Annotated in this window: 49 protein-coding genes and 1 pseudogene (1 of these 50 only partly in view); 24 read left to right on the top strand and 26 right to left on the bottom strand. The window is 70.8% G+C overall.

Annotated features, from left to right (window positions below; all coding sequences use genetic code 11):
• The 3 genes from ACWD3C_RS28655 to ACWD3C_RS28645 all read left to right on the top strand — a co-directional run.
• Positions 1-166, top strand: the final stretch of a protein-coding gene (locus ACWD3C_RS28655; protein WP_451148864.1) for a helix-turn-helix domain-containing protein. Its footprint begins 683 nt before the window's first position; the window shows 166 of its 849 coding nt (coding positions 684-849); the start codon falls outside the window, past its left edge; its stop codon occupies positions 164-166.
• A 3-nt stretch (positions 167-169) separates the two neighbouring features.
• Entirely contained in the window at positions 170-349 is a 180-nt protein-coding gene (locus tag ACWD3C_RS28650; RefSeq protein WP_451148862.1) for a DUF397 domain-containing protein, read from the top strand.
• Between the two features lie 117 nt (positions 350-466).
• Positions 467-1,333 carry an AraC family transcriptional regulator gene (locus ACWD3C_RS28645; protein ID WP_451148860.1) on the top strand — a complete coding sequence of 289 codons (867 nt, stop codon included), beginning with the start codon at positions 467-469 and terminating at the stop codon, positions 1,331-1,333.
• Between the two features lie 103 nt (positions 1,334-1,436).
• Here the strand turns inward: ACWD3C_RS28645 and ACWD3C_RS28640 are convergent, their stop codons facing one another.
• On the bottom strand, positions 1,437-2,105 hold the full coding sequence (locus ACWD3C_RS28640) for a nucleotidyl transferase AbiEii/AbiGii toxin family protein (RefSeq protein WP_451148906.1): 669 nt from the start codon (positions 2,103-2,105) through the stop codon (positions 1,437-1,439).
• A 136-nt stretch (positions 2,106-2,241) separates the two neighbouring features.
• On the bottom strand, positions 2,242-3,045 hold the full coding sequence (locus ACWD3C_RS28635) for a class I SAM-dependent methyltransferase (RefSeq protein ID WP_451148858.1): 804 nt from the start codon (positions 3,043-3,045) through the stop codon (positions 2,242-2,244).
• Between the two features lie 111 nt (positions 3,046-3,156).
• Between ACWD3C_RS28635 and ACWD3C_RS28630 the strand changes: the two genes are divergently transcribed.
• The 5 genes from ACWD3C_RS28630 to ACWD3C_RS28610 all read left to right on the top strand — a co-directional run bounded on the left by ACWD3C_RS28630 (position 3,157) and on the right by ACWD3C_RS28610 (position 8,643).
• Positions 3,157-3,621 (top strand): Lrp/AsnC family transcriptional regulator, encoded by a 465-nt coding sequence (locus ACWD3C_RS28630; protein ID WP_451148856.1) that lies wholly within the window; start codon positions 3,157-3,159, stop codon positions 3,619-3,621.
• Positions 3,622-3,778: 157 nt separating this feature from the next.
• A complete protein-coding gene (locus ACWD3C_RS28625) occupies positions 3,779-4,411 on the top strand; it encodes a DUF4956 domain-containing protein (RefSeq protein ID WP_451148854.1) in 633 nt (210 codons plus the stop codon).
• Positions 4,408-5,202: a polyphosphate polymerase domain-containing protein gene (locus ACWD3C_RS28620; protein WP_451148852.1), complete on the top strand. Its 795-nt coding sequence runs from the start codon at positions 4,408-4,410 to the stop codon at positions 5,200-5,202. The genes ACWD3C_RS28625 and ACWD3C_RS28620 overlap by 4 nt, the downstream gene beginning before the upstream one ends.
• The gene (locus ACWD3C_RS28615) at positions 5,199-7,034 is read left to right on the top strand and encodes a carbohydrate-binding domain-containing protein (protein ID WP_451148850.1); all 1,836 of its coding nucleotides are present in this window, start codon (positions 5,199-5,201) and stop codon (positions 7,032-7,034) included. Before ACWD3C_RS28620 ends, ACWD3C_RS28615 begins: the two co-directional genes overlap by 4 nt.
• Before the next feature lie 265 nt (positions 7,035-7,299).
• Positions 7,300-8,643 (top strand): pectate lyase family protein, encoded by a 1,344-nt coding sequence (locus tag ACWD3C_RS28610; RefSeq protein ID WP_451148848.1) that lies wholly within the window; start codon positions 7,300-7,302, stop codon positions 8,641-8,643.
• A gap of 99 nt (positions 8,644-8,742) precedes the next feature.
• On the opposite strand, the gene metG is transcribed toward ACWD3C_RS28610, so the two are convergent.
• On the bottom strand, positions 8,743-10,458 hold the full coding sequence (gene metG, locus ACWD3C_RS28605) for a methionine--tRNA ligase (protein WP_451148846.1): 1,716 nt from the start codon (positions 10,456-10,458) through the stop codon (positions 8,743-8,745).
• Between the two features lie 213 nt (positions 10,459-10,671).
• Positions 10,672-12,387, bottom strand: coding sequence for a VWA domain-containing protein (locus ACWD3C_RS28600; RefSeq protein WP_451148844.1), 1,716 nt, complete (start codon positions 12,385-12,387; stop codon positions 10,672-10,674).
• Between the two features lie 244 nt (positions 12,388-12,631).
• Here ACWD3C_RS28600 and ACWD3C_RS28595 point away from each other — a divergent pair, with 244 nt between their 5' ends.
• Positions 12,632-14,710, top strand: coding sequence for a PhoX family protein (locus ACWD3C_RS28595; protein ID WP_451148842.1), 2,079 nt, complete (start codon positions 12,632-12,634; stop codon positions 14,708-14,710).
• 3 nt (positions 14,711-14,713) lie between these two features.
• On the opposite strand, the gene ACWD3C_RS28590 is transcribed toward ACWD3C_RS28595, so the two are convergent.
• The 5 genes from ACWD3C_RS28590 to ACWD3C_RS28570 all read right to left on the bottom strand — a co-directional run bounded on the left by ACWD3C_RS28590 (position 14,714) and on the right by ACWD3C_RS28570 (position 19,292).
• Positions 14,714-15,691: a LysR substrate-binding domain-containing protein gene (locus tag ACWD3C_RS28590; protein WP_451148840.1), complete on the bottom strand. Its 978-nt coding sequence runs from the start codon at positions 15,689-15,691 to the stop codon at positions 14,714-14,716.
• 411 nt (positions 15,692-16,102) lie between these two features.
• Positions 16,103-17,119 carry an endonuclease/exonuclease/phosphatase family protein gene (locus tag ACWD3C_RS28585; RefSeq protein ID WP_451148838.1) on the bottom strand — a complete coding sequence of 339 codons (1,017 nt, stop codon included), beginning with the start codon at positions 17,117-17,119 and terminating at the stop codon, positions 16,103-16,105.
• Positions 17,120-17,227: 108 nt separating this feature from the next.
• Positions 17,228-17,677 (bottom strand): DUF7144 family membrane protein, encoded by a 450-nt coding sequence (locus ACWD3C_RS28580; RefSeq protein ID WP_451148836.1) that lies wholly within the window; start codon positions 17,675-17,677, stop codon positions 17,228-17,230.
• 20 nt (positions 17,678-17,697) lie between these two features.
• Positions 17,698-18,663, bottom strand: a complete 966-nt coding sequence (locus ACWD3C_RS28575; RefSeq protein WP_451148834.1) for a hypothetical protein — start codon at positions 18,661-18,663, stop codon at positions 17,698-17,700.
• 161 nt (positions 18,664-18,824) lie between these two features.
• On the bottom strand, positions 18,825-19,292 hold the full coding sequence (locus tag ACWD3C_RS28570) for a hypothetical protein (protein WP_451148832.1): 468 nt from the start codon (positions 19,290-19,292) through the stop codon (positions 18,825-18,827).
• Between the two features lie 154 nt (positions 19,293-19,446).
• Here ACWD3C_RS28570 and ACWD3C_RS28565 point away from each other — a divergent pair, with 154 nt between their 5' ends.
• Entirely contained in the window at positions 19,447-20,769 is a 1,323-nt protein-coding gene (locus tag ACWD3C_RS28565; protein WP_451148830.1) for a PP2C family protein-serine/threonine phosphatase, read from the top strand.
• On the opposite strand, the gene ACWD3C_RS28560 is transcribed toward ACWD3C_RS28565, so the two are convergent.
• Positions 20,756-22,114, bottom strand: coding sequence for a hypothetical protein (locus ACWD3C_RS28560; RefSeq protein WP_451148828.1), 1,359 nt, complete (start codon positions 22,112-22,114; stop codon positions 20,756-20,758). The genes ACWD3C_RS28565 and ACWD3C_RS28560 overlap by 14 nt on opposite strands.
• Positions 22,115-22,228: 114 nt before the next feature.
• Here ACWD3C_RS28560 and ACWD3C_RS28555 point away from each other — a divergent pair, with 114 nt between their 5' ends.
• Entirely contained in the window at positions 22,229-23,500 is a 1,272-nt protein-coding gene (locus ACWD3C_RS28555; protein WP_451148826.1) for a molybdopterin-dependent oxidoreductase, read from the top strand.
• Positions 23,501-23,846: 346 nt separating this feature from the next.
• On the opposite strand, the gene ACWD3C_RS28550 is transcribed toward ACWD3C_RS28555, so the two are convergent.
• From ACWD3C_RS28550 to ACWD3C_RS28540, 3 genes are read right to left on the bottom strand one after another with little or no spacing between them, the layout of a single operon-like run.
• Positions 23,847-24,716: a class I SAM-dependent methyltransferase gene (locus ACWD3C_RS28550; protein WP_451148824.1), complete on the bottom strand. Its 870-nt coding sequence runs from the start codon at positions 24,714-24,716 to the stop codon at positions 23,847-23,849.
• Entirely contained in the window at positions 24,713-25,339 is a 627-nt protein-coding gene (locus ACWD3C_RS28545) for a TIGR04282 family arsenosugar biosynthesis glycosyltransferase (protein ID WP_451148822.1), read from the bottom strand. Before ACWD3C_RS28545 ends, ACWD3C_RS28550 begins: the two co-directional genes overlap by 4 nt.
• A complete protein-coding gene (locus ACWD3C_RS28540; RefSeq protein ID WP_451148820.1) occupies positions 25,336-26,091 on the bottom strand; it encodes a glycosyltransferase family 2 protein in 756 nt (251 codons plus the stop codon). Before ACWD3C_RS28540 ends, ACWD3C_RS28545 begins: the two co-directional genes overlap by 4 nt.
• A 333-nt stretch (positions 26,092-26,424) precedes the next feature.
• On the opposite strand from ACWD3C_RS28540, the gene ACWD3C_RS28535 reads away from it, so the two are divergent.
• From ACWD3C_RS28535 to ACWD3C_RS28525, 3 genes are all read left to right on the top strand, one after another.
• Positions 26,425-27,198 (top strand): response regulator transcription factor, encoded by a 774-nt coding sequence (locus ACWD3C_RS28535; RefSeq protein WP_451148818.1) that lies wholly within the window; start codon positions 26,425-26,427, stop codon positions 27,196-27,198.
• Positions 27,199-27,200: 2 nt separating this feature from the next.
• Positions 27,201-28,313 (top strand): sensor histidine kinase, encoded by a 1,113-nt coding sequence (locus tag ACWD3C_RS28530; protein WP_451148816.1) that lies wholly within the window; start codon positions 27,201-27,203, stop codon positions 28,311-28,313.
• A gap of 93 nt (positions 28,314-28,406) precedes the next feature.
• On the top strand, positions 28,407-29,543 hold the full coding sequence (locus ACWD3C_RS28525; RefSeq protein ID WP_451148814.1) for a hypothetical protein: 1,137 nt from the start codon (positions 28,407-28,409) through the stop codon (positions 29,541-29,543).
• Positions 29,544-29,587: 44 nt separating this feature from the next.
• On the opposite strand, the gene ACWD3C_RS28520 is transcribed toward ACWD3C_RS28525, so the two are convergent.
• From ACWD3C_RS28520 to ACWD3C_RS28510, 3 genes are all read right to left on the bottom strand, one after another.
• Positions 29,588-30,586: an NAD-dependent epimerase/dehydratase family protein gene (locus tag ACWD3C_RS28520; protein ID WP_451148812.1), complete on the bottom strand. Its 999-nt coding sequence runs from the start codon at positions 30,584-30,586 to the stop codon at positions 29,588-29,590.
• A 93-nt stretch (positions 30,587-30,679) separates the two neighbouring features.
• Positions 30,680-32,410 carry a sodium/proline symporter PutP gene (putP, locus tag ACWD3C_RS28515; RefSeq protein WP_451148810.1) on the bottom strand — a complete coding sequence of 577 codons (1,731 nt, stop codon included), beginning with the start codon at positions 32,408-32,410 and terminating at the stop codon, positions 30,680-30,682.
• Positions 32,411-32,541: 131 nt separating this feature from the next.
• Positions 32,542-33,042 carry an ATP-binding protein gene (locus tag ACWD3C_RS28510; protein ID WP_451148808.1) on the bottom strand — a complete coding sequence of 167 codons (501 nt, stop codon included), beginning with the start codon at positions 33,040-33,042 and terminating at the stop codon, positions 32,542-32,544.
• An 86-nt stretch (positions 33,043-33,128) separates the two neighbouring features.
• Here ACWD3C_RS28510 and ACWD3C_RS28505 point away from each other — a divergent pair, with 86 nt between their 5' ends.
• On the top strand, positions 33,129-33,977 hold the full coding sequence (locus ACWD3C_RS28505; protein ID WP_451148806.1) for a helix-turn-helix domain-containing protein: 849 nt from the start codon (positions 33,129-33,131) through the stop codon (positions 33,975-33,977).
• Positions 33,937-34,212 (top strand): DUF397 domain-containing protein, encoded by a 276-nt coding sequence (locus ACWD3C_RS28500; protein ID WP_451148804.1) that lies wholly within the window; start codon positions 33,937-33,939, stop codon positions 34,210-34,212. The genes ACWD3C_RS28505 and ACWD3C_RS28500 overlap by 41 nt, the downstream gene beginning before the upstream one ends.
• A 273-nt stretch (positions 34,213-34,485) precedes the next feature.
• Here ACWD3C_RS28500 and prcB read toward each other — a convergent pair whose 3' ends face one another.
• Positions 34,486-35,325 (bottom strand): proteasome subunit beta, encoded by an 840-nt coding sequence (prcB, locus tag ACWD3C_RS28495; protein ID WP_451148802.1) that lies wholly within the window; start codon positions 35,323-35,325, stop codon positions 34,486-34,488.
• Between the two features lie 384 nt (positions 35,326-35,709).
• Here prcB and ACWD3C_RS28490 point away from each other — a divergent pair, with 384 nt between their 5' ends.
• A complete protein-coding gene (locus tag ACWD3C_RS28490; protein ID WP_451148800.1) occupies positions 35,710-37,053 on the top strand; it encodes a tetratricopeptide repeat protein in 1,344 nt (447 codons plus the stop codon).
• A gap of 17 nt (positions 37,054-37,070) precedes the next feature.
• Here ACWD3C_RS28490 and ACWD3C_RS28485 read toward each other — a convergent pair whose 3' ends face one another.
• The 3 genes from ACWD3C_RS28485 to ACWD3C_RS28475 form a co-directional block, all read right to left on the bottom strand.
• Positions 37,071-37,856 carry a hypothetical protein gene (locus ACWD3C_RS28485; protein ID WP_451148798.1) on the bottom strand — a complete coding sequence of 262 codons (786 nt, stop codon included), beginning with the start codon at positions 37,854-37,856 and terminating at the stop codon, positions 37,071-37,073.
• Positions 37,853-38,431 (bottom strand): SigE family RNA polymerase sigma factor, encoded by a 579-nt coding sequence (locus ACWD3C_RS28480; protein WP_451148796.1) that lies wholly within the window; start codon positions 38,429-38,431, stop codon positions 37,853-37,855. Before ACWD3C_RS28480 ends, ACWD3C_RS28485 begins: the two co-directional genes overlap by 4 nt.
• 85 nt (positions 38,432-38,516) lie before the next feature.
• The gene (locus tag ACWD3C_RS28475; RefSeq protein WP_451148794.1) at positions 38,517-39,095 is read right to left on the bottom strand and encodes a hypothetical protein; all 579 of its coding nucleotides are present in this window, start codon (positions 39,093-39,095) and stop codon (positions 38,517-38,519) included.
• A gap of 248 nt (positions 39,096-39,343) precedes the next feature.
• On the opposite strand from ACWD3C_RS28475, the gene ACWD3C_RS28470 reads away from it, so the two are divergent.
• Both ACWD3C_RS28470 and ACWD3C_RS28465 read left to right on the top strand, forming a co-directional pair.
• Positions 39,344-39,847, top strand: a complete 504-nt coding sequence (locus ACWD3C_RS28470) for a SigE family RNA polymerase sigma factor (RefSeq protein WP_451148792.1) — start codon at positions 39,344-39,346, stop codon at positions 39,845-39,847.
• Positions 39,837-40,580 carry a L,D-transpeptidase gene (locus tag ACWD3C_RS28465; protein ID WP_451148790.1) on the top strand — a complete coding sequence of 248 codons (744 nt, stop codon included), beginning with the start codon at positions 39,837-39,839 and terminating at the stop codon, positions 40,578-40,580. Before ACWD3C_RS28470 ends, ACWD3C_RS28465 begins: the two co-directional genes overlap by 11 nt.
• A gap of 44 nt (positions 40,581-40,624) precedes the next feature.
• Here ACWD3C_RS28465 and ACWD3C_RS28460 read toward each other — a convergent pair whose 3' ends face one another.
• Positions 40,625-41,197: a GOLPH3/VPS74 family protein gene (locus ACWD3C_RS28460; RefSeq protein ID WP_451148788.1), complete on the bottom strand. Its 573-nt coding sequence runs from the start codon at positions 41,195-41,197 to the stop codon at positions 40,625-40,627.
• A gap of 207 nt (positions 41,198-41,404) precedes the next feature.
• Between ACWD3C_RS28460 and ACWD3C_RS28455 the strand changes: the two genes are divergently transcribed.
• Together ACWD3C_RS28455 and ACWD3C_RS28450 are read left to right on the top strand one after the other, a co-directional pair.
• Positions 41,405-42,853, top strand: a complete 1,449-nt coding sequence (locus tag ACWD3C_RS28455; RefSeq protein ID WP_451148786.1) for a VCBS repeat-containing protein — start codon at positions 41,405-41,407, stop codon at positions 42,851-42,853.
• Between the two features lie 101 nt (positions 42,854-42,954).
• Complete coding sequence (locus ACWD3C_RS28450; RefSeq protein ID WP_451148784.1) at positions 42,955-46,167, top strand: FG-GAP repeat domain-containing protein; 3,213 nt, start codon at positions 42,955-42,957, stop codon at positions 46,165-46,167.
• A 98-nt stretch (positions 46,168-46,265) separates the two neighbouring features.
• On the opposite strand, the gene ACWD3C_RS28445 is transcribed toward ACWD3C_RS28450, so the two are convergent.
• Both ACWD3C_RS28445 and aspS read right to left on the bottom strand, forming a co-directional pair.
• On the bottom strand, positions 46,266-47,192 hold the full coding sequence (locus tag ACWD3C_RS28445) for an intradiol ring-cleavage dioxygenase (protein WP_451148782.1): 927 nt from the start codon (positions 47,190-47,192) through the stop codon (positions 46,266-46,268).
• Positions 47,193-47,354: 162 nt separating this feature from the next.
• Positions 47,355-49,118: an aspartate--tRNA ligase gene (gene aspS, locus ACWD3C_RS28440; protein ID WP_451148780.1), complete on the bottom strand. Its 1,764-nt coding sequence runs from the start codon at positions 49,116-49,118 to the stop codon at positions 47,355-47,357.
• Between the two features lie 222 nt (positions 49,119-49,340).
• On the opposite strand from aspS, the gene ACWD3C_RS28435 reads away from it, so the two are divergent.
• Together ACWD3C_RS28435 and ACWD3C_RS28430 are read left to right on the top strand one after the other, a co-directional pair.
• Entirely contained in the window at positions 49,341-51,572 is a 2,232-nt protein-coding gene (locus tag ACWD3C_RS28435) for an ATP-binding SpoIIE family protein phosphatase (protein WP_451148778.1), read from the top strand.
• A 176-nt stretch (positions 51,573-51,748) separates the two neighbouring features.
• Positions 51,749-52,687, top strand: a complete 939-nt coding sequence (locus ACWD3C_RS28430) for a BRO-N domain-containing protein (protein ID WP_451148776.1) — start codon at positions 51,749-51,751, stop codon at positions 52,685-52,687.
• A gap of 96 nt (positions 52,688-52,783) precedes the next feature.
• Here ACWD3C_RS28430 and ACWD3C_RS28425 read toward each other — a convergent pair whose 3' ends face one another.
• Positions 52,784-53,755 (bottom strand): pirin family protein, encoded by a 972-nt coding sequence (locus tag ACWD3C_RS28425; RefSeq protein ID WP_451148774.1) that lies wholly within the window; start codon positions 53,753-53,755, stop codon positions 52,784-52,786.
• Positions 53,756-53,905: 150 nt separating this feature from the next.
• Positions 53,906-54,373 (bottom strand): SseB family protein, encoded by a 468-nt coding sequence (locus ACWD3C_RS28420; RefSeq protein WP_451148772.1) that lies wholly within the window; start codon positions 54,371-54,373, stop codon positions 53,906-53,908.
• A 186-nt stretch (positions 54,374-54,559) separates the two neighbouring features.
• On the opposite strand from ACWD3C_RS28420, the gene ACWD3C_RS28415 reads away from it, so the two are divergent.
• Complete coding sequence (locus ACWD3C_RS28415) at positions 54,560-56,386, top strand: acyl-CoA dehydrogenase (protein WP_451148904.1); 1,827 nt, start codon at positions 54,560-54,562, stop codon at positions 56,384-56,386.
• A gap of 36 nt (positions 56,387-56,422) precedes the next feature.
• Here the strand turns inward: ACWD3C_RS28415 and ACWD3C_RS28410 are convergent.
• A pseudogene (locus tag ACWD3C_RS28410) lies at positions 56,423-56,526 on the bottom strand (IS5/IS1182 family transposase); the annotation flags it as partial.

The following is a 56,526-nucleotide window of genomic DNA, read 5'->3' as shown; positions in this document are numbered from 1 at the left end:
AACCGCACTGGACACAGCCCAGATGGACACCCCCAGCGGAGCTGAATACGTGGACAACGCTGCCCGGCTACGCGCCTTGCGGACCGTCTACGGCAAGGTGGAGGCGGCATCCCTGGACCCCATCAAGTCACGGGACTACATCCATCGGCTCGCGAAAGAACTGTAAGAAATGATCCAGTGGCAGAAGTCCTCGTTCTCCAACGGCACGGACGGAGCCGAGTGCGTCGAACTCGCCGCATTCAACCCCTCATTCCTCCTCCGCGAAAGCGACCACCCCACCCGAATACTCCCCCTCACCCCCACCGCCCTCACCGCCCTCCTCCAAGGCATCCGGGACAGCCAGAAGTAACCCGGACACCCACCCCCTCACGCCTCCCGTACCCGACTTGATCGGGCACAGGATGTCGGGTCGGGCAGGGGGCGTGCTGCCTAGCGTGGTGATCGGAAGCGAGGAAGGGGACCGGGCGTGCTGGAGCGGCTGAACGAGGTCATGGAGCACATCGAGTGTGATCTCGATCGGTCCGTCGACGTGGCCGGGCTGGCGCGTGTCGCGGCCACCTCGGAGTACCACCTGCGCAGGATGTTCTCCGCGCTGGCGGGCATGCCGCTGTCGGAGTACATCCGGCGCCGGCGGCTCACCGTCGCGGGTGCCGAGGTGCTCGCGGGGCGTGAGTCGCTGTTGGAGATCGCGGTGCGCTATGGCTACGGCTCGGGCGAGGCGTTCGCGCGTGCCTTTCGCGCCATGCACGGTGTCGGTCCGGGCGAGGCCCGGCGCACCGGCGCCGCGCTCGTCTCCCAGCCCCGGTTGGCCTTCCGCCTCACCGTCGAAGGGAGCAGCAGTATGCGCTATCGCGTAGTGGACAGGCCGGCCTTCGCTGTCGTCGGCCTCAAGGCCCGGGTGCCTCTTGTGCACGTGGGTCCGAATCAGGCGATCATCGATTTCGTCCGCGGGATCGAACCGCAGACGCTTGAGCGTCTGGAGAAGCTGTCGGACCAGGAGCCGCAGGGCATCGTCTCGGTCTGCGACGACCTGGACCCCAGCCGTGCCGAGGGCACCGAGCTCGACTACTACCACGGGGTGATCACGTCCTCGGCCGCCCCCGAGGGCACGACCGCACTCCCCGTCCCGGCCGGCACCTGGGCGGTCTTCACCACCTCCGGGCCGGCGCCACAGGCCATCCAGTACCTGTGGCGGGACGTGTTCACGGAGTGGTTCCCGTCCAACCCGTACCGCAGCCGCCCCGGCCCCGAGATCCTCCGCACCCACCTGTCGGCCGACGGAACCGAGGCCGACGCCGAACTGTGGCTCCCGGTGGAGCGGGACCACGGCTGAACGGGGCCAATAGGAAGGTTTGGCTCACGGTCGGCCCCCGTGAGACCTGGTCACGTGCGTCGACGCCGAGCCAAACCTGCCAATCACCGACCCGGCGGGCGGGTCACTCGTCCGGCGGAGCCTGAAGCGCCTGTTCCTCCAGCAGCCGTTCCGCGATGTCGTCCGCCCAGGACTGGGCCCATCGGCGGAGGACCGTGATGTCCGCCTCGTCGAGGCCGTAGCGGGTGAACTCGGAGTCGGACAGCCACTCGACGGCCTCCAGGCGGGACTGGAGGTCGGCGAGGTCGAAGGTGTCGTGGGTGTGGCGGCGGCCGAGTTCTTCGAGGTCGATCAGGCTCCAGCGGTCCGCTGCCGCGTGGACGTCGACGAGGTCGCGGGCGGCGCCTCGGTCGGTCAGTGCGCGGACCTTGGTGCCGACGACGTCTTCGAGGGAGAGGACCGGGCCGAGGTCCGTCCGGACCGGTGGGCGCCAGAGGGTCTCCTTGAGGAGGTCGAGGGTTCGGGACTCCTCCGTCGTGGGATCGGTGACGATCAGGCGGGCGGAGAGCGGATCGGTTTCCAGGGGGCGGACCGACCAGCCCCGTTCCTCCAGGCCCGCCCGGACCGTGGCCGCGATCTTCTCCATCGGCTCGGGGCTCTCGGTGGCCACTTCGAGCTCCCGGGTACCCCGCCTGTCGACCAGGCCGTACGCCTGGAACGCCTGGTCACCGGTGAGGGCGAGGGGGTAGAGGGCGCCGACGGTGAGGACGTCGGTCAGGAGAGGGTCGGGCAGGAAGGAGTCAGGGAGGAGGGGATCGGTCACGCGGCGGCCTGGGGGGCTGGAGTGGGGGGTGGGGCGATGCCCTGGTTCATGCCCTGATTCATGCCCTGCTTCATGTCCTGAATTATCGCGTGGTGCGGGCCCCGCTTCACGCGGCGCGGCGTAGCACCACCGTCCGCATCCCTCCCCCGGCCCCGGCCTCCTCCCGTACCACCCGGAGTCCCGCCGTACGGCACTGCTCCAGCACCCAGGCGTGAGCGAGCCGGAGTTTGCGGTAGCTGTGGGCGCGCAGGGCCCAGTCGCCGGTGTCGGTGTCCCGGGTGTGGATCAGGTCGTGGACGACGACCGTGTAGTCGTTGTAGTCGTCCGGGTACTCCAGGAAGCACGTCATGATCCGGTCCTCGGTGGCCCGGACCGGCAGGAAGCGGTCGGTGCCGGTGAGCGGGACGGTCAGGTCGCGGTACGACAGGACGGCCGTGCCGTCGAGGGCGAGGGCGGCGGCGATGTCGTTGAGCAGGGCCGCCACGTCGCCCCGGGTCGGGAGGTGGGTGAGAGTGTCGCCGAGGCATACGACGGCCGCCGCCGAGCCGGGGCGGACCAGGTCCGGCAGCGCGGTGCGCAGGTCGGCCCGGACCGGGCGTACGGCGGGCAAGTCGGCGGTGTGCGGGGACAGTTCGTCCAGGAGGGGGCGGCTGAGGTCGACCGCGAGGACGTCGTCGAAGCCCAGCTCGGCCAGGGCCAGGCTGGTGTGCCCAGGACCGCAGCCCAGGTCCACGGCCGACGAGCCGTCCGGGCCCGGTAGTACATCCCACTGCGTGAGCCGTGCGCGCTGGGCGGCGGCGAGGGTGCGGAGGTCGCCGCCCAGCATCCAGGTGTAGTGCTCCGCGAGGAACCGGTCGTAGTGGTCGGAGACGGTCGTGGAACTGGAACTGGCGGTCGTCATGGACGTCATGGAGGAGCGCACTCCCTTTCCATCCGGCGGATGGCAGAGAACCTAGAGCGGAATGCGGCGATGTGGGGAAGTCGTCGAACCTTATTCGGAGTTGGCCGCAGAATGACGGCCATGGACGACATTGATTCGGCGATCCTCAGCCATCTCCAGCGAGACGCACGGCTCACCAACCGGGACCTGGCCCGGCTCGTCGGCGTCGCGCCCTCCACCTGTCTGGAGCGGGTCCGGGCACTGCGCTCGCGCGGAGTGATCACCGGCTACCACGCCGCCGTACAGCCCCGCGCGCTCGGCCGCGCGCTCCAGGCGCTGGTCTTCGTACGGCTGCGCCCGCTGAGCCGCGAGGTGATCTCCGGCTTCGAGACGTATCTGGCCCAACTTCCCGAGGTGGTCTCCGTGTTCGTCGTCTCCGGTGACGACGACGTGGTCGTCCAGGTGGCCGTGCAGGACATCGAGCGGCTGCACGCGTTCCTCATGGACCGGTTGAGCGCGCGCCGGGAGGTGGTCAGCTTTCGCAGCTCGGTGATCTACCAGCAGACCAGCACGCGCGTCCTGACTCCGTTGCAGGGACAGGACTGAGAACCCGGGGACAGGACTGAGAACCGGGGAACAGGACTGAGCACCGCGGTGAGGCGACGCCGGTACGGGTTCACCGGGAGTTCACCCCTCGTACTTCTCAAACTCCGTTAAGAGAAGACAAAGGGACCTCACAGAGTGACCCGCGATTGTCATTCGCATGACGGAACAGTTGATCCTCGTGGTCGTCGATCTGGTCGCCATCTCCGTGCTGACCTTCGGCGTGTACTTCCCGCGCCACCACCGGCGCGACCTGATCGCCGCCTTCCTCGGCGTCAACGTCGGCGTACTCGCCGTGGCGATGACGCTCAGCTCCGCGTCCGTCGGGATCGGGCTGGGGATGGGGCTGTTCGGGGTCCTGTCGATCATCCGGCTGCGCTCGAACGAGATCGCGCAGCACGAGATCGCCTACTACTTCTCCGCCCTGGCCATCGGGCTGCTCTCCGGACTCCCCGAGTCCGTCAGCCCGCTCGTCACCGTGCTGACGGCGCTGATCGTCGTCACTCTGTACGTCGGCGACCACCCCAAGCTCTTCGGTCGGCACCGGCAGCAGAGCCTCCGGCTCGACACCGCGTACACCGACGAGAACGCCCTGCGCGCGCACCTCGAAATGCTGCTGGGCGGGCGAGTCGTGAATCTGTCGGTCAAGGGCGTGGACCTCGTCAATGACACGACCCAGGTCGAGGTGCGGTACGTGGTCACCGAGGGCGCCCGGGTGCCCAAGGAGGCCGAGGCGGAGGCGGGAGCAGAGGCAGAGACCGGGACCCGGGCGCAGCACAGGGTCCGGACGTGACCGCCGTCGAATCCACCGGGCCGGTGTTCTCAGGACTGGAGCCGATCGCCCTCGACGAACTCGTCGAACGCGCCGAGCTGTTGACCCGGCTGGACCGCAAGTACATGCTCCCGGTCGCCGACCTGCCGTTCGTGGTCGGCGGGCTGGACGAGGACGTACGGGTCCTGGAGATGGACGGGCAGCGGCAGTTCGCGTACCGGTCCGTCTACTTCGACACCCCCGACCTGGACGGCTATCTGGGCGCGGCCCGGCGCCGGAGGCGTCGGTTCAAGCTCCGGATACGGACGTATCTCGACTCCGGCCAGCACTTCTTCGAGGTCAAGACGCGCGGTCCGCGCGGCACCACCGTCAAGCAACGCATCCCGTACGACGGGGACTTGAGGCAGCTGGACGGCGAGGCACGGGCGTACGCCGACGACATGCTCGGGGAGGCGGGCATCAACTCCCGCCGGTTCCGGTTCGTTCCGTCGCTCACCACCTTCTACCGCCGTACGACCCTCTTCCTGCCCGGCAGCGGCAGCCGGCTCACCGTCGACACCGGGCTCACCTGGACGCTGCCCGACGGGACCGTGCTGCGCACCCCCGAGCGGGCCATCGTCGAGACCAAGGCCGGGCGGGCCGGTTCGAGCGCCGACCGGCTGCTGTGGTCCCTGCGCCACCGGCCCGTCCCCGTCTCCAAGTACGGCACCGGGCTCGCCGCCCTCCGCCCCGAACTTCCCGCAAACCGCTGGCTGCCCGTCCTCCGGCGCCACTTTCCGACCTCACCCGCACTGAACGGGAGCCCCGCATGAACACCAGAAGCACAGCACGACGGATCCGTACGAAGGTGGCGGGTGCCCTCGCCTCGGTCGTCCTCGCGACGGCCGCCCTGGCCGGGTGCTCGTCGTCGAGCGGCAGTGACAGTACGTCCTCGGGTTCGGGGACGAGTACGAGCGCGGCGGCGGCCGCGGCCGCCGCCGTCGACGGGGCGCAGGACGCCGCCGCCGTCCTCGCCGACAACAAGGAGACCCACGAGACGGCGGACTACGCGGACTACGAGGAGTCCGACGCCGTGGAGATCCAGCTGAACGGCGACTCGGCCTCCGCCGACGGGGACGGGGTGACGGTCGACGGGTCCACCGTGACCATCACCGCCGGTGGCACATACCGGCTCAGCGGGTCTCTCTCCGACGGGCAGGTGATCGTCAACGCCCCCGACGCGACCGTGACGTTGATCCTCGACGGGGTGGAGATCTCCAGCTCCTCCGGGTCGGCGATCGCCGCGACGGAGGCGGAGCAGCTCGTGGTCGTCCTCGCCGACGGCAGCGAGAACACGCTCGGCGACACCGACTCCTACGCCGAGGACGCGGACGCCAACGCCGCCCTGTACAGCGCCGGTGATCTGACGATCGGCGGCAGCGGCTCGCTGACCGTGAGCGGCAACGGCAACGACGCGATCGCCAGTACGGACGGGCTGGTCATCGAGGGCGGCACCATCACGGTCGAGGCCGCCGACGACGGCGTACGCGGCAAGGACTACCTGGTCGTCGAGGGCGGCACCCTCACCGTCACCGCCCAGGGCGACGGGCTCAAGGCCGACAACACCGAGGACGCGGACTCCGGTTACATCGCCGTCGGCGGAGGAACGGTCGAGGTCAGCAGCGAGGGCGACGGGGTCGACGCGGCCACCGATCTGGTCGTCACGGGCGGGAAGGTGAGCGTCGAGAGCCAGGCCTCGGACGACACCTCCGCCCACGGCCTGAAGTCGGGCGTGATCACGGTCCTCGAAGGCGGCACGGTCGACGTCGAGTCCTCCGCCGACGCCGTACACGGTGACGCGGCCGTCCACCTCAACGGCGCCGACGTCACCCTCTCCGCCGGCGACGACGGGGTGCACGCCGAGGGCGACCTGATCATCAGCGAGGGCTCGGTGGAGATCACCCGGTCGAACGAGGGCCTGGAGGGCAAGGACATCCTGGTCCAGGGCGGTTCCACGACGGTCACGTCCAGTGATGACGGCCTCAACGCCTCCGGCGACACGACGGCGTCCGGCGGCGACCAGGGCGGCGGCTTCGGCGGTGGCGGTGGCGAGTCCGTGGGCGATTTCACGGCCAAGGTCACCGGCGGCACCCTCGTCATCGACTCCGAGGGCGACGGCTTCGACTCCAACGGCACCGCCGAGATCACCGGCGGCACGGTCGTCGTCAACGGGCCCCAGATGGGGGGCAACGGTGCCCTCGACGTCAACGGCACCCTCACCGTCAACGGCGGCACCCTGCTCGCCTCGGGCAGCGCGAGCATGCTCGTCGCGCCCGACAGCGGGTCCGAGCAGGGCTGGCTGTCGGCCACGCTCGACTCGGCCGTCGAGGCGGGCACGACCCTCCACATCGTCGACTCCGAGGGCAACGTCGTCGCCTCGTACGTCACCTCGAAGACGATCCAGAACGTCACGTACTCGGGGGCCGGCATCGAGAGCGGCGAGGAGTACTCGGTCTACGCGGGCGGGAGTGTCTCGGGGGCCGACACGGGTGGTCTGGCGGAGTCGGGCGAGCTCGGCTCGGCGGAGGAGATCGCCACGGTCACGGCCGGGGAGGCTCCGGCCGGGGGCGGGTTCGGCGGGGGGCCGGGCGGCGGCCGCGGATGACGGAAGGAAGGTAGATGTGGGGGGCGGTCCCGAAAGGGCCGCCCCTCGTCGGCCTTCCACGGCCACTGGCATTTCATCGGCTGTCGGTTCCATCTCGGTTCCATCTCGGCTCCATCTCGGCGCCGTGGATGGGGAGTTGATCGTCGACGAGCCCGAAGTCACGGCAACCTTTCCTGGCCCCGCGACCACAGATGATCCGGAAGCCCTTCACGGGCCTCACACGAGCCACGTGTTTCACCGAACCGGATCACATAAGGACTCATCAGTGGCATCTCCCTCCCACCGCCGGTCCCTCCGCAAGCGGCGCACCGCTCTGATCTCCGCGGCCGCGGTGACGGCCGCGGGTCTCGGCGCCGTCCCGTTCGTCATGAACGCGAACGCGGGTGCCGTCGAGCTGGCCCGCCAGACGCTGCCCGCCAAGGACGGCTGGGCGGCGTACGGCTCCGGCACGACCGGTGGTTCGAAGGCCGACTCCGCGCACGTCTTCACCGTCAGCACCCGTGCCCAGCTGGCGAAGGCACTGGGCAAGGGCACCGACTCCACGCCGAGGATCATCAAGATCAAGGGCACGATCGACGCCAACACGAACGACGCGGGCAAGAAGCTGACCTGCGCCGACTACGCCTCCGGCACCGGCTACTCGCTGTCCGCCTACCTCAAGGCGTACGACCCGGCCACCTGGGGCAAGAAGGCACCGTCGGGCAAGCAGGAGAACGCCCGCGAGGCCGCCGAGGCCAAGCAGAAGAAGAACATCGTCTTCAAGGTGCCCTCCAACACCACCATCGTGGGCGTCCCGGGCACGGGCGCCGGGATCAAGGGCGGCAGTCTGCAGGCGCAGGACGTCGACAACGTCATCATCCGCAACCTCGCCCTCACCGCCACCGAGGACTGCTTCCCGCAGTGGGACCCGACCGACGGTTCCGCGGGCGAGTGGAACTCGAACTACGACTCGGTGACACTGCGCGGCGCGACCCACGTGTGGGCCGACCACAACACGTTCAGCGACGCGCCGTTCTTCGACAAGGACGAGAAGAAGTACTTCGGCCGCAAGTACCAGGTCCACGACGGCGCCCTCGACATCACCAACGGCTCCGACCTGGTGACCGTCTCGCACAACCGGTTCACCAACCACGACAAGACGATGCTGATCGGCAGCAGCGACAAGGACAGCGTCGGCAAGCTGCGCGTCTCCATCCACCACAACGTGTGGGAGGGCATCGTCCAGCGCGCCCCTCTGGCCCGCATCGGGCAGATCCACCTCTACAACAACCTGTACGTCACGACCCCGCTCAACGGCTACGCCCCCAAATACAGCCTCGACTCCCGCGCCAAGGCCCAGGTCATCGCCGAGCACAACACCTGGACCCTCCCGTCCGGCGCCAAGGTCGCCAAGCTCCTCAGCGGCGACGGCACGGGCTCGGTCGCGGGCCGCGGCAACGTGGTGAACGGCAAGACCACGGACATTGTCGCCGCGTACAACTCCGCCAACTCGAAGAAGATCAAGACCACGGTGAACTGGAAGCCGACGCTGACGGCGGGCCTCCAGACCTCCGTGAAGAGCCTGACGGCGGATCTGCTGAAGACGGTGGGTGCCGGGGTTCTTTCCTGACCCGCCTCCTGAAGACCCAAGAAGGGCCCGGGACTTGTGGATGGTCCCGGGCCCCTGAGGGTCTGACGTTCTGATGTTGCCGCTGTTGTGCCTCTGCTGTTACTCCGAGGCCCCGCCGAAGCGCTCCCGGTAGGCCTCCAGGTCGTCTTCCGTGATCTTGGCGAAGAGGACCGGGGGGACGGTGAAGGGGGTGCCCGCGGGCACGGAGGTGAGGGACCTGGCCTCGTCGGGCGTGACCCAGGCGGCGGTGTCGTCCTTCAGGTCGAAAGCTCCGCGCATGGCGGCCGAGGAGGTCGGGATGAAGGGCTCGGAGACCACCGAGTAGAGGTGGATGAGGTTCATCGCCGTACGGAGGGTGAGGGCCGCGCCGTCGGGGTTGGTCTTGATCTCCAGCCAGGGGGCCTTCTCCTCCAGGTAGGAGTTGCCGGCCGACCACAGGGCGCGCAGGGAGGCGGCCGCCTTGCGGAACTGGAGGGCCTCCATGTGCTCCTCGTACTCGGCGAGCAGCCGGGCGATCTCCTCGCCGAGCTTCGTCTCCGCCTCGCCGGGCTCCGTGCCCGCAGGGACCTGCTCGCCGAAGCGCTTCCTGGAGAAGGACAGGACGCGGTTGACGAAGTTGCCGAGGGTGTCGGCGAGGTCCTTGTTGACCGTGGCGGCGAAGTGCTCCCAGGTGAAGGACGAGTCGTCCGACTCGGGAGCGTTGGCGATCATGAAGTAGCGCCAGTAGTCGGCGGGCAGGATTTCGAGGGCGTCGTGGGTGAAGACGCCGCGGCGCTGCGAGGTGGAGAACTTGCCGCCGTAGTAGTTGAGCCAGTTGAAGGCCTTGATGACGTCGACCTTCTTCCACGGGGCGCGGGTGCCCAGCAAGGTCGCCGGGAACATCACGCTGTGGAAGGGGACGTTGTCCTTGCCCATGAACTGCGTGTAGTGGACGTCCGCCTCCGACTCCCACCACCACGAACGCCAGTCCCGGTTCTCCGGGTCCTTGTCCGCCCACTCCTTCGTCGCGCCGATGTACTCGATCGGGGCGTCGAACCATACGTAGAAGACCTTGCCCTCGGCCGCCAGGTCCGGCCAGGTGTCCGCCGGGACCGGGACGCCCCAGTCCAGGTCACGGGTGATCGCGCGGTCGTGCAGGCCTTCGGTCAGCCACTTGCGGGCGATGGAGGAGGCGAGGACGGGCCAGTTGTCGGCGCGCTCGTCGACCCACGACTCGACCTCGCCGGCGAGCGCCGACTGGAGGAGGAAGAGGTGCTTCGTCTCGCGGATCTCCAGGTCGCTGCTGCCGCTGATCGCGGAGCGGGCGTCGATCAGGTCCGTGGGGTCGAGTACGCGGGTGCAGTTCTCGCACTGGTCGCCGCGGGCCTTGTCGTAGCCGCAGTGCGGGCAGGTGCCGATGATGTAGCGGTCGGGGAGGAAACGGCCGTCGGCGTTCGAGTAGACCTGGCGGATGGCCCGCTCCTCGATGAAGCCGTTCGCCTTCAGCTCCCGCGCGATCTCCTGCGTGATCTCGTGGTTCTGCGGGGACGAGCTGCGGCCGAAGTAGTCGAAGGCGAGTGCGAAGCCGTCGTAGACCGCCTTCTGGGCGTCGTGCGCCTGGGCGCAGAACTCGTCGACCGGGACGCCCTGCTCCTTGGCGGCCAGCTCGGCGGGGGTGCCGTGTTCGTCCGTCGCACAGATGTACAGGACGTCGTGGCCGCGCTGGCGGAGGTACCGGGAGTACACGTCCGCCGGGAGCATGGACCCCACCATGTTGCCCAGGTGCTTGATCCCGTTGATGTACGGAAGGGCGCTGGTGATGAGGTGTCGAGCCATCGCGGGCTGCTCCCGGGTCGCTGCGTGAGGTGACGATCGTCGGATTTTGGGGTCGGCGGGTCGTCTTCGGAACCTTGAAATCGTAGCCGACATGGGTGGGCCGCCCGCCTCCCGTTTTACGGGGTGGGAGGGGGCGGCCTGTGGGTGGGCGGTGTGGGGCGGAGGAGTACGCGGGCTGTGTACGCGGGCTGTGTACGCGGGCTGTGTACGCGGTTACGGGCGCCAGGTGGCGAGGATGCCCTCGTAGATCTCCGCGTCCGTGAGTTCGCGGGGGGTCGGGCCCGCGTGGAAGAAGGACGTGTTGTCGGTCTTCAGTTTGCGGAGGTAGTCGAAGGCCTTGTTGTCGTGCTCGCCGAAGGCCACGAAAGAGAAGAAGACGGTGGGGTGGTTCTTGGCGGCTTCCGTGAGGGACTGGGTGGCCGGGGTCTTGGCGTCCGGGGCGCCGTCCGTCTGGAAGACCACCAGGGCGGGGGTCGTGGGGTCGTTCTGCTTCTCGTGGTGGGTGAGTACTTCCTGTACGGCCGCGTGGTAGCTCGTACGGCCCATGCGGCCAAGGTCCGCGTGGAGGGTGTCGATCTTGTTCTCGTGGTCGGTGAGGGTGAGCTCGCCGGTGCCGTCCAGCTCCGTGGAGAAGAAGACGACGTGAACCGTGGCCTCGGGGTCGAGGTGGGCGGCGAGGGCGAGGGTCTGCTCGCCGAGGGCCTGGGCGGAGCCGTCCTTGTAGTACGGGCGCATGGAGGCGGAGCGGTCCAGCACGAGGTAGACCTTGGCTCGGGCGCCGGTGAGGTTGTTGGCCTTGAGGGTGGTGGCGGCGGCCTTGTAGGCGGTGACCAGGCCGGGGGCGCGGGTCTTCAGGCGGGCCAGTGTGACGGCGGGGGTGTCTGCGGCAGCCTCCGGCTCGGGCTCAGCGACAGCCACCGGCTCGGGCTCAACGACAGCCACCGGCTCGGGCTCAACGACAGCCACCGGCTCGGGCTCAGCGGCCTCGGCTTCGCCTTCGGCCGATTCGTTCCCACCCGCACCACCCGTGCTGCTTTCGTTGTCGGGTGCGGGTGGCCCCTGTGGGGCCTCATCGCCGTCGGCGGCCGCGGGTGCGTCCGCCGGGGCGGCAGCCGTCGGCTCGGGCCGCTCCACCGCAACCTCTGCCTCCGGCTCAGTCACAGAGACAGGCTCGGGCTCGGGCTCGGCGACCGGCTCCACCACAGGCTCCGGGTCAGCCACAACCACCGACTCCGGCTCAACCACGACCGTCGACTCCGGCTCAGCAGCCGGCTCCGTCACAAGCTCGGCCTCAACCGTCGGCTCAGGCTCGACCACAGGCTCCGGCTCGGCGGCAGCCGTCCGCTCGGGCTGCTCCACCGGAGCCTCTGCCTCTGCCTCTACCTCTGCCTTCGACTCAGGCTCAGCCGCAGCGACAGGCTCCGGCTCGGCGACCGGCTCCGCCGCCTCCGTCGGCCCCGCCGTCTCCTCTGCCCGCGGCTTCGGCACCGTCACGTTGTCGAAGGCGGCCGAGACCAGGTCGTCCACCACGGAGGGGGACGCCGACGCGGGCACCCCCGCCGGAGCCGTGACCTCAGCCTCGGCCTCGGCCTTGACCTCAGTCTTGACCTCGGCCTTTGCCCCAGCCGAAGCGCTGGCCCCAGCCTCAGCCACAGCCCCGTCGGCAGCCCCAGCCCCAGCCTCAGCCCCGACGGCACCCTCGGCCCCGGCCGTAGCATCCGCCCCGGCCGCAACCTCCGCCGGAGCCTGCACCTCAGGCGCAACCTCAGCCGAAGCCGCCGCCTCAACGGCACCCTCGGCCGAAGTCCCCACCCCCGTCGCAACCTCCGCCGGAGTCCCCACCTCGGCGGCAGCCTCCCGCGAGGGTTCCGTGTCCCGCTCCTTGCGTGAGCGGCTGAACGCGTTCCGCAGGAGAGAAAGAATGCCCATGTGCGCAACCCTTCGCGTGAATTGAAGCCCGTCAATCCCTGGCCAGGACGGACACGTAAGGTTAGCGGCCGACGGTGGTGATCTTGGGCGGGGGCCGGAACGTTCCCTAACCTTCCCCCCGCCCGATGTCAACATCGCCTCAACAACCGCACCTTCACCCCTTGTTCACCTCAAGGCCGTGTTTTCGAACGCACACACGCCTAGCGTCACGTTCACACAAAGGGCACTTATGGGGAGAGCTAGAGTGCGCAGAATGCTTCCGCTGATCGGATCGCCCGGCGCCCACGCGGGTGGCCGTTCCGCCATGACCTGTCGTTACCGCTGTGGTGACGCCTGTTTCCACGAGGTCCCGAACACCACCACCAACGAGTACGTCGGCGACGTGATCGCCGGCGCGCTCAGCCGCCGTTCGATGATGCGGGCCGCCGCCGTGGTCACCGCGACCGCCGCCGCGGGCACCGCCGCCACCGTCGCCGCCGCCCCGGAGGCCGCGGCCGCCACCCCGGAGACGTACGGGAAGGGGAAGCGCTGGGGGCACAAGAAGGGCGCCCGCGGGCTGCGCTTCACCCCCGTCGCACCCAACACCGACGACGCCGTGACCGTCGCCGACGGGTACGGCCAGAACGTCGTGATCCGCTGGGGCGACCCCATCCTGCGCGGTGCCCCCGCCTTCGACCCGGACAACCAGACGGCCGAGGCACAGGCCGGCCAGTTCGGGTACAACTGCGACTTCCTCGCCCTCCTGCCGCTGCGCGGCGAGCGCGGGCGGCAGATCCTCGTCGCGAACCACGAGTACACCAGCGAGGAGATGATGTTCCGGGGGTACGACCCCGAGAACCCGACCCGCGAGCAGGTCGAGATCGCCTGGGCGGCGCACGGCCTGGCCGCCGTCGTGGTCGAGGAGGACCGCAGGACCGGCAAGCTCACGCCCGTGCCGCGCCACCACCTCAACCGGCGCGTCACCGCCACCACCGAGTTCAAGGTCACCGGCCCCGCCGCCGGCTCCGACCTGCTCAAGACCTCCGCCGACCCCACCGGCACCAAGGTCCTCGGCACGCTCAACAACTGCGCGGGCGGCGAGACCCCGTGGGGCACCACGCTCCACGGCGAGGAGAACTTCAACCAGTACTTCGCCAACGCGAGCCGCACCACCGACGCCCGCTACGGCATCGGCAGCGGCGCCAGCGGCCGCCAGTGGGAGCGCTTCGACAAGCGGTTCGACGTCGCCCAGGAGCCGAACGAGGTCCACCGCCACGGCTACGTCGTCGAGTTCGACCCGTACGACCCGGACTCCACGCCCCGCAAGCACACCGCGCTCGGCCGCTTCAAGCACGAGGGCGCGACCGTGCGCCTGACGCACGACGGCCGCCCGGTGGTCTACTCCGGCGACGACGAGCGCTTCGACTACTTCTACAAGTTCGTCGGCAGCAAGCGGATGAAGCACGGCCACAGCCGCGCCGTACGCGAGCACAACATGTCCCTCCTCGACGAGGGCACCCTCTACGTCGCCAAGCTCACCGGCGACTCCCCGGCCATCGAGATCGACGGCAGCGGCAAGCTGCCGAGCGACGGGGAATTCGACGGCAGTGGTACGTGGATTCCGCTGGCCACCGCCACCGCCAAGGGCGCCGTCTCGCACGTCGACGGGATGACGGCCGAGGAGGTCTTCGTCTTCACGCGGCTCGCCGGCGACAAGGTGGGCGCCACCAAGATGGACCGCCCCGAGGACGTCGAGCCCAACCCGGTCACCGGCAAGGTCTACGTCGCGCTCACGAACAACTCCCGCCGCGGCACCAGCGGCAACGCGCCGGTCGACGAGGCCAACCCGCGCATCGGCAACAAGCACGGGCAGGTCCTGGAGCTGACCGAGCGCTGGAACCGCGCCGACAGCACGAAGTTCGCCTGGACGCTCTTCCTCGTCGCGGGTGACCCCGAGGACCCGGCGACCTACTTCGCCGGCTTCCCGAAGGACCAGGTCAGCCCGATCTCCTGCCCGGACAACGTCGCCTTCGACCGGTACGGCAACCTGTGGATCTCCACCGACGGCAACGCCCTCGGCTCGAACGACGGCCTCTTCGGCGTCCCGGTCAGGGGCCACCGGCGCGGTGAGCTCAAGCAGTTCCTGACCGTGCCGCTCGGCGCCGAGACCTGCGGCCCGATCATCCAGGACCGTCGCATCGTCGTCGCCGTCCAGCACCCGGGCGAGGTCGACGGCGCGTCCGCCGACAACCCGATGAGCACCTGGCCCGACGGGCCCGGAAAGGCTGTCCGCCCGGCGGTTGTGTCCGTCTGGCGCAAGGACGGCTGCGACATCGGCGTCTGACGGTCAGCCGGTCAGCCGGTCACTGAGGCTGTACGGCTGTGGGGGCGCTCCTTCTTCCACGAGGGGCGCCCCCTTCGTCGTCAGCCACTCCCGGTACACCGGTGCCTGGCGGGCCGTCTCCCAGTACGCCTCCTCCAGCTCCGGGTGGACGGCGTCGAGGTCCGCGTCCGTACGGGCCGCGAGGAACAGCCGTACGCCGAGGGGGTCGCCGTGGAGGCGGCGTACGGCCATCTCGGGGCGGGGACGGCAGGTCGGCTGGCAGATGGTGACGACCTCGCCGGTGGCGACGAGGGACGCGGTGGTGTGGTAATCGCCGTGCAGGATACGGGGGTTGAGGCCCGCCGAGCGCAGCATGCGGTGCACCGCGTCCCACTCGCCGTCCACCGTCGGGTCGACCATCCAGCGGTCCTCGGCGAGGTCTGCGAGGCCCACGACGGGGCGCGCGGCGGCCGGGTGGTCGACGGGGAGGGACACGAACTGGGGCTCGCGCTCCATCAGGACGCGTACGCGCAGTTCGCCGGGTATGCGCAGCGGGCAGCCCTCCACCTCGTGCACGAACGCCACGTCGAGCTGGCCGTCGGCGACCATGCGGAGCAGGGAGTTCGCGGAGACGTCCATCTGGAGGACCGGTTCCCGGTGGCGCAGGCGCAGGCGGCGCAGCCAGCCCGCGAGGGCGGGGCTCGCGGTGGAGCCGATCCGCAGCTGGGGCCCGGCCGCGGCGGCGGCCCGCGCCTCGGCCACCAGGGCGGTCATCTCGTCCACCAGCGGGCGGGCGCGGCCCAGTACGACCCGGCCGAGCGGGGTCGGGCGGCAGCCGGTACGTTCCCGGAGGAAGAGGGGGCCGCCGAGCTCCTGCTCGATCCGGCGCAACTGGGTACTCAACGAGGGCTGAGCCACACCGAGCCGGCGCGCGGCGCGGTGCAGGCTGCCGGTGTCGGCGATGGCGCACAGTGCGCGGAGGTGCCTGACCTCAAGCTCCATGCCTTGGGAGACTAAGCCGGGAGTACGGGTTTCACCAGACGCACAAACCACGAGCAAAACAGGCGAGTTGGACATTCACCGCCGGGGGCGGCGCCGGGGATAGTCCCGCCCTATCCCCACTTGCCATCATCACAGCCCTGTCACACGCATCGACACTCGACTCAGAGGTCATCCGGCTCCGGCCGCCTGACCGCCACCCCCCACAGGCGCGGGCCGCCCTCCTGCACAGGGCGGCCCGCCCCCCTTTTTTGTGGCTCGGTTCGCCTCCGGGGCGCAGAAGCCTGTGTCGAGAGCCCGACCGTGCTCACCCCTCCTTCGTCGGGGCCTCCGCGCGCTCGGGCTCTCGACACAGGCGCGCCCCTTCGGCTCACTCGCCTTTGGTGTTGCCCTCGGTGTTACCCGGAGAAGTGGTCATTTCCGTTGGTGCAGCGTCAGGTCGACCAGCAGGGCACGGTGGTCGGTGTTCTCCAGGTCGAGGAAGCGGGCGCGTTGGGCGGTGAAGTCGCGGGACACGAGGACGTGGTCGATCTGGGCGCCGAGGGCGGTCGGGGCCGTGCGGGCGGGCCAGGTCGGCGTACGGGCGTCTCCGGCGAGGCGGGCGCCGTCAGTGAGACCGGCGTCCAGGATGCGGCGGAAGGCGGCGTGGTCCTGGGAGGCGTTGAAGTCCCCGGCGAGGACGGTGGGCGTCCCGGTGTCGGCCTCGGCGTACGCGCGCAGGGCACCCAGTTCACTCCGCCAGGTGTCCAACTGGCCCGGGAGCGGGGGGTAGGGGTGCGCGAGCTGGAGCCGTACGGGGTGGCCCTTCACGTCGGCGGTGGCGCCGGGCATGCCCATGGTGCCCGGGACACCCTCGGCGGCCGTCAGCGGAAAGCGGCTGAGGATGACGGACCCCTCGGAGCCGTAGCCCTCGACGGACTGCCGGTGGGCGTACGCGTCCCCGTCGAACTCCTCACTCAGGACCCCCGCGCACCGGTACTCGCACTCCGGCACGAACACGATGTCCGGCTTGGTGCGCCGGATGGCCTCGACCAGGGCCTCGGTCCCCTGCCCGAGCTCCACGTTGGCAGCCATCACCCGCACTTCCGCGACCGGCGGCCCGCCCGGCTCGCTCACCTTCCCGTACGGCTCGATGAACCACGCGAGGAGCCCGAGCACCACGACACCCCACACCAGCCCGGCCCACCACCGGGCGAGCCCGGCGAGGAGCAGCGCGAAGCCGGTGGGGGCGAGCAGCCAGGGCAGGAAGGCGAGCGACTGTGTCACGGGCGTGACCCCGTCACTGTCGGCGGCCCGGTACCCGACGACCACACTCACCCCGACGAGCAGCACCCCGGCCACCCACACCCCGGCTCTGCGCCCGCCCCGCCGCCCCTCGGCACCCGCACCCGCCCCCGCCCCCGTCCGCCCAGCCGCCGCCACCGTGTCCAAGTCCCGGCCTTCCCATCTCCTCCGTCGGGGTGCTCGATTCTCCCCTGAGGACGGTAACGGCGAGGGGAAGGTTGCCGCGAACCCGCTTGCTTCGACCAGCGGCCGGGGCTACCGCGGAGCCTTCGGGTCGGTCGGAGCCGTGGCCAGGGACCACATCACGAAGACGGCGATGGCGATGGAGATGACCGACCAGACGGGGGCGAAGGGCAGGAACAGGAAGTACTCGATGAGGTAGAGCGCGGCGAGAGTGAGGCCGACGGCGCGGGCCCAGTCCTTGGCCTGGAGGATGCCCCAGCCGGTGGCGGCGACGAGGAGGCCGACGACCAGGTGGATCCAGCCCCAGGCGGTGAGGCTGAACTTGAAGACGTAGTCGCCGATGGGCTCGTAGACGTCGTCCGCAGCGATGCCCGCGATGCCGTTGAGGATGCCGATGATGCCGCTGACGAGCATCAGGACGCCCGCGAAGACCGTGCCGCCGGTGGCCCAGGACGCGCCCTTCGGGCGGGTGACGTGCGGGGACGGGGGCGGGGGCGGGGTGGTTGTGGGTGGCTGCGACATGGGGCTCCTCGGGAGGCAGACTAGGACCGATCATCCGCATGCTCGCGCCGCGGGACGTGCGGCGCATGCGCTGAGGGCCGAACGGGTACGCCCGTCGTGGCCGCCGCGCGGCGGCGTACGGCGGCGCCCGTCAGCCATGCCCCCGCCGCCGCCAGCGCCCCGGCCCCTACCAGCGCCCACGTGACCGTCCGCAGGGTGAGCGTCAGCGCGTCGTACACCGCCGCTGCCGCCGCGCGGGAGACGTCCGGGGGGAGGTCGGCGAGGGTCAGGTGGCGGGCCACGGCCACGGCGAGGCCGAGCAGGGCGCCGCCGAGTGCCGTGCCGAGCCCCGTCGCGAGGAGGGCGCGGCGGCGGCAGGTGGCGATGAGGAGGCCGGTGGCGGCCAGGGCGGCGGCGGTGACCGGGAGCCAGAGGGCGGCGACTTCGAGCATGCGGTATCCCCTTCGGATCCGGTCCAGTTCGTCGGCCGTGAGCACCGTGACGCGGGTGTGCGTGACCGGGATGCGGTGGGCGAACGGCACGTGGTCGTCGGCGAGTCGGCGTTTCACACGCTCGGTGACGGGGGCGATGTCGAGCGTCACGGGCCCGCTGCCGTTCCCGCGCAGCGCCCGCAGCACCTCCCCGTGCGCCGCCGGGTTGGCCGTGTCCCAGGCCGTGCGGAACGCCTCGGTGTGCGTGAAGGACCGCACCGCGTCGTACGTGAACGACCGCGTCGGCCCCTCCAGCGACGCCCCGACCCGGACCTCCCGCATGATCCCGGCCGCCACCGCCTCCGCGATCGCGTCCCGCACGTCCGGGTCGTCCGCGAGCGGCGCCGTCACCGCCTGGTACCGGGCCGTGTCCCCGATCTCGTACGTCGCCCACGCGGCCAGCGCGCCGAACGGCAGCAGCAGCGTGCAGGCCAGGGCGATCAGGGCGGCGGACAGGGCGTTCCGGAGCCGGGGAGGGTGGGGGTGGGGGTGGGGGTGGGGCAGAGGGTGGGGCACCTTTTCAGGCAAAGGCGCGGGGGCCGGGTGCGCGAGCGGTCAGGCCGTGCGTGCGTGCAAATGGGCGCAGAGGACAAGCCGTTACGGGGACGGGGATCGCGTCGTCCCACCCGCCCCGCGAACGGTCTTCGCCTCACGCCCGCCGTCGTCCCGTCGGCGTCTCACCTCACCCGGTTTCCCGCCGCGTCCTCGTGCGTGTAGTACCGGTAGAACACCACAACGAACACGGCCGCCCCGATCACCGCACCCATGCCGGTGGAGCGCAGCACGGTCGCGTGCTGGCTGTAGAGGAAGCCGAAGGCGCTGCCCGCGAAGGCGGCCCACAGCAGGGCGTGCTGCTCGCGCTTGAGCCAGGACGCGACCGCCCGTACGCCGATGTAGAGCGCCATGAACACGAACGCGGTCACGAAGCCGAAGAGGACGTTCCAGCCGGTGATGGCGCCGCCGTTGCGCGTCATGGCAGCGGCCCAGTAGCCGTACACGAGTCCGAGGGCCACCGGGAGCGCCCAGCGTGCGAGGGTGTGGGTGCGCTCGTCGAACACGTCGGGCGTACGCGACGGGCGCCGTGGCGCCGGAGTGCGTGACCGGGTGCGTGACCTGGTGCGTGACCTGGGTGCCGCATGAGCCATGGGAGGCCCCTCTCTCTGCTCACTCTCCGCCCCGCCTTCCAGAGCACACCTGGGGCGGCGCCCTGGCAAGTCGGGAGTCGGGAGTCGGGATACGCGAAGTCGGGGGGCGGGAGTCGGGATGCGGGTGCCGTGCGGCCGTGTTTCGCTGGCCTTCATGAAGCCCGGCGAAACACGGCTGCCCGCGCACGAACGGCGGCCCGTGTTCGACCGGCTGCCGCGGCTCGGGCCGGAGCCGGACCTCGCCGAGCGGCAGAAACTGCTCCGGGTGCGCGGCCGCAGCATCGCCGGGCTGCCGCCGCTGCTGCTGCTCGTCGCGATCCCGGTGGTCGACTGGAACACCTCGGGCGACTTCCGGATCCTCTCGTGGCTCGTGCTCGTGCCGGCTGTCGCCGCCGCGGTCTGCCGGGTGTGGACGACGACGCTGTTCGCGGTGCTCGCCCAGCTCACCTACGCGCTGGGGGACAACGCCTGGCCGCACGAGTACCAGACGGGCCTGCCCGACTTCATCCTCATCGCGGCGGGCGGTGCGCTGTCGGTGCTGGCCTGCGCGGTGCGGGTGCGCGGGGAGCAGCGGATGCTGCACATGCGGGACGTCGCCGAGACCACCCGCCGTACGGTGCTGCGCCCCCTGCCGCCGGGGTGGGGCGGCCTCGACCACGCGGCCGTCTACCTCGCCGCCGACAGCGAGGCCCGCGTCGGCGGCGACTTCTACGACATCCAGACCGGCCCGCACGGCACCCGCGTGCTCCTCGGCGACGTCCAGGGCAAGGGCCTCGGCGCGGTCGAGACGGCGGCCGCTCTCCTCGGCACGTTCCGCGAGGCCGCGCACCACGAGGCCCGGCTGACCGGCGTCGCCGGACGGCTGGAGAAGCGGATGCTCCGCCACGTCCGCTACCGCGCGGCCCTCGGCCACTACGACGCCGAGCGCTTCGCCACGGCGGTGCTGCTGGACTTCCCGCCCGCCGCCGTCAACGCCGGTAGCGCCGGTGACGCCGGTAGCCGCCTCTCCGGTGACGCGGACGGCCACCCCACCCCCGACGACCCCCACCCCTCCATCGAGATCGTCGGCTTCGGGCACGAGCCGCCCCTCGTGGTCGCCGCCGACGGCGTACGGTGGCTGCCGCTCGGGGACGGGCTCCCGCTGGGGCTGAGTGAATTGGGGGACGGTCCTCCGCATCCGTACCGGGCCGCGCTGGCGCCGGGTGAGACGTTGCTGCTGTTCACGGACGGGGTGACGGAGGCGCGGGACGGGCGAGGCGTGTTCTTCCCGCTGTACGAGTACGTGGCGGCCGCGGTCGCCGCCGACCCCGCGACCGCGCAGCCGGGGAACCTGGTCGGGCTCGTCCGCGACGGTGTGCTGGGCCACTGCGGGGGCCGCCTCGCCGACGACACGACGATCTTCGCCGTACGCCCGCGCCCGACGACCGGCGTTCCGGGCGTTGGCGAGCCGGGCGCCGCCGGGCTCACCAGCCCGTGATGAGCAGGTGGTTGACGATCAGCGCCACCGCCGCCTGCGCGCCTAGCCAGACCCGCAGGGCCGCCGTACGCGGGAGGAGTGCCGTCGCGGCGAGCAGCCAGAGGGCGAAGGGGAGCCAGATGCGTTCCGTCTCGGCCTTGCTCATGCCGGACAGGTCGGCGACGGCGATCGCGAGGAACGCGGCGAGGACCAGGCCGACGAGCCGGTCGCCCGGGGTCGTCTCACCCGCCCGTGCCCGCCGTACCGCGTCCGGCACGGCGGCCACCGTCCGCCGCAGCCCGACCACGGTGGCGAGCCCCACGACGACCACGGTGCCGGCGAGGTTGGCCCAGACGAAGTAGCCGTACGGGCGGAAGCCCGCCGCGCCCTGGTAGTAGCGCTCGACGAGCAGCCCGTACGCCTCCCACCAGTCGAACCCGACCAGCGCGAAGGCGACGGGGACGACGGCCGTGCCCGCCAGGAGCGGGAGGAGGAGGGTGGGTGACCAGCGCCGCCAGGTCAGCAGCAGGACGGCGGCCGCGATGATCGCGAAGAGGGTGAGGCCGTACGACAGGTACATGGTCCAGCCGAACAGCAGCCCGGAGCCGAACGCCGTGGCGATTCTTGAACGGGCCATACCTGTCGCCGCCAGGGCCAGCAGCGCCACCGCCCAGGCCGTGACGGCGGCGAAGTAGCCGTCCGCGGAGGCGCCGATCCAGATCGCGGCCGGGGCCAGGCAGAGGAACGGGGCGGCGCGGCGGGCGGCGGACTCGTCGGCGAGGGCGCGTACGGCGACGAGGATCGCGGCGAAGGCCGACGTACCGACGACGATGCAGAAGGCGCCCGCCCAGCCCCCGCCGCCGAGCCCGATGCGGTCCAGCCAAACGAAGGTGAGCGTCGCGCCCGGCGGGTGCCCGGCGATGTGCGGGGGCCAGTTGTCGGGGGAGTACATCAGGATGTGGTTGTTGAAGTCCCGCAGGGTCGCGCCGATGTCGTCGAAGCGGTCGATGACCTGGAGGTACTCGTACCTGTGGGTCAGCCGACTGGCGATGCCCCGGTGCCAGCCGTCGATGAGCGCCAGCGACCACGTCCAGGCCATCGCTGTCGCCCAGACCCCGGCGACCAGTCCCCGCCACGGCAGCCGCTGCGCGAGCCCGGGCCCGTACGCGATCACCACGACGGCCACGGCGACCGCCGCCGGGGTGCCGGGACCCACGTGCGGCAGCCACCGGCCGACCAGCGGGGGCCAGCCCAGATGCAGGACGTCGTAGGTGTCCTCCAGGTAATGGCCCACGAGGACGGCCGTCACGAAGAGCAGCACGGCGGCGAGGACCGCATACAGGTCACGGCGAAGGTCGCGGTTCACAACCCGAACGCTAGGCTGCCCGGCCCCGCAAAGCGCCCCTACCTGGGCGGACGTAAGGGTTTCGTCACGGGTCGGCCCCCGCCCGGCGGCACGGTTCGAATCTACCGTCGAGGCATGAGTGAACGGCTCCTCACGTCCTCCAGGTCCCCGGCGTCCCCCTCCTTCTGGCGCAGCCCCCTGCGCGGCCCCTGGCTCACCTCGGTGCTCGGGGTCGTCCTGCTCGCCGGGATCACCGTCCTGTTCGTGACGGGCCTGCTGTCGTACGCCGCCTACAACCCGGACCTGGCCCCGGTGAACGACAAGACTCCCGACAAGGGCCTCCTCGGCTTCTACCTCTTCTCCTGGCCGACCGACCCGCACTGGCTGTACCGGCTCAACCAGGGCCTGCACGTCACCCTCGGCGTCGCCCTGATCCCCGTACTCCTCGCGAAGCTGTGGTCGGTCGTGCCCCGGCTCTTCGCGCTGCCGCCCGCCCGCTCGGTGGGCCACGCGCTGGAACGGCTCTCGCTGCTGGTGCTGGTCGGCAGCGGGCTGTTCGAGTTCATCACGGGAGTGATGAACATCCAGCTGGACTACGTCTTCCCCGGGTCCTTCTATCCGCTGCACTTCTACGGGGCGTGGGTGTTCTTCGCGGCTCTCGTCGCCCATGTGGTGCTGAAGACGCCGGTGGTCGTACGGAATCTGCGGCGCGAACGGCATGAACGGAGCGAAGGGGGCGAGCGGGGTGAGCAGGAGGGGAAGTTGGTGTCCCCCAACCCCGCCGAGCCCACCGTCTCGCGGCGCGGTGCGCTCGGGCTGGTCGGGGGCGCGTCGGTGTTCCTGGTGGCCACGACGGCGGGGCAGAGCTTCGACGGGCCGCTGCGCGAGACGGCGCTCCTCGCCCCGCACGGCGGCGGTGATCCGGGCTCCGGACCCGGCGGCTTCCAGATCAACAAGACGGCCGCGTCGAGGGGCATCGACACGCGTGAGACAAGCGAGGAGGCGTGGCGGCTGGTCGTCGGGGGACGGACCACGGTGGTACGGCTGAGCCGGGCCGAGCTGCTCGAACTGCCCCTGCGCAGTGCCGCGTTGCCCATCGCGTGCGTGGAGGGCTGGTCGACGTCCGACCAGTGGTGGCGGGGCGTACGGCTGCGGGACCTGGCGGCGCTGGTGGGATACGGCGACGCCCCGGACCTCTTCGTGGAGTCCCTTCAGCTCAGCGGGTCCTTCCGCCGGGCCGCGCTGCGCGACAACCAGGTCCGCGACCCGCGCTCACTGCTCGCCCTCGACGTCAACGGCGAGCCCCTGGCCCTCGACCACGGCTATCCGGCGCGGATCATCGTGCCCGCCGCACCCGGCGTGCTCAACACCAAGTGGGTGGCCCGCCTGACGTTCGGAGACCTGTGAGTAGACCTGTGATGCGCCGGCCGTTCACGACACTGTTCCGCCGCTGGTACGGCGAGAGCCCGCTCCAACTCCTGCTCCTCGCCGCCTCGTTCGCGCTCGTCGCGTACGCCGGGGTGCGGCTGCTCGACGGTGACTGGTGGGGCGTGCTGCTGTGGATCGTCGGGGCGGCGGTACTGCACGACCTGGTGCTGCTGCCGCTGTACGCGATGGCCGACCGGGCGGCCCGGACCGTACTCGGGACCGTCGGCCACCGGGAGTGGGCCGGGTTCGTGCGCGTCCCGGCCGTGCTGTCCGGACTGTTGCTGCTGGTGTGGTTCCCGCTGATCAGCGGGCGGACGCGGGAGCGTTACGAGAGGTCCACCGCGCTGCCCGGAGACGTCTTCCTGGGCCGCTGGCTGCTGATCACGGCGGTGCTGTTCGGGTCGTCGGCGCTGTGGCTGCTGCTGCGTAAGGCGCGCCGAGCCCGCAGGGCCACGAAGGAGCGCCTCTCCGCCGTCCACTGACCCTCCGGGCGCCAGGCCGACTCCCGGGCGTGCCGGAGCAGGGCGGAGGCGCCGAGGCGGGCCCAGGGGAACGGGGTGCCGGGGGTGCCGTAGGCGTCGGTGACGTGGACGTGGACCCGCTCGTCGAGGTCGGCGAGGTCGGCGAGGTCCTCGACGGGCTCGGTCTCGGCGATCAGCAGGCCGCCGGGCGCGAGGAGTTGGCCGACCCGTCGCAGCAGGGCGCGCGGGTCGCCGCCGATGCCGATGTTGCCGTCGAGCAGCAGCGCCGTGCCCCAGCGTCCCTCCCCCGGCAACGGCTCGAACACCGACCGCCGCAGCGCCGTACCGCCCAGCCGCAGCGTGTGCGCGACCGCGGCCTCGCTGACGTCGATGCCGAGCGCCTTCCGTCCCCGCGTGGCGAGTTCGGCGACCAGCCGTCCGGGTCCGCATCCCACGTCGAGCACGGTCCCCTCACACCGCCGCAGCGCCGACAGATCGGCGGCATCGGCCCGTGCGCACCACCGCTCCACGTCCAGGGGGAGCAGCCAGCCGTCGGCGCGGCGCAGGAAGAGGGGGCCGCGGCCGTTGCGGAGGGCGTCGGCGTAGGGGTCGGCGGACCAGGAGCGGGGGCCGGGAGGTCCGGGAGGTCCGGGAGGGCTGACCGGGCTGTAGGGGCTGGGGCTTGGGTTGGGGCTGGGGCTTGGGTTGGGGCTGGGGCTCGTGGCCGTGCTCATCGGCCTACCGCCGAGGTCAGCCGGGTGAGTTCGGCCGCGAAACGGGTGTGCGGGGCGTCGGCGGCGACCAGGTCGGCGTCGTACGCCGTGTCGACGTCCCGCAGCCGCGGCAGGTCGCGTACGCGCAGCCCGGCCTCCATCAGCCGCGCCCGCTGCGCGGCACCCGTCGTGGGCGTCGACATCGGGACGCCGCGCAGGAGTCCGGGGTCGGGGGCGGCGAGCCCCAGGGCCCAGAAGCCGCCGTCCTCGGCGGGCCCGAAGTACGCGTCGCAGTCGGTGAAGTCGAGGGCGGGGGCGAGGAGTCCGGGTGTGATCTGCGGCGTGTCCATCCCGACGAGCAGGGCCGGCCCTCCGTCGCATCCCGCGAAGGCGGCGGCCAGCCGCTCGTCGAGCCCGCCCGCGACCTGCGGTACGACGTCGAAGCCGGGCGGCAGCCAGGGACCGGGGGCACCGTCCAGGACCAGGACCCGCCGGGTCGCGGGCACCGCCAGCACCGCGTGCAACGTGTCCACCAGGGCGGCCTCGGCCAGGGCCGCCGCCTCCTCGGGCGCGAACGGGGGCGTGAGCCGGGTCTTCACGCGCCCCGGCCGCGGTTCCTTGGCTATGACGAGGAGGGCGGTCATCGGGGCGTTCCTCCCTGCGCTGCATAGTGGTCGACGTGGTCGACGGGCTCGTACGGGGGCTCCGCCAGCACCCGGCGCATGTCGCGGACCGCGTGCCAGGTGCCACGCCAGGTGCCGGTGACCTTGGAGTCGCCGGTGCGCGGCAGATACGGGACGTCGTGCTCGGTGACGCGCCACCCGGCGTCGGCGGCCCGCACGACCATCTGCAGGGGGTAGCCGCTGCGGCGGTCGGTGAGGCGGAGCCCGAGCAGCGCCTCGCGGCGGGCGGCGCGCAGGGGGCCGAGGTCGTGCAGGCGCAGGCCGGTGCGGCGGCGCAGCATGCGGGACAGCGCGAGGTTGCCCGCGCGGGCGTGCGCGGGCCAGGCGCCCCGGCCCTGCGGGCGGCGCCGTCCGAGCACCAGGTCAGCCGCCCCGTCGCGCACCTCCTGGACGAAGGGCACCAGCAGGGACGGGTCGAGCGAGGCGTCGCAGTCGCAGAAGCACACGATGTCCGCCGTGGCGGCCGTCAGACCCGCGTGGCAGGCCGCGCCGAAGCCCCGGCGCTCCTCGTGCACGACGGTCGCGCCGAGGGCGCGGGCCACGTCGGCCGAACCGTCCGTCGACCCGTTGTCCACGACCAGGGCCCGCCAGGTGGGCGGGATGCGTTCGAGGACCCAGGGGAGGGCGTCGGCCTCGTCGAGGCAGGGGAGGACGACGTCGACGGTGGGGGCGACGGCGGGATGGATGCCTGGATTGGGAGTCACGGCTTTCACAGTACGAACGCAGAAGGGGTATTTCAGGCGGGGGCACCTTACGAAACGCGGACATCGCCCCAGGCGGGGGCATGGAGAGGGCGATTTCAAGCCCACGCCCGCACTCCGTCCACGCCCTCTCCACATGCTCTCCGTACTCCCTCCGTACTCCTGCCGTACCCCCTCCGTACTCCCTCCGCCCCTCCTCCCTGCTCACTGCTCCCTTGCTCCCGTACTCCCTTCACGAAGTACCTCGTTGTTGCTTCCTTGCACTTCCTTACGAATCGCGGACGTCCGAGGTGCTGTTCCTTACAGGGGGCGGCGTTCGCGGGCTCGGGGTGCGACGCTGGCTCCATGCATCAGCCGCCGCAGCCGCACGAGTCGCCCGGGGCCGGCCCGGAGCCCGCTGTCCCGGGCGCCCGTGTCCTCGTCGTGGACGACGACCCCACCGTCGCCGAGATCGTCTCGGGCTACCTCGACCGGGCCGGGTACGCCGTCGACCGGGCCGCCGACGGGTCCGCCGCGCTCGACCGGGCCGCCGCGCACTGGCCCGACCTGGTCGTCCTGGACCTGATGCTGCCGGGCATGGACGGGCTGGAGGTGTGCCGGCGGTTGCGGGCCCGGGGACCCGTACCGGTGATCATGCTGACCGCGCGAGGCGACGAGGACGACCGGATCCTGGGCCTGGAGGTGGGCGCGGACGACTACGTCACCAAGCCGTTCAGCCCCCGCGAGCTGGTCCTGCGCGTGGAGTCGGTCCTGCGCCGCACGCGGCCCGGCGCCGGGCCGCAGCCCGTGAACGCGCTGAACGCGGTCGGCCTCAGCGTCGACCCCGCAGGACGCCGCGCCACCAAGAACGGCGCCGATCTCGCCCTCACCCTCCGCGAGTTCGACCTGCTCGCCTTCTTCCTGCGGCACCCCGGGCGCGCGTACAGCCGCGAGGACCTGATGCGCGAGGTGTGGGGCTGGGACTTCGGGGACCTCTCGACGGTCACGGTCCACGTGCGGCGCCTGCGGGGCAAGGTGGAGGACGACCCGGCCCGGCCCCGGCTGATCCAGACGGTGTGGGGCGTGGGCTACCGTTTCGACCCCTCCGGCACACCCGGCGCCGAGCGGGAGGATGCCTGACCGTGAACGACACACTCCTCATCGCCCTCATCGCCTTCCTCGGCGCCGCCGCGGCCGGGCTCGTCGGCGCGGGCGCGCTGTGGGTGCTGCGCCGCCGCTCGCTCACCACGTCGCTCACGATCGTCGTCGCCGTCGCCGTGACCGCGATGTACGCGGGCACTCTGGCCGTCTGCCAGGCGATGCTCCTCTCCCCGCACGACCTGTCCGTCGTCACCACGGTCATCGCGATGGCCGCCGTCGTCTCCCTGGCCACGGCACTGCTGCTGGGCCGCTGGGTCGTCGCCCGCAGCCATGAGCTCGCCCTCGCCGCCCGTTCCTTCGGCGACGGCGGCGCCTTCGCGGCCCCCGCCGGCCCGGCGACGGCCGAACTGGCCGCGCTGAGCCGCGAGCTGCAGGCGACCAGCGCCAAACTCGCCGAGTCCCGCGAGCGCGAACGCGCGCTGGAGACCTCCCGGCGCGAACTCGTGGCCTGGATCTCCCACGACCTGCGCACACCGCTCGCCGGTCTCCGGGCCATGTCCGAGGCCCTGGAGGACGGTGTCGCCGCCGACCCCACCCGCTACCTCCGCCAGATCCGCACCGAGGTCGAGCGCCTCAACGCCATGGTCGGCGACCTCTTCGAACTCTCCCGCATCCACGCCGGCGCCCTCACCCTGGCCCCCTCCCGGATGTCCCTCTACGACCTCGTCGGCGACGCCCTGGCAGGCGCGGACCCCCTGGCCCGCGAATACGGCGTGCGACTGGTCGGCTACCAGGTCGAGCCGGTGCCCGTGGAGGTGGACGGCAAGGAGATGAGCCGCGTCCTGGGCAACCTGCTCGTCAACGCGATCCGCCGCACCCCGCCCGACGGCACGGTGGCGGTGGCCGCCGAGCGCTCCGCCGGGGGCGTCGTGCTGTCCGTCACCGACAGCTGCGGCGGCATCCCCGAGGAGGACCTCCCCCGCGTCTTCGACACCGGCTGGCGAGGCACCCACGCCCGCACCCCTCCCGCCGGCGCGGGCCTCGGCCTCGCCATCGTCCGCGGCATCGTGGAGGCCCACCAGGGGCACGCGGCGGTACGGAACATTCCGGGGGGCTGCCGGTTCGAGGTGACGTTGCCCACGGTCGAGGTGTAGTCGTCCTTCGTGTGGTTGTTCTTCGCCCCCGTCGCCCCTTTGCAGGCGCACCCGTTACCGTGCTTGCCGTAAGTGATCGATGGGGGAGGAACCATGCCCGGAACCGTGCTGCTGCTCGCGGCCTCGCCCGGTGGCAAGGGGTGCCTGGTGGACGCGGCGTCCGTGCTCCCCGTGCTCGCGGCGGTGCCGCCCGCCGTGCTGTCCGGTACGGAGACGGCGAACGTCGTCGAACTGGCCGACCCGCTGGAACCGCAGGCCGTGCTCACCCGGCTCCGCGCCGCGGCCACCGCCCCCGGCCCGCTCACCGTGTTCCTCACCGGGCAGCTCCAGCTCGACCGCCGCCAGCACCTCCCCCACCTGGCCCTGGCCCGCACCACCCCGGCGACCGTCCGCTACACCGGGTTCCCCTGGCACTGGATCACCGAGGAGCTACGGCTGCGCGCCCCCGGCACGACCACCCTCCTCGTCGACCTCCACGCCGACGCCGCCGCCTGGCAGTACCTCACCACCCACGCGCTGACCGCCGGGAGGGGAGTGAGCCTGTACGGACGGATCGCCCCGCCCCCGCCCCGCCGCACGGTGGCCACCCCCACCTACATGCGGGCCGTCGCCACCCTTCTGCGGAGTGGACACCGGCCTCCGCTGCCCCACCTTCACCAGCAGGCGCTCACACGGATCGCCAACGAGGGGGCGAACGAGGGAGCGTACGGAGACGCCGTGCTCTCCTGGGACGCCGCGACCGCCCCCTCCTACGCCCCCCAGCCGCCACCCGAGAGCCCCGCCGCTCCCGACCCCGACCCCCACGCCCTCATCACCGCCGCCGTACAGGCCGACCGGCACGCCGAGGCCGACGCGCTCGCCGCGCGGCACGAGCAGGCCGCCGTACGGGCGCACGGGGCGGCGTCGGAGGAGGCGCTGCACTGGGCGGAAGTACGGGCAGACCTGGCGATGTTCGCGGGGGACGCGGTGCGGAGCTGCCGTACCTGGCTGACCGTCGCCAATGCCCGGCTCGCCACGGGACAGTCCCCGCGGACCCCGGCCGTGGAGACCGCCGTCGACCGGGCGCACCATCAGTGGGGCAGCGTGAAGGACACGGCCCCCGCCCACGAACTCGGCCTCGCGCTCGTCGAGCTGCGCCGCCGAGTGCCGGGGCGGCGGGAGGGAGCCCTGCGGCACGTCGAACGTCGGCTGACGGAACTGGGAGCCGAGGTTCAGCGCGTGCCCGGGTAGAACGCGTAGAACGGCTGGGCACGGCTGGAGCGACTGGAGAGCGGCTAGGACGCCGCCGCGAACTCCCGTACCCCCTCCTCGAACCCCACCTCCGGCGTCCAGCCCAGCGCCTTCCGCAGGCGCGACGAGTCCGCCGTGATGTGGCGGACGTCGCCGAGGCGGTACTCGCCGGTGACCACCGGGTCGGGGCCCCCGCTCGCGGCGGCCAGCGCCCACGCCAGCTCGCCCACGGTGTGCGGATCGCCGCTGCCGGTGTTGTAGGCCGTGAGCGCGCCTTCCTCCGCGTCCGCTTCCAGGGCGGCCACGTTCGCCGCCGCCACGTCCCGTACGTGGACGAAGTCCCGCCGCTGGCCCCCGTCCTCGAAGACCGTCGGGGCCTCGCCCCGGGCGAGCGCGGACTTGAAGAACGACGCGACACCGGCGTACGGGGTGTCGCGGGGCATGTCGGGGCCGTAGACGTTGTGGTAGCGGAGGGAGACGGCCCGGCCGCCGGTCGAGCGGGCCCAGGCGGCGGCCAGGTGCTCCTGGGCGAGCTTCGTCGTGGCGTAGACGTTGCGCGGGTCGACGGGGGCGTCCTCGTCGACGAGGCCGGGGCTCAACGCGTACCCGCAGACAGGGCAGGTGGGTTCGAAGAGGCCCGCGTCCAGGAGGCGGACGGCGCGCGGGCCGGGGCGCACCGCACCATGGCGGTCGCAGAGGTACCGGCCCTCCCCGTACACCACCATCGACCCGGCGAGCACGAACCGCCGTACGCCCGCGTCGGCCATGGCCGTCAGCAGGACCGCGGTGCCGAGGTCGTTGCGGGAGACGTACTCGACGGCGTCGGTGAAGCCGTTGCCCAGGCCGACCAGGGCCGCCTGGTGGCAGACGGCGTCGACACCGCGCAGGGAGTCCGCGACGGCGTCCGCGTCCCGTACGTCCCGCGCGCCGTGCTCGCTCTTGTCCCGTACGTCGAAGACGACGGGCTCGTGTCCGCGCGCCCGCAGCGCCTCGACGACATGGCTTCCGATGAACCCGGCTCCGCCGGTGACGAGTACCCGCATGGACAGAACGTTAGGGGCGCGCCCGGGAGATTCCCCGGTGCGCGCCCCACCTGTCACGACTCCGTAAGACCTGGAGTCAGGACTTTGAGTTCCCTACCGCCTCGGGTCATTCGTAGGAGGCGCGGGGTACGGGTACCACGGGTCCTGGCTCTGCGGCCCGGCGTGCGGCGCGGGGTGGGGCGCGGCATACGGTTCGGCGTACGGCGCGGCGTACGGCCCGGTGCGGGGCCACTCGGCCTCAGGCGTGGCGTGGGGCGTGGCGTAGGGCCACCCGGCCTCGGGCTCGTCCTGGAACTCCTCCTGGGGCTCGTCTTCGGAGGCGGGGGCGTCCTCCATCGGGCCGGTCCAGTCCCGCATCGGGGGGCGTCCGACGTACCTGCCGAAGACCAGGGCTGCCACGGTGGCGGCGAGTACGCCGGGCACCATCTCGTAGATGCCCGACTCCAGCGGCCCGAGGAGCGGGTCGATCTTCTCCCACAGGAGCACGGTGAGGGCACCGGTGAGCATTCCGGCCTTCGCCCCGGCCGCCGTCATCCGCGGCCAGTACAGCGACAGGACGATCACCGGACCGAAGGCCGCGCCGAAGCCCGCCCAGGCGTACGCGACGATGTCGAGCACGGCGCCGCCGCTCAGCGCGATCACATAGGCGACCAGTCCCACGGCCGCCACACTCAGCCGCCCGATCACCAGCAGCAACGTGTCGGATGCCTGCTGGTTGAAGAACCGCCGGTAGAGGTCCTCGGTGAGGGACGTTGCCGAGACCAGCAGCTGGCTGTCCACCGTGGACTTGATCGCCGCCAGCACGGCCACCAGCAGAATCCCCGCGATCCAGGGGTTGACCAGTTGCGTGGAGAGCTGGATGAAGACCGTCTCCGGGTTGTCGAGCGGCTCGTCGATCACGGCGATCCCGGCGAGCCCGATGAGCGAGGCGCCGCCCAGGACCACGACCACCCAGCTCACACCCAGACGGCGGGCCAGGGGTATGTCCCGGGGGCTGCGGATACTCATGAAACGGGTCAGGACGTGGGGCTGGCCGAAGTAGCCGAGCCCCCAGGCGAGCAGCGAGATCATCGCGATGGCACCGAGCGGCTCGCCCGTCGTCCATCTGCTGCCGGCGGTGGAGGCCTCCCTCATCGGGTCGAGCAGCGCCGAGGACGTGGCGGTCAGCTCACCGTGCAGCGCGCCGAAGCCGCCGAAGTGCCAGATGGCGATCGCGGGGAGGGCGATCGCCGCGAGGAGCATCAGCGTGCCCTGGATGGAGTGCGTGATACTCACGCCCCGGAAGCCGCCGAGAATGGTGTAGACGACGATCACCACGGCGAAGACGGTGAGACCGGTCTCGAAGCCGGCGCCGAAGATCTCGTCGAACAGCAGACCACCGGCGATCAGCCCGCTGGCGACGTAGACGGTGAAGAACACGACGGTGACGATCGCGGAGAGCAGCCTGAGCATCCTGCTCCGGTCCTCGAAACGTTCCTCCAGATACGCCGGCAGAGTCAGCGCGTTCCCGGCCCGCTCGGTGTAGGTGCGCAGGCGGGGCGCGACGAGACGCCAGTTGAGATACGTACCGATGATCAGACCGACCGCGATCCACGTCGCGCCCAGCCCGGCCAGATACACGGCCCCCGGCAGCCCCAGGAACAACCAGCCGGACATGTCGGCGGCCCCCGCGGACAGCGCGGCCACCGGGGCGGTCAGCCGACGGCCGCCGACGGCGAAGTCCTCGAACGTGGTCGTCTCCCCGTGCGCCACCACACCGACCATGACCACGGCTATCAGGAAGACTCCGAAGGTGATCATGACGGGAATGGTCAGGGTGATCATGCGGTACTCCCCTGTGGTGCTGACGTGAGCGCTCGAAGGTCCCGAGTGGACTGCCGCCGTTTCGGGCTGGAGGGGTGGGAGTTTAGGGGGACACGGCACGTATCGGGGAGTGCGTCCGGCGCCGGAAGTGCTCATTGGTTCCGGATTGTGATCCCTTCCGGCCAAACGGCACCGTTTTCGGCCTCGACTTCTTCGTCCGCTTCTTCCTTCGCTTCCTCCTTGGCGTCGCACTCGAACCACACCGTCTTGCCCGGCCGGTCCGGCAGCGGCTGCCATCCCCACCGGTCGGTAACCGCGTCCACGATCACCAGCCCGCGCCCGTCCTCCGCGAGTTCGTCCACAGCTGTGGACAACGGTGACCGAGACGACGTGTCGGTGACCTCCACCCGCACCCCGCCGGTCTGCCTCAGCATCAGCAGGGCGGCGCGTCGGCCGGGTACGTGGCGTACGACGTTGGCGATCAGCTCGGTGAGGGCGAGCGTGGCGGAGTCGGTGAGGTCGGGCATCCCCCAGGCGTGGAGGTAGATGCGGAGGATTCGCCTCAGATGCCCCGCCGAGTGCTCACCCACGGTGAAGCTGAAGCCGTACTTGGCGCCGATTTCGGGTCCCTGCCGGTCAGTTACGTGATTCACGTCACCAGAGTGGAGTCGACTGGCTACGCTCGGCTACAGACCGTTGCGAACGCCGGTAGGCGTTTCGACCTGGGGGTGAACCTGCCATGCCCAAGATCCGTCAACTCGACCCCGACGCCTCTCCCTTGGACTACTTCGGCTACGAGCTGCGCCGCATGAGGGAGCAAGCGGGGCTCAAACAGGGCCAGTTGGGAGACTGCATCTTCTGCTCGGGGTCCCTGATCGGCCAGATCGAGACCGCGCACAAGGTTCCGACCAGGGAATTCGCCGAACGGGTGGATGCGGCGCTGGGGACGGACGGGATGTTCTCGCGGTTGGTGGGGTTGGTGTTGCGGAGCCAACTTCCGAGTTGGTTTCAACCGTTCGCTGAGATGGAGGCGCAGGCTACTTACATCTCCACCTATCAGGCCCAGCTGGTGTACGGACTTCTCCAGACCCCGGAGTACGCGCGAGCGGTGATGGGCGTACGCAGCGAAGGGGACCTCGACGCGAAGGTGGCCGCCCGGATGGAGCGGCAGCGGATCCTCGCCCGAGAGGATCCGCCGGTAACGTGGGTAGTGCTGGACGAGGCGGTGCTGCACCGGCAAGTCGGCAGCCGAGAGGTCATGCGGAACCAACTCGCTCGCCTGTTGGAACTTCCCCGGGACGGCTGGACGCAGGTACAGGTGCTGCCCTTCTCGGCGGGTCAACACCCGGGCCAGATGGGCTCGTTCACCCTCCTCCGCTTCGACGACGACCCGGACATCGTCTACACCGAGGACTTCGTCCAAGGGCACATGACTGCCAACCCGGCCAAGATGAAGGAAGGCTTCCTCCGTTACGATCACCTGAAGGCTGCGGCCCTATCTGTAGAGGCCTCGGCGGAGCTGATCGCGCGTGTGATGGAGGAGCGTTATGGGCACCAGCAGGGACCTGACGACCGCGCGGTGGCGTAAGTCGTCGTACAGCGGGGACACCGGCGGCGAGTGCATCGAGTGCGCCCCCCTCGGCCCCGCCGCATGGCGTAAGTCGTCCTACAGCGGCGACACCGGCGGGCAGTGCATCGAAGTCGCCCCCCTCACCCCCCACATCGCAGTCCGCGACTCCAAGAACCCCGGCGGAGCCGTCGTCACCGTCGGCGCCGCCGCCTTCGGGGACTTCGTGGAGGCGGCGGCTCGCGGCGTTCTCTGACGCCGTTGGCCAATCCGCCGTGGGCAGGGGTAGCCGTCTCGGAACAGTGAACACTTTCACCCAGCGTGTTCACACCCCCGACATATGAGCGACCCTCCAACACTTCGGCCCGAAGTGTTCACGCTTCCCATCCGGAGACACCCCTGCCGGCGAGGACAGGGAGCCCGACCACGTGAGCGACGTGCCGACCCCGACCCTGCGCAACTACGTCGGCATCGGCCTGCACAACCCCGGGCGCCTCCGGGACAGTCCACGTCAGCCCTGCTCCCGGCCTTACGCCACAGCCGTAGGCCCGTCCGGCTGTTCCTCCCGCTGGGCCACCATCACGCGGCTCAGCTCCTCCGTCTCGTCCTCCGGGAGCCGCTCGAAGCCCTCCTCCGTGATGACGGACACGACGGGGAAGATCCGGCGGCTGATGTCGGGGCCGCCGGTGGCCGAGTCCTCGTCGGCGGCGTCGTAGAGGGCGTGGAGGGCGGCCAGGACCGCCGAGCGGCGGGGCATGGACGGATGGAAGAGTTTCTTCAGCGCGCCCTGGGCGTACGGCGACCCGGACCCCTCCGCGTGGAAGTCCGGCTTCTCGAAGAGCCCGCCGGTGATGTCGTAGCTGAAGATGCGGCCGCGGGAGCCGTCGGGGTCGTAGCCGACGAGGAGGGGGACCACGGCGAGGCCCTGCATGGCCTGGCCGAGGTTCTGGCGGATCATGGCGGCGAGGCGGGTGGCCTTGGCGTTGAGGGACATGGGGATGCCCTCGATCTTTTCGAAGTGGGTCAGTTCGACCTGGTAGAGCTTGACCATGTCGACGGCGAGCCCGACCGTGCCCGCGAAGGCGACCGCCGTGTAGTCGTCGGCGGGGCGCACCTTCTCCAGGTCGCGCTGGGCGATGAGGTTGCCCATGGTGGCGCGCCGGTCACCGGCGATCAGGACGCCGTCCTCGTAGGTGAGGGCCAGCACCGTGGTGCCGTGGGGGAGTTGGTCGGCGACTGTGCGTACGTCCGCCGAGGGGGTCAGCAGCTCGGGGCGGTGGGCCGACAGGAACTCCGTGAAGGACGAACTCCCGGGAACGAAGAACTCGTCCGCTAAGCGGCCACCGTTGTCGATCTCGTTGTGCGCCATACCGTCCTCCCGGCTCCCCTGACTCCCCCGTGTACGGCCGCACACGGTATGTACAGGTCCGCGTACAGCCGTATCGCACAACGGCTCACCCCTACAAGGGGGCCTACAACGGGGATTCGGGGACTACCCCACGGGGATCGCGTTCGCCGCCGCCATCAGGGCGGCCACGGTGAGGAGGGCGGCGGTGAGGGGCCGGATGTGGCGGACGAGCAGGTGTCGGAGCACGACGACCTCGCAACAGCAGCGGCGGCAAGGATGTATGGGGCGCATTAAACGGACTTAACGCGTCACTTAACGTAAGGGCTCTCTACGTCAAGAGCAAGAGCAGACAGGGGAGTTGGGGAAAGTGGCCGATGTAAGTCGGCTTACTGGCATGCTTCATCCATGGCCGAGCGCGACGACCCGGAGATCATCGGGCGCAGAGTGCAGCGACTGCGAGCCGAACGCGGGCTGACTCAGCGGCAGTTGGCGGAGCCCGCCTACACGCCCGCGTACATCTCCACCCTCGAAGCGGGGCGGGTGCGCGCGTCGGACGAGGCGCTGAAGTACATCGCCGAGCGGCTCGGCGTCGCGTACGAGGAGCTGGTGACCGGGCGCCCGGCGCATCTGGCCACCGAGCTGCGGCTGCGGCTGACCGACGCGCAGCGCACGCTGGCGACGGGCGAGTCACAGGTGGCGGCGGAGCAGTACGCGGCGCTGCTCGCGGAGGCGGAGGGGCTCGGGCTGGTCGCCGAGCAGGCCGCCGCGCTGCTGGGGCTGGGGGAGTGCGGGCTCGACACCGGTGATCTGACGGCCGCCAGGCAGTACTTCGAACGGGCCGAGCGGTGCCTCGCCGACGCTCCGCTGCCCGCCCGTGTCCCGGCGCTGCGGGGCCGCGCGGTCTCCCACTACCTCGCCGGTGAACTCCGTTACGCCTGCTACTTGCTGGAGACCACCCTCGACGAGCTGAACCGCGGCGGCCTGCACGACCCGGACGCCCTGCTGCTGCTCTACGCCAGCGCCATAGCGCCCTACATGGACCTCGGCGCCCACGCCCGCGCCGCCAAGGCCGCCGAACTCGCGCTCGCCCTCGCGCCCCAGGTCGGCGACCCGGCGCTGCTGGCCCGGATGCACCGCTCGGTGGCCCGGACGCTGATCGCCGAGGGCCGTATCGCCGAGGCCGACGCCTCCCTGGCCAAGGCGGCCGAGCTCTACCGCCAGCTCCAGATCCGTACGGAACTCGCCAACTGCCACTGGATGCGCGGATACCTGTACGCGCAGAACGGCGAACTCGACCGCGCCGAGGGCGAGTTGCGCGAGGCTCTCGACATGCTCTCCGCCAGGCACGCCGCCCTCTACAGCAGCCAGGTCGCCGTCGAGCTCGCGGACGTCCTGCACCGCCGGGGCAAGTCCGAGGACGCCTCCGCGCTGCTCCACGAGGTGCTCGGCGACCTGTCCCCCGAACGCGGCGCCATCCACTCCGCCGCCGCTCACCGCCTCCTCGGCATCATCGCCGAGGACGCCCGCGACACCGAGGCCGCCGAGGAGCACTACGTCCGCGCCCTGAGCCTGCTGGAGCGCGCGGGCGCCGCCGGTGACCTCGCCGACCTGTGCCGGATGCTGGGTGATCTCCTCCGGCGTACGGGGAGGGTGGAGGCCGCCCTCGACGCCTACCGCACCGGGCTCGGCCATCGCACGGTTCCGGGAACGACGACCCTCGGCCCGGCACCGGCACAGCCGCCTCTTTGACCCTCTGCGGGGACCCTCTATGGGGCGCTGAAGTCCATCTCGGCGATCACCCCATCCCCCGCGTCATACACGGTGACCTTCTTCGTGGCGGTCCGGAACCCGGTGTCGTTCGCAGGCACGTCCGGCGGGGTCGCGTCGGTGTACCAGACGCCCCAGTTGGCGGTGTCCGCCAGCCGCAGGACCGTGCCGCCCAGGGTCGTGCCGTCGGCGAGCTCGATCGCGACGCGGGCCGCCTCGCCCTTGCCGACGTAGACGCCGGAGAGGAAGAGGTCACCGTCGCCGGAGCCCTCCTCCTGGAGGGACACGTTCGGTTCGGTCATGTCGAGGTTGCCGTCCACCACGCTGCGGAACTGCGGCTCCATGTCCCTCTCGTGCGGCAGCTGCCAGTACTTGCCCTCCTCCGTGAGCCAGATCTCCGCACCGCTCCCGGCTGTCACCCGCTCCCCTGACTCCACGACCCGCACCTTCCCCGCGGGCACCGACGAGGACGAAGGGGACGGCGAGGGCGACGCGCTGCTCGTCGCGGCCGGAGGGATCACGCGTTCGCTGGGGCGGGCGGGCGAGTCGCCCGTACGCAGCCCGAACACCGCCAGCGGCACCAACAGCAGCCCGCAGCCGGTGCCGAGCACGGCGGCCCGGCGGCGGAGGCGGCGCCGGTGGCCGTCGCGTTCGATGGCGGTCAGCGGCAGCGGGGGCAGGGGGAAGGTGTACGCGGCCTCCGTGAGCGCCTCGCGCAGCCGCTCCCCGGTGTCGTCGGCCCCCGCCTCGCCGGACGGGTCGGCCCCGGTCTTCGTGTGGTTCATGGGCGGGCTCCGGTGGCGGGCGTGGGCCAGGGCGAGGGCGACGATGAGGACGGAGGTGAGTGAGGCGCGAAGGCCGGGTGGGTGCGCAGGTTCTGGAGCCCGCGCCGGACATGGGTCTTGACCGTGCCGAGGGAGCAGCCGAGGAGGTCGGCGATCTCCTGCTCGGTCAGGTCCTCCCAGAAACGGAGGACCAGCACCGCCCGCTGCCGGGCCGACAGCTCGGCCAGCGCCTGGGTGACGGCGGCCCGTTGGGCGACCGACTCGGCGTGCCCGGCCTCCGACTGGTGCACCCGCTCCGGCAGGAACGGCATCAGCAGATGGGCGACGCGTCTCTTCCGTACGCGGCTGAGGTTGTTGTTGACCAGCGAGCGCCGTACGTAGAAGTCGACCTCGTCGCGCGGCACCCGCCGCCAGCGGGCGTACACCTTGGCCAGCGTGGTCTGTACGAGATCCTCGGCCTCGTGGAAGTCGCCGGTGAGCATGTGCGCGGTGCGCAGCAGGCGGGGCCAGGCCGCGGTGGCGTACTCGGTGAAGTCACCGTGGCCGTCGGGGACTTCGGGTTCGTTCTGCGGCACGGACGACGGTCCTCGGGGTCGGTGGCGTGGGGCGGTGGGGGACGCCGGAGCGTCCCCCACCTGGGCAGAGGCCTCTGTCAGCGCCTCAGGACAAGGGCAGCTGAGAGTAGACCCGGCCCTTGGTGTCGTAGACGGTGACGGTGTCCAGGAAGTCCCACGGGTCCGTACCCGACGGCCTGTCGTCCGTGGTGGTGGCGTACCAGACGCCCCAGCCCGGCTTGCCCGGCAGTTCCAGCAGCTTGCCGTACACCGGGCCGGCCTCCGTCTCCACCTCGACGTACGAGGCGGTGCCCTTGCCGCCGTAGTAGATGCCGGACAGGTACCAGTCACCGTGCGCCTGACCGGTCGCCTGAATCGAGACGCCCGGCCGGCTGAGGTCGATGTTGCCGTCGACCACGCTCCGGAACTGCGGGAAGTCGGGCATGTCCGGCGTCGTCCAGTGCTTGCCCTCCGCCGTGAGCCACAGCTCGAAGCCGGGGGCCGCGACGACGTGTTCACCGGGCTGGACGATGCGCGGCTTGGGTGCCTTCCGGTGCTGCTGCTCCTGTACCTGAGTGCTGTGCGCCGTCGTCCCCTGTGCGGCGGCGTACGACACCGTCGGCGCCGCCGCCAGCACCGCGGCGAGGGCGGTGGTGGCGATGACGTATTTCTGTATCCGTGCCATGAACGGACAACTCCCGTTGGTCGGTCGGTTGATGGTCCTGTCCTGCTGGAGGGGCGCACCCTCCATCCATCCAAACTCCGTTCCGCCGGTGCCGGGATGACACCTACACAGATATTTCTCGGGGTGCGTCATCGGGGTGTGTTTCGATGGACGCGGCGTATGTGGCCGGTACGCACGGAGGAGAAGGCCGGGTTGCACAAGAGTGCGGGGGCGCTCGGGAATCACTGACGAAGAGGCGCGGCGGGGGCATGACCGAGGAAGAGTTCGACGCGTTCTACGCCGCCGCGTTCCCGCGGCTGACCGGGCAGTTGTACGCGTTCACGGGCGACCACAGCGAGGCGCAGGACGTCGTGCAGGAGGCGTTCGTACGGGCCTGGGACCGGCGGCGGGAGTTCCTCGCCGAAGGGGCGCCCGAGGCGTGGATCAGGACGGTGGCGATGCGGCTCGCGGTGAGCCGCTGGCGGCGGGCGCGGCGCTGGCTGGAGCTGATGCGGCACGCTCCGCCGCCGGAACACACGCCGGGGCCCGACCCCGAACGGGCGGTGCTGGTGGAGGCGTTGCGCCGGTTGCCCGAGACCCAGCGGATGGCCATCGTCCTCCACCATCTGTGCGACCTGAGTGTCGAGCAGGTAGCCTCCGAGGTCGGTGCGCCGGTGGGGACGGTCAAGGCCCGCCTGTCGCGCGGCCGGGCGGCACTGGCGCGGGAACTGGCCCCCACCGAGGGTGAGAAGGAGGACGAACGTGTCCGATGAACTCACCGATCCCACCGATCCCAGTGATCACATCGATCGCATTGAGCCCAGTGATCACACAGACCTCATCTGGGAGCTGCGGGAGGTGGCCGCGTCCGCCGAGGCGCCTCCGCCCGGCTCCGGCGCCGAGGTCCGCGCCGTCGCCGTATTCCGCCGTCGTCGCCGCCGTACGACCGCCGCCGCGGCCGGAGCTTCGACGGCCGCCGCCCTGGCCGTGATCCTCGCGGTGAACGTCTCGGACACCGGCACCCCCGAACGGCACCACCGGCACCCGGCCGCGCACGCGACATCCACGGCGAGCCCGCAGCGCGGGACGGCCGACGCGACCGTGGTCCTGTCCCGCCGCGCACTGGTCGTCGACGGCCGTACGTTCCCCGTCTCCCCCGGCGCGAGCCGCACGCCGACACCGACGGGACGGATGACCGTCACGGGCAGGAAGCAGCTGCTGAGGGTGCCCGGTCAGGAGCTCGGCTTCGGCGCGGCGTACGCCATGAAGGTCCGCTGGGCCCTCAAGCTGACCGCCCCCGACGGCACCACGACCTACATCGCCGCCCTGACGAACAACCAGAAGGCGCCCGGCGACGACGAGTCGAAGGCCGCCTGGATCGGCCTGCGCAAGGCCGACGCGCGGTGGGTGTACAAGCGGCTGCGTACGGGAGCCGTGGTGAACGTGCAGGGGGTCGCGCCGACACCCGTACCGGTGCCCACGCCCACGCCCACGCCCACGGATTGAACGGGGTGAACGGGGTGAACCGTGCGGGCAGACCGGCGGTGTCGTCACGTCACCGTCGTGATCACCACTGTCGTCACCGCGAGCGCCGCCACGGCCGCCATCACCGAGTCGGCCATGCGGCGCAGGGTGGGGTCCGCCCAGTGGGTTTCGGCGATGTCGGACATGCGCTGCTTGACGGTGGCGCGGTCGGCGTCCGGGAAGGCGAGGGTGTGGAGGTTGCCGTGGTGGAGGAGGGTGATGAGGGCGGCGAGGCGGGGTGCCGGGGGCCGGCCGTGCAGGACCGTTTCCGTCAGGGCGTCGCGCAGGGCGGACTCGGTGGTGCCGTCGCGCTCCGGGTAGCGGGTGGCGGGGAAGAGGCGGAGGACGCGGCGGCGTTCCTCGCGGATCAGGCCCTTGGCCAGCAGTCCCCGGCGGGCGGTCTCGTACTCCTCGGTGCGGTGTTTGAAGATCCACCGCTCGGCGTCGTCCGGCAGCCCCGTCCCCTCGGACAGCGCCTCTTCCAGCAGGGCCGCCACCGCGATCGCGTACTCGGTCTGCGCGCGCAGCCGGGCGACTCCGGTGGCGTCGTCGAGGGAGAGGAGCAGGATCTGTTCACCGAGGGTCGTGGTCGTGGTCATGACCAGTGAGACGGGTTCCGGGGTGGTCGTGGTTCCGGGCGCGAACCGTCGGCCGACCGGCGTTCCCTCCAGGCCCAGTAGCCTCCGGCCCCGGTGTCATCACAGGTCACGCGAACCCCATTGATATCATCCGCGCAATTCCGCATGCCCATGTCCATGCTCATGCGGACTGGTGCGGAGCCAGGGGCTCCACGGGGAGGAGCACATATGAAGCACATGAACGGTCGAAGAGCGCTCTCGCGGGCGGCGGCCGTGGTCGTGGCCGGAGTGATCGGGGCCGCGCTGCTGCCGGCCGGAACGGCGGTGGCCGTGCACGGGGCCGTGCCGGGAGACTTCAACGGGGACGGGTACCGGGACGCCGTCCTGCCCGCGCCCGGCGCCGACGTCGCCGGCAGGGAGGAGGCCGGAAAGGTCGTCGTCCTGTACGGGTCGAGGTCGGGGGTGTCGCCGAACCGGCGCAAGACCATCAGCCAGAACACGCCCGGGGTTCCCGGCACGAGCGAGAAGGGCGATCACTTCGGCGCCGCGACCGCCACCGCCGACCTGAACCGGGACGGGTACGCGGACCTGGTCGTGTCCGCGCCCTACGAGGACAATGCGAAGGGCCGCGACGCGGGTGTGGTGACGGTCCTCTGGGGGAGCCGCTACGGGCTCACGAAGGGCATGAACCTGTCGTCCCCGTCCAGCCGTCCCCTGTACTTCGGCCTCGACCTCGCCGCGGTGAGCGGCGGCTCCGACGCCCGGACCGAGGTTCTCGTCAGCGGATGGGACGGCACGGTCCGCTTCACCGGGCCCTTCCGCAAGCGCACCAACACGGTGGCCACCGCCGTGCTGGAGGACGGCACCCCCTCGGTCGAGACCGTCGCGCTCGGCGACTTCAACGGCGACGGCGACCAGGACCGCGTGAGCGTCACGACGCGCATGAGCGGGCTGACGGGCGGCGAGGTCTACGTGAACCCGCAGAGCCAGAGCGGCATTCCGAGGCCCCTGGAACACGGCAACGGACTCATCGCGGCCGCCGGTGACCTCGACGGCGACGGCTACGACGACCTCGTGGTCGGCGACCCCGACGAGCCCGAGGTCGCCGGAGCCGACGGCGCCAGGGGCGGCCGGGTCAACGTCTGGTACGGGTCGCAGAACGGCATCGACGCCACCGCGCGGCCCGTCCGCATCACGCAGAACACCACGGGCGTACCGGACACGAGCGAGAAGGGCGACGCTTTCGGCGGTTCCCTCGCCGTGGCCGACCTCAACCGCGACGGGCGGGCGGACATCGTCGTCGGCGCCCCGTACGAGAGCCTGGCCCGCAAGTGGCGGACCGGCGCGGTCACCGTGATCCCCGGGCGGGCCTCGCGCACGCTCGGCTCCGGCTCGTACCGCTTCACCCAGAACGTCGCGGGCGTCCCGGGCGCCAACGAGATCGACGACTTCTTCGGCACCACGGTCGCCGCCGGAGACATCAACAAGGACGGCAAACCGGAGCTGTTCATCAGCGCGGCGGGCGAGAACAACCACACGGGCGCGGTCTGGGTGTTCCCCGGCGGCTCCACCCGCCCCACGGCCACCGGCAGCCGCATGATCAAGCCCGCCGACGTCGGCCTCACCAAGAAGTCCTCGCTCCTGCTGGGCGGCAACGGACTGCTCGGCGTCATCTGAACCCGGCTTCACGCGATCGAACGACGGCTTCACACGACTGAACCCCGCTTCGCGCGACGGCACAGGCCCTTCGCGCGAGGTGATCTCGGAAGGAATCCCACGTGGGCAGACCTGCCCTGAGACGGGGCGGCCTGGCCGCCGCCGTCTCCGCACTCACGGTCGCCGTGACGGCCGCCGGATCGATGTACGTCGTCCCGGACTCGTCCGGCGGCACCACGCACGCGGCCACCGCAGCGGCCACGTCCGCCGGGACCACCGAGATCCTCCTGAACGATCCGAGCAGGGAGACACGGCGCTCCGACCGGCTGCTCGCGGCCGGTGAGACCGGCTTCCTGCACCGGCAGGGCGGGGTCACCGGGCTGCTCTGGACGAACTACGCGGACGGCGGCACCGTCACCGTCCAGGGGCCGTCCGGGGTCTACCGGCCGATCGGCGGCACCTGCTACTACATCTCCGACCCCTGCCCTTCGGGCCGGTACGGGCAGGGCGCCGACCTCGCGGCGCTGCCCGACCAGTACGACGACAAGGTGTCGCTGTGGAGCCCGGACGGGAGCGCGCCGCGCACCGTCGTCGTGGCGCCGGACGACTACGTCGGCACGTACGGCTCGACGGTCGTGCTGGCCGACTGGAACGCCGTCATCGACGCCGAAGCCGTGGACGGCACCATGCTCAAGCTCGTCGACTTCGTCGGCGGCGAGCAGCGCGAGCGCTGGGTGACCGGCTATCCGTCCGCCGAGGCGGAGTGGCAGACCGGCATGTTCCGCCGCACCGGCGACAAGGACGGGGCTCTCCTCGCCTACCCGGTGTACGGCGCGAGCGGCGTCGTCGAGTCGTACACCATCGGCTACCTGGACTTCGCCACGGCCCGGTTCACCGTAGCCTTCACCGGCGCCGACCCGATGCCGGAGCTCGAACTCGTGCTCACCGGCGACCGCGTCGGCTGGTACACGGCCGCCTCCGGCCTGCACCTCAAGCCCCGCACCGACCTCACCGCCGAGGAGACGGTCCCGGTGGCCGCCGGGTCCACGAGCGGCTCCGCCGACCCCGAGCTCGTCGGGGACTGGCTGCTCCTGACCGGGAGCGGCGGCGTCACCGCCGTATCCCTGACCGACGGCTCCACCCGCGACCTGCTGCCCCGCGCGTTCGGCAACGCGCTGGCCACGCCCGACGGCGCCGCCCTCGTCACCGGCGGCACGGACGCGGCCGACTGGTGGGTCCAGCGGGTCACCGAAGGCTCCGACGGCGCCCCGCGGCTGGAGAAGCTGTACAAGGTCCCGCCGTACGAGACCGTCAAGACCGGGCTGGCGCTCAGTCGCGGCAGCCTGCGCGTGGTTACGGACAACCCCAAGGGCTCCGATCCGACGTCCGTCCGGACCCTGACCACGAACGGCGGTACGACACTGACCGCGTCCGCAGCGACGGCCGGCGACTCGATCGGAGCCCGGTGCCCGTACATCGGCGCCGGCTGCTCGATGCTGTGGGGCAACACCGGCACCCACCCCAGGGACGTGTACCTCGGGAGGGCCTGGGACAGCTACACCAAGGACGGCTTGGTCTCCCTCCGTGACGGCTCGTCCGACTCCCACCTAGAGTTCGGCACCAAGGACGGCGCCATCGTCGACGTCTCCGACGGCTACGCCGTCTACAACTCCGGCGGCGCCACGCCCACGCAGTACGTCGGCGAGTTCGGCCAGGGCCAGAAGCTGAAGCGCTCCGTCCGCGCCGCCGCCCTCAACGGCTCCACCCTCTGGAGCGCCACCACCACCGCCGGAAAGCTCACCTCGTACAGCCTCGCCCGGAACAAGACCCTCGCCACGGTGACCGTCCCGGGCCTCGGCTGCGTGCCGAGCGAGCTGCAGGCGGCGGGCCGGTGGGTGTACTGGGCGTGCGGGACGGCATCGGCGGGCGTGTACGACTCCAAGGCGCGTACGTCGAAGCCGGTGACCCCCGGTGATGTGCTGCTCGGCGACGGGTTCACCGTCCGCCACGACCATGCCGCCGACCGGCTGGTCCTGACCGAGGCGGCCACCGGCACCACCCGCGTGATCGCCTCCGGCCTGGCGGACTACGACCTGGACAGCGGCCTGGACGTCGACCGCCGCTTCCGCTGGACCGTGGACGAGTACACGGGCCTCGTGGCCTGGTTCGACTCCTACGACCAGACGCATGTGGCCACCACCGGCATCGCCCCGTCCGGTGTGTCCGCCTTCGAGACCAAGGTCGACAGCTACGTCTCCCCGGCGTCGTCCGCCACTTCCTGGGACGGCAGGTGGCTGCTGTCCCGGCCCGTCACCTCCTGGTCGCTGACCTTGGCCTCGGTCCAGAGCGGCGAGTCGGGCAAGGTCGCCACCCGCACGCTCACCGACGGCGCCACCCGCGCGTGGATGTCGGCGAACTGGAACGGCAAGACGGCCGGCGGAGCCCGCTTCCCCAGCGGCCTGTTCAGATGGACCCTCAAGGCCACGGGCCTGGGCACCTCCGCCCCGGTCACCGTGACCAGCGGCACGGGCTACCTCGAAAACGGCGCGGCCGTCCGGCACGACTTCGACAGCGTCGAGGGCACTCCGGACGGCGACGGCGACCTGGTCACCCTCAACTCCTCCGGCACCCTGACCTACCACCTCGGTACCGGAGGCGGGAGGTTCGGCGACCGGACGACCGGCACCGGCTGGGCCACCACCATCAAGGTGATCCCCTTCGGCAACCTGGGCGGCGACCGCTGCAACGACTTCCTGGTCCGGATGAAGAGCGGCGCCCTGCGTCTCTACAAGCCGGGATGCGGCGCCGCACTGAAGCCGAAGACGAGGTACACGACCCTCGCGCGCAGCGGCTGGAACCAGTACAACGCCTTCACCTCTCCCGGCGACCTCACCGGAGACGGCCGCGCCGACCTGATCACCCGCAAGGCCTCCACCGGCGCGGTCTACCTCCACAAGGGCACCAGCACCGGCAGGCTCGCCGCCCGCGTGAAGCTGTACTCCAACTGGAAGGGCGCCAAGCAGATCGTCGGCGTCGGCGACATCACCGGCGACGGCAAGGCCGACCTGCTCGTCCAGGACCGGTACAACAACCTCTACCGGTACTCCGGCAAGGGCAACGGCAGGTTCGCGCCCCGCGTGAAGCTGTTCAGCAGGTGGGGCCGCTGGTACAACGCCGTGGTCGGCGTGGGCGACCTCAACCGTGACGGACGGCCGGACCTGGTCGCCCGCGGCACGTCCGGCAACCTGTTCCGCTTCTACGGCAACGGGAAGGGGTCGTTCGGGCCGCGTACGAAGATCGGTACGGGCTGGGGCGGGTACAAGTTCCTGGCGTAGCAGTACGGCTTCTGGCCTTCTGACGGGCTGACATACGGCAAAGGCGCCCGGGACTTCGCGGTCCCGGGCGCCAGTCGTATCCGTAGAGGGCAGGCCGGTCAGGACGCTCCGGGCTGGACGTCGTCCTCCTGGCCCGTGTGGGTCTCCTCCGGCGCCACGCCCATGGTCAGGGTGCCGATGACGCCCTTGGAGATGTCGCTCTTCTTCTTGTACTTGAGGGCGAGCAGGCCGCCCTCGGTCCCGTTGTCCGGGTAGATCGTGTCCTCGTCGAGGGTCGTACGGGTGGACGTGTTCGTCGAGTACGGCTCGACCTCGGCGGAGGCGAGGACGGTCTCCTCGTCGAAGAACAGCTGGCCGGTGTGGCAGGTGTTGCCGCCCTCGTAACCGGCGTCGGTCCACTCGCCGTTGACGTGCACCTTGGTGTGGATGTGGACGCAGCGGCCCTGGTACCAGCCCGGGAAGACGGTCCGGAAGGTGACGAAGCCCTTCTTGTCCGTCTTCCAGGTGCCGCGCAGGTAACGCTCGTCGTCGGTGGGCTCCTCGTGGACGCCACCGCCGCCACCGCCGTCCGTCGGGGGCTCACCCGTCGGGGGCTCGCCCGTCGGCTCGCCGCTCGGCGGGGTCCCGCCGCCACCGCCACCGCCGCTGCCCATGGCCTCGTAGCCCGAGTAGATGCCCAGCGCGTTGCAGTGCCAGATGTCGACCGCGGCGTTCGCGATCGGCTTGCAGGTGTCGGCGTCGATCACCTTGAGGCGGAGGGTGAAGGGGATGCCCTCCTGATCCTCGGTGATGTCCTGCCGGAGCTTGTCCGCGTCGATGTAGTACGGGCCCTCGGTGGTCTCCGAGGTGAGGACGTAACACGCTTCCGCGGAGCCGGCGGCGGAAGCGGAGGCGGAGGCGAGCGGGGAGGCGCTCCTGCCCTTGCCGTTCGTCTCCCCCGCGTTCGCGGTCGCGGCGACCGCGCCGCCCACGCCCACCGCGGCCACCGCTCCGGCGCCCGCGACGACGACCTTACGGCGCGTCATCTTCCGTTTGTGTGCAGGTACTTGGTTTTCCGTGGTTCCCGTCATGAGCAGGACGCTAGGGACGGCACCTGTCACAAACGTAGGTAAGGGCTTGGCGAGAGCCTTGCATACGGGAATGGCTCGGAACCGGCGCCGGTTCCGAGCCATTCGTACGCCGGGGTCCTACTTCGGCTGCGGCTTCCGTACCGAAAGGTGCAGCTCGCGCAGGCGCGTCTCGTCCAGTTCCGTCGGTGCGCCCATCATCAGGTCCTGGGCGTTGCCGTTGAGCGGGAAGGCGATGGTCTCGCGGATGTTGGGCTCGTCGGCCAGCAGCATGACGATGCGGTCGACACCGGGGGCGATGCCGCCGTGCGGCGGGGCGCCGAAGCGGAAGGCGCGCAGCATGCCGGCGAACTGCTCCTCGACGGTCTCGCGGTCGTAGCCCGCGATCTCGAAGGCCTTGAGCATGATCTCCGGCTCGTGGTTCCGGATCGCGCCGGAGGACAGCTCGACGCCGTTGCAGACGATGTCGTACTGCCAGCCCAGGATGTCCAGCGGGTCCTGGGTCTCCAGGGCCTCCAGACCGCCCTGCGGCATGGAGAAGGGGTTGTGCGAGAAGTCGATCTTCCCCGTGTCCTCGTCCTTCTCGTACATCGGGAAGTCGACGATCCAGCAGAACCGGAAGACGTCCTCCTCGAAGTGCCCGGCCCGCCTGGCGGCCTCGACCCGCACCGCGCCCATGATCTTCGAGACCTCGTCGAAGTCGCCCGCGCCGAAGAACACCGCGTGACCGGCGGCCAGCTGGAGCCGCTTGGTCAGCTCGGCGACGTTCTCCTCGGTCAGGAACTTCGCGATCGGGCCGGACAGCGAGCCGTCCTCGGTGACGCGCACCCAGGCCAGGCCCTTCGCACCCAGCGAGATCGCGTACTCGCCGAGCTGGTCGAAGAACTTGCGGGGCTGCGCGGAGACGTCCGGCACCGGCAGCGCGCGCACGTGCTTGCCCGCGAACGCCTTGAACTCCGAGCCCTCGAAGACATCGGTGATGTCGACCAGCTCCAGCTGGGCGCGCAGGTCCGGCTTGTCGGAGCCGTACTTCAGCATCGCCTCGCGGAACGGGATGCGCGGGAAGGGAGAGGTGACGTGACGGCCGTTGCCGAACTCCTCGAACAGCTCGAACATGAGCTTCTCGACCGGCTGGAAGACGTCCTCCTGCTCGACGAAGCTCATCTCGACGTCGAGCTGGTAGAACTCGCCCGGCGAACGGTCCGCGCGCGCGTCCTCGTCACGGAAGCAGGGCGCGATCTGGAAGTAGCGGTCGAAGCCGGAGATCATCAGCAGCTGCTTGAACTGCTGCGGCGCCTGCGGGAGGGCGTAGAACTTGCCCGGGTTCAGACGGGAGGGGACGACGAAGTCGCGGGCGCCCTCGGGGGAGGTCGCGGACAGGATCGGCGTCGCCATCTCGTTGAAGCCCAGCGCCGTCATCTTGTGCCGGATCGCCGAGATCACCGCCGTACGCAGCATGATGTTGCGGTGCATGCGCTCGCGGCGCAGGTCCAGGAAGCGGTACTCCAGGCGCCGCTCCTCGTTGACCCCGTCCTCGGTGTTGATCGTGAAGGGGAGGGGGGCGGCCGCGCCGAGCAGCTCGACCTCGCCGACCTCGACCTCGACCTCGCCGGTGGGCAGGTCCGGGTTCACGTTCTCGGTTCCACGTGAAACAACCTGGCCGTCAACGCGGACGGTCGACTCCTTGGAGAGCTTGTCCAGGGCCTCGTACGCGGGCGTGCCGGGGCGGGCGACAAGCTGCGTGATGCCGTAGTGGTCGCGCAGATCGATGAAGAGGATGCCGCCCAGGTCGCGCCGATTGTGCAGCCAGCCGCTCAGCCGGACGTCGCTGCCGACGTCAGAGGCGCGGAGCTCGCCGCAGGTGTGGGACCTGTACCGATGCATCGTCGTTCATCCAGCCTTCGCGGATCGGGGATCACCGGGGCCGTTGCCCGGGCCCCCCAAGGGTACCCAGGCCGCGCCCCTGAAAGGGGCGCGGGGAACTGCGCGACCAGCCCCCACGCACCCGCAGCCGCCGATCGACCATCCACCCCCGCGCCCCCCACCTCCGTTCCCAGCGGAGCGCTTCGGTGGCAGGGTTCGTTGACCTCTTCTTAAGGTGGGGCAATGCGCACTGGTGAGCCCCTGCCCACCGTGGGGGACGTCCTGGCCGCCCTCGCGACCGGTCTGTGGCGTTGGGACAGCGCCGATGGGCAGGTCCGGCTGGACGCCGAGGCGGCACGGCTGCTCGGGTTGCCCGCCGGGCCGGTGACGCTCACGCAGGCCGCCGTGCGCGCCCGGTTCCACCCGTCCGACTGGAACGAGGTCAGTTCGGTCGTCCGGCTCGCCAGTGCCGAGGACACGGTCGCCGAGGTCCGGATGCGGGTCATGGACGAGCGGGGCCGGGTGATCCGGGTCGTCCGCAGCCGCTGCAAGCCGACGTTCACGCCCGAAAGACGCGGCTTCGAGATGATCGGCACGATGCAGGAGGTCACCGAGCCGACGCCGGGTCCCGCCGCGCACAGCTCCATCACGGGTGACTGGCGCCGCTCGCGCGAGGCGTTCCTGCTGGACGCGGGGCGGGCGCTGGCCGAGGCGAGGTCGACGGCGGAGGTGCTGCGGGTCGCGGCCGGGCTGTCGATGCCGGGCTTCTCGCCGGACGGCCTCGCCGTCTTCGGTGTGGAGGGCGACCGGCTGACTGTCGTCGGCCACCACGGGCACCGGCCGGGCGACGAGCGGCCCTTCACGGAGATGTCCCTGAACACCGACTATCCGGCCGCCGAGGTCGCCCGCACGGGCCGGGCCGTCTATCTCTCCTCCCCCGAGGACTACAAGAGCCGCTACCCCACGTCCTGGCCGCTCGCCCAGCGCTTCGGCCGCCAGTCCTGGGCCTTCCTCCCGCTCACCGTCGCCGGCCGCACCATGGGCGCCTGGATGGCGGCCTTCACCTATCCCGTCTCCTTCACGCCCGACGAGCGCTCGGTGCTGACCACCGTGGCCCGCATGCTCGCCCAGGCCCTCTCCCGCGCGGGCACCGCCGAGTCCGAGCGCGAGCTCACCGACGGACTCCAGCGCTCCATGCTGCCCACGCTCGGCCCCGAGATACCCGGGATGAGCGTGGCCGCCCGCTATGTACCGACCGGCGGCGGTCTTCAGGTCGGCGGCGACTGGTACGACATGATCCCGCTGCCCGGGAGCACCTCCCGGACGACGCCGGGGGGAGGCAGGTTCGCCCTGGTCATCGGCGACGTCCAGGGCCACGACGTGCGCGCCGCCGGCCTCATGGGCCAGCTCCGCGTCGCCCTGCGCGCCTACGCCGCCGAGGGCCACCGCCCCGACGCCGTCCTCTCCCGCGCCTCACGCTTCCTGCACGGGGTCACCTACGACGAGGAGCACACCGACCTGCGCTTCGCGACCTGCCTGTACGTCGAGGTCGACCCGGTGACCGGCGTACTGGACATCGCCCGCGCCGGGCACCCCGACCCGGCGATCCGCATGGCCGACGGCACGGTCCTGGTCCGGCCCACGGCGGGAGGGCTCCCGCTCGGCATCGACCCGGACGCCGACTACCCGACGACCCGGCTCGTGCTGGAGCCCGGCGAGACCATGCTGATCTGCACGGACGGCCTGATCGAGACCGGCGGCCACGACCTGGACACCGGCTGGGGGCGCCTGCGCAGGATCCTCGAATCCCATGACGGTGCCGCCGGCGCGGCGGGCGACCTGGAGTCCCTCGCCGACGCCCTGGTCCAGGGTGTGCACGGGCCCTCGTCCCACCACACCACCGGCCCGCTCGCCGACCGCCGCGAGGACGACATAGCCGTCCTGCTGCTGTGCCGGCAGGGCGAGGGCTGCGGCTGCGGCGACACCGCCCTCGTACGCCCCACCGTGCGCCGTACGGCCCTGACGATCGCCCAGGCCGAGCCGGAGCGCATCGCGGCGGCCCGGCAGCAGGTCCGCGAGATGCTGCACGACTGGGCCTGTGAGGACCAGGTCGACTCGGCGGTCCTCCTCGTCTCCGAGATGCTCACCAACGTCCTCGTCCACACGGACGCCGACGCCCTGCTCGTCGCCGAGATGGCCAGCGAGCCCGGCAAGCGCCGGATGCGCATCGAGGTCACGGACACCAGCGACGACCTCCCGCACAAGCGGCACCCGGGCGAACTGGCCTCCTCCGGGCGGGGACTGGTGCTCACGGAGCTGCTCGCGGACGCGTGGGGCGTGGACCCGCGCGGCGAGGGCAAGAGCATCTGGTTCGAGCTGTACGAGTCCGCGGACGGCTCGGGGGACGGCGCGGCCGGCGGCTCGGGGCCGTGTGACGCGGCCGCCACAACCACATCTTGCGCAGAGTGTGCTTAGAACAGACGGTTTACACAAAATCGCAGGTCACAGGCTCGGCAGAGGCGACGAAAATGGTGAACGACCCGACGCGCTCCGCAGAATCGATACCTCCGTCCACGATCGGGTGAACATCCTTGCCGTGGACGCGAGTCGCACCTCCACCTGCCTAACTTCCGGGACGGAGGTGATGCTCGATGTACGAGCAGAACAACACGCCGCCGAACCAGTCGGCGGCACAACGGCAGGACGCGATCGACATCAACGACTTCGTGTTCGCGGCCACGGGGGCGCGGATGCGGAGGCTGACGACGCCGGACGGAGATCACTGGTTCGTAGCGGCGGACGTGGCCACGGATCTCGGCTACGCAAACACGCGCCAAGCACTCATCGCGCATGTTGCAGCAGATTGGCAGATGACCTTGGGCGATCTTGCACGAGGCGTCTATGGAGCAGACGGTTCACGCAAAATCGCAGGTCACGGGCTCAAGAAGTCGATGAAGATGGTGAACCTGAAGGGGCTCATCAGCCTTGTCAACGGTTGCACCAAGCCGGAGTGCGAGCCGTTCAAGGCGTGGGTCTCCGAAGTCATCGCCACCATCCATCGCGACGGCTCCTACTCCCTGGAACCGGCCCCCGTACAACCCGCCCCCACCGGCGGTACCGCCTACGTCATGCCGCAACAAGTCGCCGACGCCATCGTCCGGCTCGAAGAGCGCAACATCCGGGCGGACGAGATGCTGACGGCGTTCCAGGAGGAGCGCAACGACCTGCTGTGGCAGATCAACCACAGCCAGAGCATGATGGCCGACGCACTCTGGGACATCGCCGAAACCCTCAGGCGTCCCGCCGACCGTTCCCAGCCCACCCCCGCCCCGGACCTGACACCCCAGCAACTCCTCGCCACCTGGAAGGCGAAGAAACTCGTCGTCACCGAGGACATCCACGCGGTGGCCGCCTACCTCGCCCCGGCGCTGGTGCGCGGCGAGGCCCGTTACCGTCTGGAGGAGATCGCCACCCGTACGGGGCTGCCGCAGGAGCGTGTCAACGACTGTCTGCGGATGCTGCTCAAGCGGGGATGCGTGCGGCAGGCGGGCTGCGCTTCGGACGGGGCGCCGGTGTACGTGCTGCCGTAACGCCATAACGCCGTAACGGAGCCCTCGTAGGACGCAAGACAGGCCCGAAGCCGCAAACCGAAGTTGCGGCTTCGGGCCTCGTCGTACCGTACCGGACTACAGCCCGCCCTCGGACATCCCGTGCACCGCCGGAACCGTCCCCAGCCGCCCCTTCTGGAAGTCCTCGAAGGCCTGCTGGAGCTCCTCGCGGGTGTTCATGACGAACGGGCCGTAGTGGGCCATGGGCTCACGGATCGGCTGGCCGCCGAGGAGGATGACGTCCAGGTCGGGGGTGTTGGAGTCCTGCTTCTCGTCCGCACGGACCGTGATGGACGAACCCGCGCCGAAGACGGCCGTCTGGCCGAGGTGGACCGGCCGGTGATCCGTACCGACGCTGCCGCGCCCGGCGAGGACGTACGCGAGGCCGTTGAAATCCTCCCGCCACGGGAGCGTGACCTCGGCGCCGGGGCGCAGGGTCGCGTGGACGAGGGTGATGGGCGTGTGCGTGACGCCCGGCCCCTCGTGCCCGTCCAGCTCACCGGCGATGACGCGCAGCAGCGCGCCGCCGTCGGGGGAGGTGAGCAGCTGGACCTGGCCACCGCGGATGTCCTGGTACCTCGGGGCCATCATCTTGTCCTTGGCGGGCAGGTTGACCCACAGCTGGATGCCGTGGAACAGGCCGCCGGACATGACGAGCGCCTCCGGCGGAGCCTCGATGTGCAGCAGGCCCGAGCCTGCCGTCATCCATTGGGTGTCGCCGTTGGTGATCGTGCCACCGCCGCCCTGGCTGTCCTGGTGGTCGAAGATCCCGTCGATGATGTACGTGACGGTCTCGAAGCCGCGGTGGGGGTGCCAGGGGGTCCCTTTCGGCTCCCCGGGCGCATAGTCCACCTCGCCCATCTGGTCCATCATGATGAACGGGTCGAGGTGGCGGTAGTTGATCCCGGCGAACGCTCGGCGCACCGGGAAGCCCTCGCCCTCGTAACCGCTGGGCGCGGTCGTCACGGCGAGCACCGGACGCGCCACCGCCTCGGCCGGTGCGGCCACACGGGGCAGGGTCAGCGGGTTCTCGACGGTCACTGCGGGCATGTCGGTACCTCCTTGTGCGCTCACTTTAGTTGATTATTGAACTTCCTGCCAGTCCCAACGACGAACGCCCGGAGGGCATTCCCTCCGGGCGTCCATTCGGTGCGGGGCGGCTCCAGCCGCGCACGGGACAGTCAGCCGTACATGCGACAGTCAGCCGTACATACGGCGCATCGCGAACTCGACCATCTGCTCCACGGCCTTCGCGTCGAAGACCATGCGGTGCTCGCCCTCCATGTCGAGGACGAACCCGTAGCCGGTCGGAAGGAGGTCGATCACCTCGGCGCCGGTGATCACGAAGTACTTGGACTCCTTGCCCGCGTACCGGCGCAGCTCCTTGAGCGAGGTGAACATCGGGATCACGGGCTGCTGGGTGTTGTGCAGCGCCAGGAAGCCCGGGTTGTCGCCGCGCGGGCAGTAGACCTTGGACGTCGCGAACACCTGCTGGAAGTCCTCGGCGGACATCTGGCCCGTGGTGAAGGCACGGACCGCGTCCGCGAGCGAGGGCGGAGACGGCTCGGGGTACAGCGGCGCCTGCTGCTGCCCATACCCGCCGGACATCGGCTGCTGCGGGGGGACGTAACCCTGCTGCGCCCCTACGTTCTGGTCGTAGCCGTACATGCCCCAAAGAGTACTGACCCCCGGAGAGGGCTGGGTCACAGATGTCCTGATCGGGGTTGCTTCTTATTACCGACGGGTAGCATCATCGTAGCTACTTGTTGGTACGTGAAAGCACGTGCGTGAAGCAGTACGTGAATCAGGAGCGAGGAGTCAGTGCCTCGCCGATCTCTCTACGGAGCCGTCGCCATGGGGCACTACAAGTCGAATCTCCGCGACATCGAGTTCAACCTCTTCGAGGTCCTCGGGCGCGACAAGCTGTACGGCACCGGCCCGTTCGCGGAGATGGACACGGACACCGCCAAGAGCATCCTGGAGGAGCTGACCCGCCTCTCCGAGAACGAGCTCGCCGAGTCCTTCGCGGACGCCGACCGCAACCCGCCGGTCTTCGACCCGGAGACGAACACCGCGCCGGTCCCGGCGTCCTTCAAGAAGTCCTACCAGGCCTTCATGGACTCCGAGTACTGGCGGCTCGGCCTGCCCGAGGAGATCGGTGGCACCACCGCCCCGCGCTCCCTGATCTGGGCGTACGCGGAGCTGCTGCTCGGCGCCAACCCGGCCGTCTGGATGTACTCCTCCGGCCCGGCGTTCGCGGGCATCCTCTTCGAGGAGGGCAACGAGGTCCAGAAGCACATCGCGAAGATCGCCGTGGACAAGCAGTGGGGCTCCACCATGGTGCTCACCGAGCCGGACGCCGGCTCGGACGTGGGCGCGGGCCGCACCAAGGCGGTCCGGCAGGAGGACGGCTCCTGGCACATCGAGGGCGTCAAGCGCTTCATCACGTCCGGTGAGCACGACATGTCGGACAACATCCTCCACTACGTCCTCGCCCGCCCCGAGGGCGCCGGTCCCGGCACCAAGGGCCTGTCCCTCTTCCTCGTCCCGAAGTACCTCTTCGACTTCGAGACCGGCGAGCTGGGCGAGCGCAACGGCGTGTACGCGACGAACGTCGAGCACAAGATGGGTCTGAAGGCCTCCAACACCTGCGAGATGACCTTCGGCGACCGCCACCCCGCCAAGGGCTGGCTGATCGGCGACAAGCACGACGGCATCCGCCAGATGTTCCGGATCATCGAGTTCGCGCGGATGATGGTCGGCACGAAGGCGATCTCGACGCTGTCGTCGGGCTACCTGAACGCACTGGAGTACGCCAAGGAGCGCGTCCAGGGTCCGGATCTGGCCGACTTCATGGACAAGACCGCCCCCAAGGTCACCATCACCCACCACCCGGACGTGCGCCGCTCGCTGATCACGCAGAAGGCGTACGCGGAGGGCATGCGCGCGCTCGTCCTCTACACCGCGTCGGTCCAGGACGACATCGCCCTCCAGGAGGCCGCCGGCGAGGACACCGCCGAGCTGGAGGCCCTCAACGACCTGCTCCTCCCCATCGTGAAGGGCTACGGCTCCGAGAAGGGCTACGAGCAGCTCGCCCAGTCGCTGCAGACCTTCGGCGGCTCCGGCTTCCTGCAGGAGTACCCGATCGAGCAGTACATCCGCGACGCCAAGATCGACACCCTGTACGAGGGCACGACCGCGATCCAGGGCCAGGACTTCTTCTTCCGGAAGATCGTCCGCAACCAGGGCGCCGCGCTGAACTCCCTCGCCGAGGAGATCAAGAAGTTCCTGGCGCTCGGCACGGGCGGCGAGGAGCTGGACGGCGCCCGCGAGCACCTCGCCAAGGCGGCCGTCGAGCTGGAGGCCATCGTCGGCCTGATGCTCACCGACCTCGCGGCCACCGAGCAGGACGTCAAGAACATCTACAAGGTCGGCCTGAACACGACCCGTCTGCTGATGGCCTCCGGTGACGTCGTCGTCGGCTACCTGCTGCTGAAGGGCGCGGCCGTGGCCGCCGAGAAGCTCCGGACGGCCTCCGCCAAGGACGTCGCCTTCTACACGGGCAAGATCGCGGCGGCGAAGTTCTTCGCGGCCAACGTCCTGCCGGGTGTCACGGGCGCCCGCAAGCTGGCCTCGAACGTCGACCTGGACCTGATGGAGCTGGACGAGGCGGCGTTCTAAGAGGGCGTTTGATCTTGACGGGTTGCAGCTTATGCCCTAGTAAGTCCCTCGCCAGGTTGGCGTGGACTCGTCCGTTATGCGCTTGGCGAGATTGTCGATCGATGCGACCTGGATCATGGCTTCGGAGCTGGCGGCGAGAG

This window comes from Streptomyces sp. NPDC002845, from assembly GCF_053591955.1.
The sequence above is the reverse complement of the archived record's forward strand: the minus strand, read 5'-3'. Positions and strand labels throughout refer to the sequence as shown.

What these genes read in the sequence shown, in the direction of transcription:
- ACWD3C_RS28615 (WP_451148850.1), top strand. Translation starts at nt 5,199, where the DNA reads ATGAACACCAGAAGCACAGCACGACGGATCCGTACGAAGGTGGCGGGT.
- ACWD3C_RS28570 (WP_451148832.1), bottom strand. Translation starts at nt 19,292, where the DNA reads ATGGCTCATGCGGCACCCAGGTCACGCACCAGGTCACGCACCCGGTCA.
- ACWD3C_RS28630 (WP_451148856.1), top strand. Translation starts at nt 3,157, where the DNA reads ATGGACGACATTGATTCGGCGATCCTCAGCCATCTCCAGCGAGACGCA.
- ACWD3C_RS28505 (WP_451148806.1), top strand. Translation starts at nt 33,129, where the DNA reads ATGCCCAAGATCCGTCAACTCGACCCCGACGCCTCTCCCTTGGACTAC.
- ACWD3C_RS28455 (WP_451148786.1), top strand. Translation starts at nt 41,405, where the DNA reads ATGAAGCACATGAACGGTCGAAGAGCGCTCTCGCGGGCGGCGGCCGTG.
- ACWD3C_RS28550 (WP_451148824.1), bottom strand. Translation starts at nt 24,716, where the DNA reads ATGAGCACGGCCACGAGCCCCAGCCCCAACCCAAGCCCCAGCCCCAAC.
- ACWD3C_RS28590 (WP_451148840.1), bottom strand. Translation starts at nt 15,691, where the DNA reads ATGGAGCTTGAGGTCAGGCACCTCCGCGCACTGTGCGCCATCGCCGAC.
- ACWD3C_RS28520 (WP_451148812.1), bottom strand. Translation starts at nt 30,586, where the DNA reads ATGCGGGTACTCGTCACCGGCGGAGCCGGGTTCATCGGAAGCCATGTC.
- putP (WP_451148810.1), bottom strand. Translation starts at nt 32,410, where the DNA reads ATGATCACCCTGACCATTCCCGTCATGATCACCTTCGGAGTCTTCCTG.
- ACWD3C_RS28475 (WP_451148794.1), bottom strand. Translation starts at nt 39,095, where the DNA reads ATGGCACGGATACAGAAATACGTCATCGCCACCACCGCCCTCGCCGCG.
- ACWD3C_RS28420 (WP_451148772.1), bottom strand. Translation starts at nt 54,373, where the DNA reads ATGTACGGCTACGACCAGAACGTAGGGGCGCAGCAGGGTTACGTCCCC.
- ACWD3C_RS28500 (WP_451148804.1), top strand. Translation starts at nt 33,937, where the DNA reads ATGGGCACCAGCAGGGACCTGACGACCGCGCGGTGGCGTAAGTCGTCG.
- prcB (WP_451148802.1), bottom strand. Translation starts at nt 35,325, where the DNA reads ATGGCGCACAACGAGATCGACAACGGTGGCCGCTTAGCGGACGAGTTC.
- ACWD3C_RS28565 (WP_451148830.1), top strand. Translation starts at nt 19,447, where the DNA reads ATGAAGCCCGGCGAAACACGGCTGCCCGCGCACGAACGGCGGCCCGTG.
- ACWD3C_RS28460 (WP_451148788.1), bottom strand. Translation starts at nt 41,197, where the DNA reads ATGACCACGACCACGACCCTCGGTGAACAGATCCTGCTCCTCTCCCTC.
- ACWD3C_RS28635 (WP_451148858.1), bottom strand. Translation starts at nt 3,045, where the DNA reads ATGACGTCCATGACGACCGCCAGTTCCAGTTCCACGACCGTCTCCGAC.
- ACWD3C_RS28555 (WP_451148826.1), top strand. Translation starts at nt 22,229, where the DNA reads ATGAGTGAACGGCTCCTCACGTCCTCCAGGTCCCCGGCGTCCCCCTCC.
- ACWD3C_RS28545 (WP_451148822.1), bottom strand. Translation starts at nt 25,339, where the DNA reads ATGACCGCCCTCCTCGTCATAGCCAAGGAACCGCGGCCGGGGCGCGTG.
- ACWD3C_RS28415 (WP_451148904.1), top strand. Translation starts at nt 54,560, where the DNA reads ATGGGGCACTACAAGTCGAATCTCCGCGACATCGAGTTCAACCTCTTC.
- ACWD3C_RS28435 (WP_451148778.1), top strand. Translation starts at nt 49,341, where the DNA reads ATGCGCACTGGTGAGCCCCTGCCCACCGTGGGGGACGTCCTGGCCGCC.
- ACWD3C_RS28485 (WP_451148798.1), bottom strand. Translation starts at nt 37,856, where the DNA reads ATGAACCACACGAAGACCGGGGCCGACCCGTCCGGCGAGGCGGGGGCC.
- ACWD3C_RS28625 (WP_451148854.1), top strand. Translation starts at nt 3,779, where the DNA reads ATGACGGAACAGTTGATCCTCGTGGTCGTCGATCTGGTCGCCATCTCC.
- ACWD3C_RS28490 (WP_451148800.1), top strand. Translation starts at nt 35,710, where the DNA reads ATGGCCGAGCGCGACGACCCGGAGATCATCGGGCGCAGAGTGCAGCGA.
- ACWD3C_RS28470 (WP_451148792.1), top strand. Translation starts at nt 39,344, where the DNA reads ATGACCGAGGAAGAGTTCGACGCGTTCTACGCCGCCGCGTTCCCGCGG.
- ACWD3C_RS28650 (WP_451148862.1), top strand. Translation starts at nt 170, where the DNA reads ATGATCCAGTGGCAGAAGTCCTCGTTCTCCAACGGCACGGACGGAGCC.
- ACWD3C_RS28525 (WP_451148814.1), top strand. Translation starts at nt 28,407, where the DNA reads ATGCCCGGAACCGTGCTGCTGCTCGCGGCCTCGCCCGGTGGCAAGGGG.
- ACWD3C_RS28600 (WP_451148844.1), bottom strand. Translation starts at nt 12,387, where the DNA reads ATGGGCATTCTTTCTCTCCTGCGGAACGCGTTCAGCCGCTCACGCAAG.
- ACWD3C_RS28425 (WP_451148774.1), bottom strand. Translation starts at nt 53,755, where the DNA reads ATGCCCGCAGTGACCGTCGAGAACCCGCTGACCCTGCCCCGTGTGGCC.
- aspS (WP_451148780.1), bottom strand. Translation starts at nt 49,118, where the DNA reads ATGCATCGGTACAGGTCCCACACCTGCGGCGAGCTCCGCGCCTCTGAC.
- ACWD3C_RS28580 (WP_451148836.1), bottom strand. Translation starts at nt 17,677, where the DNA reads ATGTCGCAGCCACCCACAACCACCCCGCCCCCGCCCCCGTCCCCGCAC.
- ACWD3C_RS28445 (WP_451148782.1), bottom strand. Translation starts at nt 47,192, where the DNA reads ATGACGCGCCGTAAGGTCGTCGTCGCGGGCGCCGGAGCGGTGGCCGCG.
- metG (WP_451148846.1), bottom strand. Translation starts at nt 10,458, where the DNA reads ATGGCTCGACACCTCATCACCAGCGCCCTTCCGTACATCAACGGGATC.
- ACWD3C_RS28430 (WP_451148776.1), top strand. Translation starts at nt 51,749, where the DNA reads ATGTACGAGCAGAACAACACGCCGCCGAACCAGTCGGCGGCACAACGG.
- ACWD3C_RS28535 (WP_451148818.1), top strand. Translation starts at nt 26,425, where the DNA reads ATGCATCAGCCGCCGCAGCCGCACGAGTCGCCCGGGGCCGGCCCGGAG.